Here is a 57,671-nt window from a genome sequence, read left to right on the forward strand (position 1 = left end):
TTTGCTATCTGGTTGCGTATGAATCTGAAAGAAAGCCCGGTATTTGAGAAGGTTAACGACAGCAACCAACCGACAGCAAAACCTGCACCTGCTGGTAGCATGTTCCAGAGCAAATCCTTCTGGCTGGCAACAGGGCTGCGTTTTGGTCAGGCTGGTAACTCAGGTTTAATTCAGACTTTCCTTACAGGTTATTTAGTGCAGACGTTATTGTTTAACAAAGCAATTCCAACAGATGCATTGATGATCAGTTCGATTCTCGGCTTTATGACCATTCCGTTCCTTGGTTGGTTATCCGATAAAATTGGTCGCCGGATCCCGTATATTATTATGAATACCTCTGCGATTGTGCTGGCGTGGCCAATGCTTTCTATCATCGTAGATAAAAGCTATGCCCCGAGCACCATTATGGTTGCACTGATTGTGATTCATAACTGTGCGGTGCTGGGATTATTTGCTCTGGAAAACATTACCATGGCAGAAATGTTCGGCTGTAAAAACCGCTTTACCCGGATGGCTATTTCTAAAGAAATTGGTGGTCTTATCGCTTCCGGTTTTGGTCCTATCCTGGCGGGTATTTTCTGCACCATGACGGAATCCTGGTATCCGATCGCCATTATGATCATGGCATATTCAGTGATTGGTTTAATCTCTGCGCTGAAAATGCCAGAAGTGAAAGACCGTGATTTAAGTGCACTGGAAGATGCCGCGGAAGATCAACCGCGTGTTGTAACAGCTGCGCAACCTTCAAGAAGTCTGTAAATCCTCCATCCCTTCTCTTACCGGAGAGGGGATTTTTTATTCATATAACAAAACATGCAGCTTGCCATATTTAAATTTAAGGAATTGTTATGGGAAATAATTTGTTATCAGCAAAAGCAACGCTCCCTGTTTATGATCGTAATAACCTGGCCCCAAGAATTGTTCATTTAGGCTTTGGCGCATTTCACCGTGCGCATCAGGGCGTGTATGCCGATATTCTTGCTACAAAACATTTCAGTGATTGGGGATATTATGAGGTCAATTTAATCGGCGGCGAACAGCAAATTGCCGATTTACAACAGCAAGATAATCTTTATACCGTTGCGGAAATGTCGGCCGATGCGTGGACGGCTCGCGTCGTTGGCGTCGTTAAAAAAGCCTTGCACATACAAATAGATGGCTTAGAAACCGTGCTGGCTGCGATGTGTGAACCGCAAATCGCGATTGTCTCTCTGACAATCACCGAAAAAGGGTATTTCCACTCTCCGGCGACCGGACAGTTAATGCTCGATCACCCGATGGTCGTTGCCGACGTACAAAATCCCCACCAGCCGAAAACTGCAACAGGGGTGATTGTCGAGGCGCTGGCTCGCCGTAAAGCGGCAGGTCTTCCCGCATTTACCGTCATGTCATGTGACAACATGCCAGAAAACGGTCATGTTATGCGTGACGTTGTCACTTCCTACGCGCAAGCTGTTGATGTAAAACTGGCACAATGGATCGAAGAAAACGTGACTTTCCCATCAACAATGGTGGACCGTATTGTGCCCGCAGTGACGCAGGATACGCTGGCGAAAATCGAACAACTTACCGGTGTGCGCGATCCTGCGGGCGTTGCCTGTGAACCTTTCCGCCAGTGGGTAATAGAAGATAACTTTGTTGCCGGACGTCCGGAATGGGAAAAAGCGGGAGCCGAACTGGTTAGTGATGTGCTGCCTTATGAAGAGATGAAGTTGCGCATGCTCAACGGCAGTCATTCATTCCTGGCGTATCTGGGGTATCTTGCCGGATATCAGCACATTAATGACTGCATGGAAGATGAACATTATCGTCATGCAGCGTATGCCTTGATGTTGCAGGAACAAGCGCCGACGTTGAAAGTGCAGGGCGTTGATTTGCAAGATTACGCTAACCGATTAATTGAACGCTATAGCAACCCGGCGCTACGTCATCGAACCTGGCAGATTGCGATGGATGGCAGCCAGAAATTGCCACAGCGGATGTTGGATTCTGTTCGCTGGCATCTGGCGCATGACAGCAAGTTCGATCTGCTGGCGCTGGGCGTCGCAGGTTGGATGCGTTATGTGGGTGGTGTTGATGAACAGGGAAATCCGATAGAAATCAGTGACCCACTGTTACCTGTTATTCAGAAGGCTGTACAAAGTAGTGCCGAAGGGAAAGCGCGCGTCCAGTCATTGCTGGCGATTAAGGCGATCTTTGGTGATGATTTGCCAGACAATAGCTTGTTTACTGCAAAAGTGACGGAAGCGTACTTGTCTTTATTAGCGCATGGTGCGAAAGCGACCGTGGCGAAATATTCCGTGAAGTAAAAAAAGCAATGCCGCCATCGGCGGCATTCACACGCTTAGTTCATGCCGAGACGAATCAGGTCCAGAGGTGCCAGTTTCTCTTCACAACCTTCAACAACTACGGTTTTTCCGCGGCGGATTTGCTCAGCGGTCAGACCTTCAGTATCAATCGACAGGATCTTGCCAGTGTGACCGGTGCCGCTAACCATAACACGGCTGCCAGTGGTGATTGCGTTACGGTTACGATCGTAGGTCGTCATAGGTGTTTTCTCCTTTCTGATTTACAGTCGAAGCCCACGTAACGGGCGCAATATAAATACTCCTGTCGAGTGAAATATTTTTTGTTTTTGATCAAGCTCACATCTTTTTTGATGCATGCATGAGCCATAAGGCGGGGCGAATAGACTCTCACCCCGGATGGGATGAGAGGAAATGAATTACTCTTCGCTAAACCAGTCGCTGTTTTCCTGGCGGATCTGGCGCACGGATTCGCTGATTTCCTGCAAATGTTGCGTCATTGCACGTTCTACCGCATCGCCATCACGTTTTTGCAGGGCAGAGAAAATATCAAGATGCTGGCGTAACAGCATTTCTGGTGGAGAAACGTGGTCGAAACTCATATAGCGCACGCGATCAACGGTCGCTTTCAGGTTCTCAATGGTATCCCACGCCAGTTGACAGTCGGCAATCTGCGTCAGGAGTTGATGGAAGTTGTCATCAAGTTCAAAAAAATCATCCAGTTGCTTGCGCTCTATGGCAATGCGTTGCTGGTGAAGATTTTGTTCCAGTTGGTAGCACTGGCTTTCGGTAATCATGCTCGCCGCCCGACGCGCCACCGCGCACTCAATGGCCTGACGGATAAAACTGCCGTTGCGCACCTGGGCCATGGAAATTTTGTTGACGTAGCTGCCACGCTGCGGACGAATTTGAATCAGGCCGTTTTCCGCCAGTTTAATAAAGGCTTCACGAACCGGCTGGCGTGACACATTGAAACGAACAGAAACTTCTTTTTCCGACAACGGTGTGCCTGGAGCAATCAGGCAATGGACAATGTCGCGACGAAGGATACGATAAATTTGCTGATTGACAGGCTGTGTGGGATTAAGTTGCGTTTCGACGGTCATTCGTTCTTGCTTGTGAGTGAGTTGACTGCATGAGTCTACCACTTTTTTGTGACAAGCAATAACCCGGCAGTTACGCCGGGTATAAAAATTACTGACGGTGGACATTCAGTCCGGCATAGCTTTGGGTAACCGGCATCATTTCCAGGGTATTGATATTGACGTGAGCAGGCAGCGTTGACACCCACCAGACGGCTTCGCTGACATCTTCTGGCGTCAATGCAACGGTATTTTGATAGGTTTTTTCCGCTTTACCGTCATCGCCTTTAAAGCGGACATTGGAAAACTCGGTGCCACCCACCAGACCCGGCTCGATGTCGGTGACGCGCACCGCCGTACCATGCAGGTCCGTACGCAGATTCAGGCTAAACTGACGAACAAACGCTTTCGTCGCACCGTAAACGTTACCACCGGCATACGGCCAGCTGCCTGCCGTTGAGCCAATGTTAATAATATGACCATGATTACGTTCAACCATACCCGGTAAGACGGCGCGCGTCATATATACCAGGCCTTTGTTGTTGGTATCAATCATCGTTTCCCAGTCTTCAACGCTGGCTTTATGCGCAGGCTCCATGCCCAACGCCAGACCGGCATTATTTACCAGGATATCAATATTGCACCACTCGGCAGGAAGCGATGCCAGCATCTCTTCAATAGCGGCGCGGTTGCGAACGTCCAGTTGGGCGATATAAAGATTATCTCCCAGTTCGTCTTTTAACTCCTGCAACCGCTCCTGGCGACGGCCAGTGGCGATAACTTTATGCCCTTGTTGAATAAAACGACGAGTAATGCATTCACCAAAACCTGCCGTTGCTCCAGTTACTAAAACGATCATCTCACTGTTCCTCAACGCTTTTGTGTGTCAATAACATAGCACGTGATGCTTAAGAGCGGGTAATACTGGTTTGCAAGATTGCACTCCGTTATCAGTAAGCCTACGCTATGGAACACCTCGCGTTCAGGAGAAGAAAATGACAACAATGAATCCTTTCCTTGTGCAAAGCACACTGCCGTATCTGGCTCCCCATTTTGATCAAATTGCCAATCATCACTATCGCCCGGCATTCGATGAGGGAATGCAGCAAAAGCGGGCAGAAATTGCTGCCATCGCGCTTAACCCGCAAGCGCCTGATTTCAACAATACTATTCTGGCACTGGAACAAAGCGGAGAATTACTTACCCGCGTTACCAGCGTCTTTTTTGCGATGACTGCGGCGCATACTAATGATGAATTACAGCGTCTTGATGAACAGTTTTCCGCTGAACTGGCGGAACTGGCTAATGATATCTATCTGAACGGTGAATTATTCGCGCGGGTAGATGCTGTCTGGCAACGCCGTGAATCCCTGGGACTTGATAGTGAATCCATCCGCCTGGTGGAGGTCATTCATCAACGTTTTGTCCTTGCCGGAGCCAAACTTGCACAAGCTGATAAAGCAAAATTAAAAGTACTGAATACAGAAGCTGCGACCCTGACCAGCCAGTTTAACCAGCGGTTACTGGCAGCAAATAAATCCGGCGGTCTGGTTGTGAACGATTTCGCGCAGCTGGCAGGAATGAGTGAGCAAGAGATTGCGCTGGCGGCAGAGGCGGCTCGCGAGAAAGGTCTGGATAACAAATGGCTGATTCCGTTGCTGAATACCACCCAGCAACCAGCGCTTGCTGAACTGCGCGATCGCGCGACGCGTGAAAAACTGTTCACTGCGGGCTGGACGCGAGCGGAAAAAAATGATGCCAATGATACCCGCGCTATCATTCAACGTCTGGTGGAGATCCGTGCACAACAGGCAACATTACTTGGTTTTCCTCATTATGCCGCATGGAAAATCGCCGATCAGATGGCAAAAACGCCAGAAGCAGCACTCAACTTTATGCGGGAAATTGTTCCAGCGGCGCGTCAACGTGCGAGCGATGAATTAGCCTCCATACAGGCGGTTATCGATAAGCAGCAAGGCGGGTTTAGCGCGCAGCCGTGGGACTGGGCATTTTATGCCGAGCAGGTAAGACGTGAGAAATTCGATCTCGATGAATCGCAGCTCAAGCCATATTTTGAATTAAACACGGTGTTGAATGAAGGTGTATTCTGGACCGCGAATCAGCTCTTCGGTATTAAGTTTGTCGAACGTTTTGATATTCCTGTCTACCATCCTGACGTTCGTGTGTGGGAAATTTTTGATCATAATGGCGTGGGGCTGGCGTTATTTTACGGTGATTTCTTCGCCCGTGATTCAAAAAGCGGCGGTGCATGGATGGGCAATTTTGTTGAGCAATCAACGCTTAATGAAACGCACCCGGTAATTTATAACGTCTGCAATTATCAGAAACCCGCCGCTGGGGAGCCTGCGTTGTTACTCTGGGATGATGTAATAACCTTATTCCATGAATTTGGTCATACGCTGCACGGCCTCTTTGCCCGCCAGCGTTATGCCACGCTTTCCGGCACCAACACGCCGCGTGATTTTGTCGAATTTCCGTCGCAAATCAACGAACACTGGGCAACGCATCCGCAGGTATTCGCTCGCTACGCCCGGCATTATCAGAGCGGGGCAGCAATGCCTGACGAACTGCAACAGAAAATGCGTAATGCCAGCCTGTTCAATAAAGGGTATGAGATGAGCGAACTGCTTAGCGCCGCACTTCTCGATATGCGCTGGCATTGCCTGGAAGAAAACGAAGCAATGCAGGATGTCGATGATTTCGAATTGCGGGCGCTGGTGGCGGAAAATATGGATCTTCCCGCTATACCGCCACGCTATCGCAGCAGTTATTTCGCCCATATTTTTGGTGGCGGATATGCCGCGGGTTATTACGCTTATCTGTGGACGCAAATGTTGGCCGATGATGGTTACCAGTGGTTTGTTGAGCAGGGCGGATTAACGCGTGAAAATGGGCGGCGTTTTCGCGAGGCGATTCTTTCCAGAGGTAACAGCGAAGATCTGGAACGCCTGTATCGACAATGGCGCGGTAAGGCACCTCAGATTATGCCGATGCTGCAACATCGTGGCTTGAACGTATAAACACCACCAATGGCTGGCCTGGATTTATCGCCAGACCAGCCTCGTTATAGCAGTAATTGCAGCGGCTGGGTGAGGGCAAACTTCACCGCTAATGCGAATGCCGTTTCGCAGTCGCCAGCAAAATTACTTTTTTTATATACCCTTCCGTTATAATAATTTTCAAATTTATAAATCTGATTGTTCTGAAATATGTTTAAGACTCTTTAATCTTCTTCTTACTTTAGTGAGTTAAATTCTCTTAATATTTGACAGCTAGTTGCCTGATTTTAAATGCCTTATAACAATTGGCAGTATTCTTATTTGGCAATTATAAAAATAGCAACCAGACTTAATAAGTCAAACCAAACGCAATTAAGGAGTTAGTATGAAATTTCAGGCCATTGTATTAGCAAGTTTTCTTGTCATGCCTTATGCGTTGGCAGATGACCAGGGCGGATTAAAACAGGATGCAGCGCCACCGCCGCCTCATGCAATAGAAGATGGCTATCGCGGAACCGATGATGCAAAAAAAATGACCGTTGATTTCGCAAAAACCATGCATGATGGCGCTTCGGTTTCACTACGCGGTAATTTGATTTCTCACAAAGGAGAGGACCGTTACGTTTTTCGCGATAAGAGCGGTGAAATTAATGTTGTTATTCCTGCGGCCGTCTTTGATGGACGAGAAGTTCAGCCGGACCAGATGATCAACATTAGCGGCAGTCTGGATAAGAAAAGCGCGCCGGCCGTCGTTCGGGTCACTCATTTGCAGAAATAAAAATAAATTAGCCTGATGGCCTGAACTACTGGGCCATTAGGTTATTGGGTTATGCTATTTGTCATCCTTTTAATTGCGATAATGCAGGCTTAATTTACAGAATTAAACACTTTTTTATCTGCTGATTTTGTTTCAAATCACAATGTTATCTCAGAGATGACTCATAACTTCGGATTTCTATGAAAATATTGACGTAATTTTGCTTTTCTCTCGTTAGAATAGCGCGCACAAGGAACTGTGAAAAAGGAGTGGCAATGATCAAGAAGACAACGGAAATTGATGCCATCTTGTTAAATCTCAATAAGGCTATCGATGCCCACTACCAGTGGCTGGTAAGTATGTTTCGCAGCGTAGTCGCGAGAGATGCCAGTAAGCCAGAAATAACGGATAACCATTCTTATGGACTGTGCCAGTTTGGTCGGTGGATTGATCATCTGGGACCACTCGATAACGATGAATTACCTTATGTTCGGCTAATGGATTCTGCCCATCAACATATGCATAACTGTGGTCGGGAATTAATGCTGGCTATTGTTGAAAATCACTGGCAGGACGCGCATTTCGACGCCTTTCAGGAAGGGTTGCTTTCTTTTACTGCGGCATTAACCGATTACAAAATTTATTTGCTGACGATCCGAAGCAATATGGATGTTTTGACGGGATTGCCGGGTCGTCGGGTTCTTGATGAATCCTTTGATCATCAGTTACGCAACGCTGAGCCTCTGAATCTTTATTTAATGTTGTTGGATATTGACCGATTTAAATTGGTTAATGATACCTACGGGCATTTAATCGGCGATGTAGTATTACGCACCCTGGCAACTTACTTAGCCAGTTGGACGCGCGATTACGAAACGGTTTATCGCTACGGGGGCGAAGAATTTATCATTATTGTCAAAGCGGCTAATGATGAAGAAGCATGTCGTGCAGGTGTCAGAATTTGCCAGTTAGTCGATAACCATGCCATCACACATTCTGAAGGGCATATCAACATTACCGTGACAGCAGGTGTCAGTCGCGCATTTGCTGAAGAGCCTCTGGATGTGGTCATTGGAAGAGCGGACCGGGCAATGTATGAGGGTAAGCAAACCGGAAGAAATCGCTGCATGTTTATTGACGAACAAAATGTGATTAACCGAGTTTAAGCTCCGTTTAACATTCATTGAGAAAACTGATGCTACTGTGTCAACGATCCGTTATCAGTGCAGGAAAATGCCTGTTAGCGTAAAAGCAAAACACAAATCTATCCATGCAAGCATTCACCGCCGGTTTACTGGCGGTTTTTTTTCGCCGTCATAAAAATCAGGCCCCTTGTACACAGTTGTAACAAGGGGCCGGTTAGGTGAGGGATTATCTCCGTTCATTAGTCATCCCATTTGTGGCTGAAATACGCGGCCAGAAAACCAGAAAATAAAATTATTCCCAGTACGGCCATAAAAACATTCATATTACCCAGCATTATTTGCCTCCGTTTATGGTGTGGTGTGTTTCCTCGCTTACCTTAATTTTCATCTCAATGAGAAAGATATTAGCAGAGATAACCTAAACGAAGGATGAATTAGGTGATTAATGTGAAGGAGGACGGCTGTTTTTTCTGTATTGCGAAGGAGATAATAAAAAACGCTGTAGAAAATGATGCCTTAGTAAGGCTGAATTGCCAAACCCCGTCAGCTCGGCAATTTTATCGATGCTGAAAGCCGAATTTTGCAGATAATCCTGCACGCGAATTAACCGCTCATTAAGCAGCCAGCGGGCAGGTGTCATACCCGTTAAGGCGGCAAAACGTCTTAAAAAAGTGCGTTGGCTCATGTTCACTCGCCCGGCAAGAGAGGCAACGGTATGCGTTTGCGCCAGATTTTGCTGTAAAAAGTCGAATAATGCGCCAAACGTCTGGCTTTCTCGCGACGAAGCCATCGGACGCGTCATGTTTTGTTGTTGTTCTCCGTGGCGATGCGGCTGGATGACTAGCCGTTGGGCGACATTGTTTGCAATTTCGTGACCATAATCTTTACGCACGATATGTAAGCACAGATCGATCCCTGCAGCACTCCCTGCGGAAGTCATGACTTGTCCTTCATCCTGATATAAAACATTGTCACATACATGAATAGAAGGGTAACGATGTTGGAGTTGTTCAGTGTAGCGCCAGTGGGTGGTCGCTTTACGCTGGTGAAGAAGGCCTGCGGCGGCAAGAACAAATACACCAGAACATATCGATACCAGACGAGTTCCTCGCTGGTGAGTTTCGCGTAACGCCTCACATAGCATCTCTGGCACCGGTTCATCTACTCCACGCCAACCGGGAATAATAATCATATCGGCGTCGGCAAGTAACTCCAGCCCTCCATCCGCAACCACCCGGATCCCACCAGTGGCTTGCAACGCACCGGCTTCTACCGCAGCGACAGCAAACCGATACCAGTTATCACCCATTTCCGGGCGTGGAAGGCCGAATATTTCAACTGCGACGCCAAATTCAAAAGTACATAGCCCATCATAGGCCAAGACAACGACCAGGGGGCGTTGTGAAATTGTCATCATTTTGCGCTTTTCTGGCATATCGAGAGGCGGTAAGTGCAAGGTTTGTCGGTTACATTATTGTTAACACAATAAACCAATAGGAAAAAGCACTATGCATTATGTCACTGAATTTACAGCCGCGACGCCGGACATTGCCGAAGCGCATTTTCTCATACGCCTGAGTCTTGAAACAGATTGTGCCGATGTTCATGACTCTCTGGCGTACGTTGGTGATGACTTCGTTTTATTGCATGTGGTTGGGTGTGAAGAAAACTTCGCCCGCAGGCATATTCCCGGCGCGATTCATTTGCCCCATAAGCAAATGACCTCAGAGAGAATGGCTCAATGGTCGAAAGATACTCTGTTTGTGGTGTATTGCGCGGGACCACATTGTAATGGAGCAGACCGGGCGGCACTCAAACTGGCCCAGCTAGGAAGGCCAGTTAAAATCATGCTCGGCGGGATCACCGGCTGGGAAGATGAAGGCTACGCCTTTGCAACAGGAAAATAATGAGTAAAGCCGTGGCAGTGAGGCACGCCCATCAACATGCCACAGGCGGCCCCCAGGATTTTGCACGAATGCCTTTCAGCATTAACACCCACGCAGCAATGATCACCAACGCTAAGATGATAAACAGCGAGGAAGGCGGCAGGTTGGTTAGCACTATGCCACTCACTAATGGGTTAATCGCCGCACCAAGCCAGCCTAAAGACTGAGCGGAAAAATAGCTGGCTTTCATTCCTGGCGGCGCAATATGGTCAATCAACATATACTCGCCCGGCGCATAAATGATTTCACCGACAGTAAATACCGCAGCTGACATACCCCACAATAGCAGGCTGTTGCCGGAAAAAATAAAACCGACCAGCCCAATGACGAAACAGAGGGTGCCTGCTGTCATCAGCGCGCGGATGTTAGCCGGGTTAAGTCGGCGGCCCACGGAATATTGCAACGTAACTACCATGGCAGCATTAACCGGAAGAACAACCGCAACCACCTTTTCGGCAAAATCACCATCAGCAATCACCATCACATATTGTGAAATGCACGAGGCAAATGCGCCGCTAACAAAGGAAGCCAGAAAACCAGAGCAGGTAAACCACAACAGTGCTTTATCTTGTAATAAAACTTTCGGCGACCAGGCACTGCCTGTTTCCGTGGCGATGATTTTCTCGCTGCGCTTTACCCAAATTTGAATGAAAAGCATGGGAAACGCGGAACAGATAGCTGCCAGCCAAAAGGGCAGATTGATGCTCTGCATCACCAACAGCGTGCCGAGCGGCGGACCGATGGTCCACCCAATGTTGAGCATGGTGTAGTTGATTGAGAAGATTTTCGTTTTGCTGGTGGAGGAAAGATTGTCGGCAAACCAGGCTTTCAACACGGTAGCAAAAACGGAATAGGCGCAGTTAATAAGGGCAAAAAAGAGCACCACCAGCGTCACGTTATTCACTAAAGGAATGGCAATAAAACCGCTGGCGAAGGCGGTAATTGCCAGTAACATATAGCGTTTCTTGTCGAACTTATCCGCCAGGATACCAAAACCGAGGCTAAAAACGACGCCAATAGTGAGCGCAATTGTCATCGCATAACCGATTAGATCGACACTCAGGCTGTACTGGCGACTCAAGTAAATGGTCATAAACGGCAGCGTAGCGCCGCGTCCGATGGTTAATAACAACGACGAGGCAAGAAGGGCGCTGGTAGAGCGTCGTAGGGATAAGTTCATTTGTCTGTCCGGCAGTGCGTTTCGTTATGTTTTGTTTTAGAGATGTAAAGAAATAGCATGGCAAAAATCCGAAGTATAGCGACTTATTTGCGCATTAATGCCGTCGTAATCGCCGACTAACGAATCAACTGTTAAAGAAAAGTAAATTCAGCTAAGTTGATTGCTTACAAAAGATGAAATTCAGAGGCGGTAGAATGTCGCGAAAAGATGGGGTGTTGGCGCTACTGGTAGTGGTCGTATGGGGGCTAAATTTTGTGGTCATCAAAGTGGGGCTTCATAACATGCCACCGCTGATGTTGGCCGGTTTGCGCTTTATGCTGGTTGCTTTTCCGGCTATCTTTTTTGTCGCACGACCGAAAGTACCACTGAATTTGCTGCTGGGGTATGGATTAACCATCAGTTTTGCGCAGTTTGCTTTTCTTTTTTGTGCCATTAACTTCGGTATGCCTGCTGGACTGGCTTCGCTGGTGTTACAGGCACAGGCGTTTTTTACTATCGTGCTTGGCGCGTTTACTTTCGGTGAGCGACTGCATGGCAAACAATTGGCGGGGATTGCCTTAGCGATTTTTGGCGTACTGGTGTTAATCGAAGATAGTCTGAACGGTCAGCATGTGGCGATGCTCGGCTTTATGTTGACCCTGGCGGCAGCATTTAGTTGGGCGTGTGGCAACATCTTCAATAAAAAGATCATGTCGCACTCAACGCGTCCGGCGGTGATGTCGCTGGTAATCTGGAGCGCATTAATCCCAATCATTCCCTTCTTTGTTGCCTCGCTGATTCTCGATGGTTCCGCAACCATGATTCACAGTCTGGTCACTATCGATATGACCACCATCTTGTCTCTGATGTATCTGGCGTTTGTGGCGACAATTGTTGGTTATGGGATCTGGGGGACGTTACTGGGACGCTATGAAACCTGGCGGGTTGCACCGTTATCGTTACTGGTGCCCGTAGTAGGACTGGCAAGTGCGGCACTATTGTTGGATGAACGCTTAACGGGTCTACAATTTTTCGGTGCGGTGCTCATTATGACCGGGCTGTATATCAATGTATTTGGCTTGCGGTGGCGTAAAGCGGTAAAGGTTAGAGGCTAAACCATACGCACAGAATGTGATGTCAGCGCTCTGTGCGTCTGCTTTTATCGCGGGAAAAAGTACTTTACCTGGAACTCGAAAATATTGCTGTAAAGTAACGAATAATCCAGCGGAATAGAGTTACTATCCACAGCCTGGGTCTGAATTTTAAGTATGGGATCCCGTGGGCTGATCCGTAAAACACTGGCGATTTCTGGGGTAGGAAAAGTAGGGGAGAAAGTTTCAAAGGTGCCAATGATTTTGATCCCGCATTCGTTCTCAATATACGAAAATTTGGATTTTTGCATATGTGCTACGGTTAAATCAGGAAAACGTGCCACTGACATCCACGTTTCTTCTAATTGTGCTGCATTATCCTCAATGAATCGCAGTCTCTTTATGTAATAAACCTGCTCACCAGTCACTAAATTCAGCTCAGTCGCAATAGGGGGAGAAGCATCCTGCACTTCAAATTTCATAATCTGACTTCCTGCCTCCTTGCCGCTTTTATGCGCAATTTCACTGAAGCTGTTCATGTGATCAATGTGTGCAACAAAATTCTTTTTTTGAATGTATGTTCCTGAACCATGCTTTCTATGAATAATTCCTTCGCCTTCCAGCAAGGATAATGCCTTACGCAGGGTATTACGCGAAACATTATAACGAACAGCGAGTTCAGCTTCTGACGGCAACAAATCACCAACATGCCATGAATAGCCATTGATCTCGGATTTAAGTAAGCGGGCAATCTTTTGAAAAATCACTTTTGCACCTTTTAAGAGCCATTGAAAACAAGGAGTTGAGTCCTGATTGGTTTATCGTATGGCCGAGTCGTTTAATTATCACCCTGATGTTGAACAACTTTAGTGCTGTATTACTGTGATCAATGTACCAGGACGTATAGCTACTGCGGGATATGATATTTACACAATGTAATCTGTTATATACCAGTAAGGGAAAATATGAAAAAGATATTGTTAGTTTGCGCTGCGGGCATGTCAACCAGTATGCTGGTTAAACGTATGATTGATCATGCTAACGCTATTTCACTTGAAGTTAATATTTCCGCATTGGCGATTGCAGAGGCTAAAGGGAAAATTAAAAATAACGAAGTTGACGTTGTTTTACTTGGCCCGCAAGTTCGCTTTCAGAAACCAGAGATTGAAGCTGTTGCACAGGGGAAAATGCCTGTAGCTGTTATCGAGATGAAAGACTATGGCACCATGAACGGACAGGCAGTTCTTGAATTTGCGATGAAAATACTGCAAGAGTAAGAATCTAATTTTATTAAACTATTACCTGAACTAACTTTTCACACATCATAAAATGGATATGGCATACATGCTTTATTGGGATGTATAAATATCCAGAACAACAGGTATAAAAATGGGATTAATGACCTCATTCGAACGTGGAATGGAACGTTTTCTTGTTCCAGTTGCTATCAAGTTAAACTCACAAAAACATGTTGCAGCGGTGAGAGATGGATTCGTTTTTACGTTTCCAATTATCATGGCAAGCTCATTAATTATATTAATTAACTTTGCCATATTATCGCCCGACGGCTTTATTGCCGGGCTGCTGCATCTGAACAGCGTTTTCCCCAACCTTGAAAAAGCACAAGCTATTTTTACTCCGGTAATGAATGGCTCTGTAAATATCATGTCAATTATGATTGCTTTCCTGGTCGCCAGAAATATGGCGATTAGCTATGAGCAAGATGATCTTTTATGCGGATTAACGGCAATAGGTGCATTTTTTATTGTTTATACGCCATATCAGATGATAGATGGGCAAGCATTCCTGACGACCAAATATCTCGGCGCACAGGGGTTGTTTGTTGCTGTTATCGTTGCATTAATCACCAGTGAAATATTTTGTCGCTTAGCTCGAAACCCAAAAATCACCATAACGATGCCGGCAGCTGTACCTCCTGCGGTAGCGCGTTCATTTAAAGTTTTATTGCCAATATTTTTTGTCATGGTGTTCTTTTCCGCACTTAATTATTGCCTGACACTGATATCCCCGGCAGGATTAAACGATCTCATTTACACATTAATCCAGACGCCGCTCAAACATATGGGAACGAATATCTTTGCGGTAATTATCCTGGGGGCTGTGGGTAATTTCCTGTGGGTGCTGGGGATCCACGGACCTAATACCACCTCGGCAATTCGAGAAACTGTTTTTTCTGAGGCTAATCTGGAGAATCTCTCCTGGGCCGCTCAACACGGCACTACCTGGGGCGCGCCATATCCGATTACCTGGACTTCTATTAATGATGCGTTCGCCAACTGCGGCGGTTCAGGTATGACGTTGGGGTTATTGTTGGCTATTTTTATCGCGTCTAAGCGTGCGGAATACCGTGATCTGGCAAAAATGTCGTTTATCCCCGGTATTTTCAATATCAATGAACCGATAATGTTCGGCCTTCCTATTGTACTTAACCCCATCATGATGGTGCCGTTTATTCTGGTTCCCATTGTTAATTGTGCCATTGGTTACTTCTTTGTTTCGATGGAAATTATTCCACCGGTTGCTTATGCCGTGCCCTGGACTACGCCCGGACCTTTAATTGCTTTCCTCGGAACCGGGGGAAACTGGCTGGCGTTACTGGTGGGTTTTTTATGTTTAGGTGTGGCGACAATGATCTATTTACCTTTTGTTATTGCCGCCAACAAGGTCAATAACATGACAACTAACGGATAATCCCATTTACACAGGAAGGAGATGTTGATGTTTGCAGATGAAGAACTTGTTATGGAGTTACTGATCAACGCGGGACAGGCACGTTCTGATGCGATGGAAGCCATACGTTGTGCCGGGCAAAAAGACTGGCAGGGCGCAACTCAGCTAATGGCCAGTTCGGAATTAGCCTGTCTTCAGGCACATAAGATTCAGACCGCGTTAATTAGTCAGGATGAAGGTTGTGGCAAAATAGAAGTTAATTTAATTCTGGTTCATGCACAGGATCATTTGATGAATGCAATATTATGCCAGGATTTAGCCAGGGAAATTATTTCATTAAGAAAAGAGCTCCATGCCTGATTTTTTCCTCCAGTGCGATAGCTGGAGGAAATTATTACACTCTTAAGGATAAGTCATGAATATAAAGACGATTAACGTCAGCCTTTTGTCTTTTTCTATTATTACAGCATTGTTTCCGTTGAACGCGTTGGCAACAAAATTAACCATTGAGCAGCGCCTTGAACTGCTTGAAAATGAATTGTCGCAAAATAAACAAGAGCTGAGAGCAACACAGAATGAACTGGGGGTATATAAATCCCGACTTTCGACCTTACAAAAAAGTATTACGGAAAATAAATACAAATCAGCCTCACTTGCTGAAATATCAGCGACATCTCCCGTCGCTGATAACATCAAAAATGAAAACGGTGAACAGAACTCGTCTGCCACAGCGCATACTATAAATGGATCGCAGCAAGTTGCCGTTATTGAAAGTAAAGGCGACAAAACCACTATCGAAAGCGTGACCCTGAAAGATATCAGTAAATATATAAAGGATGATATTGGGTTCAGCTATCAGGGGTACTTCCGCTCAGGCTGGGGTACCGGAAATCATGGCTCACCACAAACTTATGCAGCGGGTTCTCTGGGACGTTTTGGTAACGAGATGAGCGGTTGGTTTGACTTAACCTTAAATCAGCGTGTTTATAATCAGGACGGTAAAACGGCAAATGCGGTCGTTACCTATGATGGCAACGTAGGTGAGCAGTATAACGATGCCTGGTTTGGTGACAGTGCCAATGAAAATATCATGCAGTTCAGTGATATTTATCTGACAACGCGAGGTTTTTTACCCTTCGCGCCAGAGGCAGACTTCTGGGTAGGCAAACATAAACTCCCGCAATATGAGATCCAAATGCTGGACTGGAAAACCTTAACCACGGATGTCGCTGCGGGTGTGGGGATTGAAACTGGGCACTTGGTGTAGGGCTGTTTGATATGTCCTTAAGCCGTGATGATGTCGATGTTTACTCTCGTGATTTTACGCGTACCAGTCAGATGAATACCAATTCTGTGGATGTTCGTTATCGCAATATCCCGTTATGGGATGATGCAACATTATCATTAATGGCTAAATATTCCGCACCAAATAAAACGGATCAACAACAAGATAATGAAAATGACGACAGTTATTTTGAAATGAAAGATAGCTGGATGCTGACTTCTGTTTTACGGCAAAACCTGCAACGCGATACGTTTAATGAATTTACGTTACAGGTTGCCAATAATTCCTATGCCAGCAGTTTTGCCAGTTTCTCAGATGCCAGTAACACGATGGCGCACGGTCGCTATTACTATGGTGACCATACCAATGGGATCGCCTGGCGTTTAATCTCTCAGGGCGAGATGTATCTTACTGATAATATTATTATGGCTAACGCGCTTGTCTATTCTCATGGCGAAGATGTTTATAGTTATGAAAGTGGCGCTCATAGTGATTTTGACAGTATTCGCACCGTAGTAAGACCGGCCTGGATCTGGAATACATGGAATCAGACGGGGCTTGAATTAGGCTGGTTTAAGCAACAGAACAAAACACAGCAGGGTGTAACACTAAATGAATCGGCTTATAAAACGACACTCTGGCATGCATTGAAAGTGGGTGAAAGCATTTTAGGTTCACGACCAGAAATTCGCTTCTATGGCACGTATATCAATATTCTGGATAACGAATTATCTAATTTTAAGTTTAATGAGAACAGCAAAGACGAGTTTATGGCCGGCATCCAGGCGGAAGTCTGGTGGTAATCTATTTTAGTTAAGGAGTTGTGTATGTCAGGATTTAAAAAAGGTTTTTTATGGGGTGGCGCGGTAGCCGCGCATCAGTTGGAAGGTGGCTGGAATGAAGGAGGAAAAGGCATCAGTATCGCTGATGTGATGACTGCTGGCGCTCACGGTGTGCCGCGTGAAGTGACAGAAGGCGTTATCGACGGACTTAATTATCCCAATCATGAAGCAATTGATTTTTATCATCGCTATAAAACAGATATTCAGTTATTTGCCGAGATGGGATTCAAATGCTTTCGAACTTCCATTGCCTGGACACGAATCTTTCCGCAAGGTGACGAACAGGAGCCGAATGAAGAGGGTTTAAAATTTTATGATGATCTGTTCGATGAATGCCTGAAGCAGGGAATGGAACCTGTGGTGACGCTTTCGCATTTTGAGATGCCTTATCATCTGGTGACAAAATATGGTGGCTGGCGAAACCGTAAACTGATCGACTTTTTTATCCGCTTCGCATCAACGGTCTTCACGCGCTATAAAGAAAAAGTAAAGTACTGGATGACGTTTAACGAAATCAATAATCAGGTGAATTTCAGCGAAAGCCTGTGTCCATTTACTAATTCCGGTATCTTGTATTCGCCAGAGGAAGATATCAATGAGCGCGAACAAATAATGTACCAGGCGGTACATTACGAGTTAGTTGCCAGTGCCCTGGCAGTACAGACTGGTAAATCGATCAATCCTGAATTTAATATCGGCTGTATGATCGCCATGTGCCCCATCTATCCTCTGACGTGTGCACCCAACGATATGATGATGGCCACGAAAGCGATGCATCGTCGTTACTGGTTTACTGATGTTCATGCTCGTGGATATTATCCGCAACATATGCTGAATTACTTTGCCAGGAAAGGATTCAACCTCGATATCACACCAGAAGATAATGCGATGCTTGCCAGAGGTTGTGTCGACTTTATCGGCTTTAGCTACTACATGTCTTTTACGACACAATTTTCGCCAGATAACCCGCAACTGGATTATGTTGAGCCACGAGATTTGGTCAGCAACCCTTATATCGATACATCCGAATGGGGATGGCAAATTGATCCGGCAGGGCTACGTTATTCACTCAACTGGTTCTGGGATCATTTCCAGTTGCCGCTGTTTATTGTCGAAAATGGATTTGGTGCGGTTGACCAGAGACAAGCTGACGGCACGGTGAACGATCACTATCGCATTGATTACTTTGCTTCCCATATTCGGGAAATGAAAAAAGCCGTTGTTGAAGATGGTGTTGACTTAATTGGCTACACACCGTGGGGCTGCATTGACCTGGTTTCTGCCGGAACAGGGGAAATGAAAAAGCGCTACGGAATGATTTACGTCGATAAAGACAACGAAGGGAAGGGAACGCTGGAACGGATACGTAAAGCGTCGTTTTACTGGTATCGGGATCTCATCGCCAACAATGGCGAAAATATTTGAGACTTCAGGAAGATATTACGGAGATATCAGGCTCTGTGATCAGAGCCTGACAATAACTACATAGCGTGTTGATTATAATAGGGCACGCCGAGCGCATCCGACTTATCACTGCCAGTACCCATGTGATTTAAATCAAACGGTGGTTGTTCCTGCGATGGGGGAACAACAACGACATTGGCACAGGAAGTAACAACCGGCTGCGTGGTTTGTTCCGCAATGCCCTGCGTGGAAAAGAGAATAAACGCAGCTGCTATTGCGGATAAAAGTGGTTTCATGATTGCCTCAGTGACGTTGTCACGTTATCAACTAGCTGTTGTAATGATTTAATGGATGTAAAAAGCGCGATTCGCCCTGCATATTGGTCATCCGGTATTTATGCGGCGGAACATCAAAGTAATTTTTGAAGGTTCGGGTCAGAGTTTGTTGCGACTCGAAGCCATATCGTTCTGCCAGATAGAGTATCGGCTCGTTACTTTCCTTCAGCTTTTGCGCGATTTCCGTCATCTTACGGCTGCGGATGTATTGGCCTAATGAATGACCGGTTTCTTTTTTAAACATCCGTTGCAGGTGCCATTTGGAGTAACCCGAACGCTCTGACACTTTCTCCAGTGACAGTGGCGATTCCAGGTTGTCCTCGATCCAGTCCAAAATGCTATGAATGGTAATAGCGTCAGTATTGCGTCTGGACATCGTCATACCTCTTTTTTTGTTTACGGCAGGACTTTCTTAAGCAAATGCTCAAGTGTTGCCACTTCGTCCGCCGTCAGGTTTTTTGTTAATTCTTGGTGCAGGTCCTGGCCAACTAATTGATGGCATTGTTCACATATTGCCGCGCCGCTGGTGGTAAGTTTTACCAGTACGCCGCGCTTATCATTCGGGTTCGGCAACCTTTCCACCCAGCCTTTACAGACCAGGCGATCCAGCATACGGGTCAGCGCCCCCAGGTCGACCGACAACACTTTTTTCAGTTCAACCGGAGTAATACACGCCGCGCAGCGGATAGAGCAGAGCACCTTAAACTGTGCAGCGGTAATATCCAGCGGAGACAGATACTCGTTAAGCAGGCGATCTTTCTTCTGATTAACCATATGGATTAAGCGACCCAATGGAATAATTTCATTGAACAGATCGCTGGTACTTTTCACATTAGTTGCCCTGGCAAGTAATTAGTTGCAGGGGATAATATTGCCCAGGCAAGTATAAGTCAAATGAATGAATTGACCGATGCCACGTTTTGCTAAATCGGTTCAAGTTTTGGTCAGTGCGATGCAAGGTTAGCTAAAGAGTGACACTTTATCGTTGTTTACCCCTTATACTTTTCGCTGATAACCCAGATACACAGGATAACAACCACCAATGTTAGATTTATTTAAAGCAATTGGCCTGGGGCTGGTGGTGTTACTACCGTTAGCTAACCCATTAACAACTGTCGCGTTATTTCTTGGCCTGGCAGGCAACATGAACAGTGCCGAACGTAATCGTCAGTCGTTGATGGCCTCGGTGTACGTCTTTGCCATCATGATGGTGGCGTATTACGCCGGGCAACTGGTGATGGATACATTTGGCATTTCGATTCCCGGTCTGCGAATTGCAGGCGGCTTAATCGTCGCGTTTATCGGTTTTCGGATGCTCTTTCCGCAACAGAAAGCGATTGATTCACCGGAAGCGAAAAGCAAGTCGGAAGAGCTGGAAGATGAACCAAGCGCCAATATTGCTTTTGTACCACTGGCAATGCCAAGTACCGCCGGTCCGGGAACCATAGCGATGATTATTAGCTCGGCGTCCACAGTGCGTCAGAGTTCAACCTTTGCTGATTGGGTACTGATGGTTGCGCCGCCGCTGATCTTTTTCCTGGTGGCGGTTATTTTGTGGGGAAGTCTACGCAGCTCTGGCGCAATTATGCGGCTGGTGGGTAAGGGGGGCATTGAAGCGATCTCCCGTCTGATGGGATTCCTGCTGGTATGTATGGGGGTGCAGTTTATTATTAACGGCATCCTGGAAATCATTAAAACGTACCACTAAAAAAGGCCCAAATGGGCCTTTCAACTATTGCGTCTGTTCTTCGAGTGTCACTGGCCAGCGGCGGAAAATGATGATTGACCATATTAACGCGGCAAAGGCAGGCACCGCGCCCACATAACCAATCATCGACATTGACCAGTGCAGACTGACCTGATTACCTACCAACGCACCCGCGCCGATTCCAATATTAAATATCCCGGAGAATAGCGCCATCGCGACGTCGGTGGCATCTGGTGCCAGCGCCAGCACTTTAACCTGCATACCAAGCCCGATGATCATCATCGCTATCCCCCAGAAAATACTCAGCACCCCGAGGTGTATTTCACTGTTCGCCGCAGGTAGCAGCAGTGCCAGGCACACCAGCAACAGCGCAATCGCCGTACTTACCAACGCAGACGCATACTGATTACCCAGTTTACCGAAAATCACGCTGCCAATAATGCCCGCACCACCGAGTAATAATAGTAATGCCGTGGCAAAGTTGGCGCTGAATCCCGCAATGTTTTGCACAAAAGGCTCGATATAGCTGTATGCCGTGTAATGGGCGGTGACAACCACCACAGTTAACAAATAAATGCTCATCAATGCCGGGCGGCGGAATAATAGCGGGAGGCTTTTCAGCGAACCGGAATGCTCACTGGGCAGTAAGGGAAGTAACTTAATCAGGCACAAAAGGGTGATAAGCGCCCCGATACCAATCGCGAAGAAGGTCATTCGCCAGCCAAAATACTGCCCCACAATGCGCCCGAGAGGTAAACCTAATACCATTGCCAGTGCTGTACCGGTGGCAATTAAACTCAAAGCCTGCGCTCGCTTCCCGGCCGGAGCCATACGGATCGCCAGAGACGCCGTAATCGACCAGAAAATCGCATGTGCAAAAGCTACACCAATGCGACTGATCACCAGAACGGTAAAGCTCCACGACAAAAACGACAGTACGTGGCTGGCAATAAACACCACAAACAGGCAGATCAGTAATTTGCGCCGTTCAACCTGGCTGGTCATTAACATAAAAGGCAATGACATTAGCGCTACTACCCATGCGTAAATGGTCAACATAATGCCGACCTGAGCGGTTTGCATGTGAAAACTTTGCGCAATGTCAGAGAGCAGGCCAACTGGGACAAATTCGGTGGTGTTGAAGATGAAGGCGGCGACTGCCAGCGTAACGACCCGTAGCCACGCCACTTTGCGGGAAACAGTGTTTGTTGTCATAACAGATTATCGGGTGAGTTGCGAAAAAGTGATGAAATGATCTTAAAACGGTTAATGATGTGAATACAATGCATTTGTGATCTGGATCGCGTTTTCCGTTTCTCTGACGCTGATTCTTTCACGCGTCAGAGAGTCGGTCACATCACGGTTTAATGACGTTCAGGGAGGTCTGGCGTTTTGGAGGTTGTGGGTATAGGTGGTCTGACAGGGGAGCGAGGCCTGTTTTTCACCAGGTCTTCATGAGTAACTTTTGGCGGCGTTTCATTTTTTACAAAAAGTTTGAGGGTCTTGCGCGCCATATGTTTGATAATTTTATCATCACTTAATGATGCAGGCATCAACACGTCAATCAAATCACTTTCATTGGGATTCATAAATTGGTGATAGTGCAATAACATATTGGCGAAAAATAAAAACAAGTCCTGAAAATGTGGAAAATCTTGTTCTGCTAAAAGGGATAAAAAGCAGATGCAGACTTCGGGTAGTACATGTTTGTTAGAACCTAATGAATCCATCAGGCTTTGCAATAAATCCTCTTTTAATTCGCTGTCCGTTATGTCGAGAATGGCGGTGATCAAGTTAGGTTCTTTATTGACGAACCATCTGTGAACTTCAGAGTTATTCCATAATCGGGGGAGTATGACAAAATTACCGCGGGTGATAAAATTCAGGACAAGCAAATCAAACTGGCGTAAGTAATCTGCAGCGGCATGGTGATCTGGAGGCAGGGGTTCAATATGTGGTGTATGCGCTCTTTTGATGGGAACGCCAGGGTTGATCATTGGGAATTGTTCAATAAAGTCATTCAGAAACAGAAAGAGTACACGCTCGACGCCGGTCTGAAATACGCGCCCCATAGTGACAGGTTTTGGGTTAGGAGCGCAAAAAATATTAATTTCCCCATCATGGCGGAAATTATCTAAATAAATAGGGCTTAAATTTATCACCACCTGAAATTCAATATTTTCTTTGTGTCTTCCATTCCTTGCAGGATAAGTGAGTTTAAATTGAACCTTTTCATTGTATAGCGTGTCGTTACCCCGGAAAGAGGTTCTCTGAATATATGATAAGTTGTCAAGGTTATTAAATATCTTTTTTGTGGCTGAGCTGATGTTTAAAGACGTACGCCACTCTTCATCACATATTATGGTACTGAGTGCATCAATAAAATCCTTTAAAACTTCTTTTGCCTGAGGTGCAATATTACGTACGGGAAAATCTTCAGGAAGAGATATGTAGTTGCTGATGCTTACTGGCGTAACCATATTTGCCCCATATAGTCATAAGTCATCGGAACATCACTATATAGAGCATATTAGCCGCATGAACTATCAAAAATAGCTCATTGCTAACTCTGTTTTGCCGAGTCAGACACATCCAGTAGTTGAATAAATGCCTCAAGCGGACGCGTTTTCGCACCACGACGCCAGACCAGCCATGTTGTTAACCAACGCCATTGCTCAGCTAACGGCCACGCTTCAACCTGGTGATGCCCCGGCATACTTTCCAGCATAGAGCGTGGAATAAGCGCAATGCCTGCTCCTGCGACCACACAGGCCAACATCCCGTGATACGACTCCATCTCGTGAATAGTTCCCGGAGCGGCACCGTCAGCATGAAACCAGCTCTCGAAGTGGCGACGATACGAACAATTGGCGCGGAAGGCATAAATGTTACTGCCATTAACCTGACTGGCACGGGTTACTGGCGCATGTCCTTGTGGCGTGACAATCATCAGCTCCTCGCGGTATACCGGTATCCCGTCAATGGCAGTATGGTTAATGGGCCCATCAATAAACGCCGCATTCAGTTTTCCCTCCAGCACCCCTTCCAGCATAGTGCCGGAAGGGCCGGTGGAAAGTGAAAACTGAATTTTGGGATAACGACGGTTAAATTCCGCCAGCGTGGCCGGAATGCGCACTGCAGCGGTGCTTTCCAGCGAACCAAGAGAAAATAAACCTTGCGGCTCATCGCCAGCGACAACGCTCCGCGCTTCATCCACTAACGCGAGAATTTGTTGGCTATAGCGTAAAAAGTTATGCCCGGCAGGCGAGAGACGTAAACGCTGATTCTCGCGAATAAACAGATCAATCCCCAGTTCTGTTTCCAGCTGGCGTAGACGGGTAGTGAGATTAGACGGCACGCGATGCACTTTTGCTGCAGCCTGGGTAATGCTGCCAGCTTCGGCAACCGCGTTGAACATCTCCAGTTGGGTCAGATCCATAATATTCTCAATTCGTGAATAAGTGGCTTAATATTATTCATTTTCAAGCAAGAGTAAATCTGCGTATCTTTTTACCATAACCCATAAAGGAGATACCCCGATGACCATTACTCCGGCAACCCATGCAATTTCGATAAATCCTGCCACTGGTGAACAACTTTCTGTGCTGCCGTGGGCTGGCGCTGACGATATAGAAAACGCACTTCAGCTGGCGGCAGCTGGCTTTCGCGACTGGCGCGAGACAAATATAGATTATCGTGCTGAAAAACTGCGTGATATCGGTAAGGCTCTGCGCGCCCGTAGTGAAGAAATGGCGCAAATGATCACCCGTGAAATGGGCAAACCAATCAATCAGGCGCGCGCTGAAGTGGCGAAATCGGCGAATTTGTGTGACTGGTATGCAGAACATGGTCCGGCAATGCTGAAGGCGGAACCTACGCTGGTGGAAAATCAGCAGGCAGTTATTGAGTATCGACCGTTGGGGACAATTCTGGCGATTATGCCGTGGAATTTTCCGTTATGGCAGGTGATGCGTGGCGCGGTTCCCATCATTCTTGCAGGTAACGGCTACTTACTTAAACATGCGCCGAATGTGATGGGCTGTGCACAGCTCATTGCCCAGGTGTTTAAAGATGCGGGTATCCCACAAGGCGTATATGGCTGGCTGAATGCCGACAACGACGGCGTCAGTCAGATGATTAAAGACTCGCGCATTGCTGCTGTCACGGTGACCGGAAGTGTTCGTGCGGGAGCGGCTATTGGCGCACAGGCTGGAGCGGCACTGAAAAAATGCGTACTGGAACTGGGCGGTTCGGATCCATTTATTGTGCTTAACGATGCCGATCTGGAACTGGCGGTTAAAGCGGCGGTAGCCGGACGTTATCAGAATACCGGACAGGTTTGTGCAGCGGCAAAACGCTTTATCATCGAAGAGGGAATTGCTTCGCCATTTACCGAACGTTTTGTGGCAGCTGCGGCAGCCTTGAAAATGGGCGATCCCCGTGACGAAGAGAACACTCTCGGACCAATGGCTCGTTTTGATTTACGTGATGAGCTGCATCATCAGGTGGAGAAAACCCTGGCGCAGGGTGCGCGTTTGTTACTGGGCGGGGAAAAGATGGCTGGGGCAGGTAACTACTATCCGCCAACGGTTCTGGCGAATGTTACCCCAGAAATGACCGCGTTTCGGGAAGAAATGTTTGGCCCCGTTGCGGCAATCACGATTGCGAAAGATGCAGAACATGCACTGGAACTGGCTAATGATAGCGAGTTCGGCCTTTCAGCGACCATTTTTACCACTGACGAAACACAGGCCGGACAGATGGCGGCACGTCTGGAATGCGGTGGGGTGTTTATCAATGGTTATTGTGCCAGCGACGCGCGAGTGGCCTTTGGTGGCGTGAAAAAGAGTGGCTTTGGTCGTGAGCTTTCCCATTTCGGCTTACACGAATTCTGTAATATCCAGACGGTGTGGAAAGACCGGATCTGACGCTACATATTCAGCTCTGATATACTCGCAGGTCTTTTCAGACCTGCGGTCCAGGAGTAGAAAGTGGCAGTCGCCATGGATAATGCAATTTTAGAAAACATCTTGCGGCAAGTGCGGCCGCTCATTGGTCAGGGTAAAGTCGCGGATTATATTCCGGCGCTGGCTACGGTAGACGGTTCCCGATTGGGCATTGCTATCTGTACCGTTGACGGACAGCTTTTTCAGGCCGGAGACGCGCAAGAACGTTTTTCCATTCAGTCTATTTCCAAAGTGCTGAGTCTCGTTGTCGCCATGCGTCATTACTCCGAAGAGGAAATCTGGCAACGCGTCGGCAAAGATCCGTCTGGATCACCGTTCAATTCTTTAGTGCAACTGGAAATGGAGCAGGGTATTCCGCGTAATCCGTTTATTAATGCCGGTGCGCTGGTGGTCTGCGATATGTTGCAAGGGCGATTAAGCGCTCCTCGGCAACGTATGCTGGAAGTCGTGCGCGGCTTAAGCGGTGTGTCTGATATTTCCTACGATACGGTGGTAGCGCGTTCCGAATTTGAACACTCCGCGCGAAATGCGGCTATCGCCTGGCTGATGAAGTCGTTTGGCAATTTCCATCATGACGTGACAACCGTTCTGCAAAACTACTTTCATTACTGCGCTCTGAAAATGAGCTGTGTAGAGCTGGCCCGGACGTTTGTCTTTCTGGCTAATCAGGGGAAAGCTATTCATATTGATGAACCTGTGGTGACGCCAATGCAGGCGCGGCAAATTAACGCACTGATGGCGACCAGTGGTATGTACCAGAACGCGGGGGAGTTTGCCTGGCGGGTGGGACTACCGGCGAAATCTGGCGTTGGTGGCGGTATTGTGGCGATTGTTCCGCATGAAATGGCCATCGCAGTCTGGAGCCCGGAACTGGATGATGCCGGTAACTCGCTTGCGGGCATTGCTGTCCTTGAACAATTGACGAAACAACTAGGGCGTTCGGTTTATTAATGCAGTCTCTCGATCCACTCTTCGCGCGTTTATCCCGTTCAAAATTTCGCTCTCGGTTTCGTTTGGGCATGAAAGAGCGTCAGTATTGTCTGGAGAAAGGCGCGCCAGTCATCGAACAACATGCGGCGGATTTTGTCGCTAAACGTCTTGCTCCGGCATTACCGACTAATGACGGTAAGCAAACCCCCATGCGCGGGCATCCTGTGTTTATCGCTCAGCACGCCACTGCAACCTGTTGTCGCGGTTGTCTGGCTAAGTGGCATAACATTCCGCAGGGTGTTTCGTTAAGCGAGGAACAACAACGTTATATCGTGGCGGTAATCTATCACTGGTTGGTTATACAGATGAATCAGCCATGATAATTGCGGAAAACGATAAAATAGCATTCCCAGGATATCTTTATTTGCCGCCGCTGTCAGCGAACATGCTATCCTTTATAAGAATTTACTTATTACGTTGAGATAATTGCCACCCGCAATTGTATGGACAGATAATTAATGCATGTACAGCCCATTTCAACTTTCCGTTTGTTCCAGGAAGGTCATCTGCTACGTAATAGCATCGCTATTTTTGCGCTAACCACGCTGTTCTATTTTATTGGTGCAGAGTTACGGCTGGTTCACGAACTTTCTCTTTTCTGGCCGCTGAATGGCGTAATGGCGGGGGTGTTTGCCCGCTATGTCTGGCTTAATCGACTGCATTACTATGCGATCAGTTATGTGGCAATGCTGGTTTATGATGCCATAACCACCGAATGGGGGCTGGTTTCACTGGCTATCAATTTCTCCAATATGATGTTTATTGTTACCGTCGCCTTACTGGTCGCGCGGGATAAGCGTCTGGGGAAAAATAAGTACGAGCCAGTAAGTGCCTTACGGCTATTTAATTACTGTCTGATTGCCGCATTATTATGCGCTATTGTCGGGGCGATTGGTTCGGTCAGTATTGATAGTCTGGATTTCTGGCCTTTGCTTGCCGACTGGTTCAGTGAGCAATTCTCAACGGGCGTGTTGATCGTGCCTTGTATGCTGACGTTGGCAATTCCTGGAGTGCTGCCGCGCTTTAAAGCAGAACAGATGATGCCCGCCATCGCGCTTATTGTGTCGGTTATTGCCTCGGTAGTCATTGGCGGAGCGGGGAGTCTGGCGTTCCCGCTGCCTGCATTAATCTGGTGTGCAGTGCGCTATACGCCGCAGGTAACATGTCTGTTGACCTTTGTCACCGGTGCGGTGGAAATCGTACTGGTGGCAAATTCGGTGATTGATATCTCGGTCGGTTCGCCGTTCTCCATTCCGCAAATGTTCTCCGCACGTCTCGGTATTGCCACGATGGCGATATGCCCAATTATGGTTTCTTTTAGCGTGGCAGCGATCAATTCGCTAATGAAGCAAGTTGCGCTGCGAGCCGACTTTGATTTTCTGACTCAGGTTTACTCACGGTCCGGTCTTTATGAGGCGCTGAAAAGTCCATCGCTGAAACAGACACAACATCTGACTGTCATGCTGCTTGATATCGACTATTTCAAAAGTATTAACGATAACTATGGACATGAATGTGGCGATAAAGTGTTAAGCGTGTTTGCAAGGCATATTCAGAAGATTGTCGGTGATAAGGGGCTGGTGGCACGAATGGGCGGCGAAGAATTTGCTGTTGCAGTGCCGTCGGTGAATCCTGTCGATGGTCTGCTAATGGCGGAAAAAATCCGTAAAGGCGTTGAACTGCAACCATTCACCTGGCAACAAAAAACGCTTTATCTCACGGTAAGTATTGGCGTCGGTAGTGGTCGCGCATCGTACCGAACGCTGACCGATGACTTTAATAAATTGATGGTCGAAGCCGATACATGTCTGTATCGCTCGAAGAAAGATGGGCGCAACCGTACCAGCACTATGCGTTACGGTGAGGAAGTTGTCTGACATCTTTATTCATTCACAGCGATTTTAACGGAATGTGTTCTACCACTTTATTGAGCGAATAAAAGGCGTAGTTCCTCGATTAAACCATGATCCGCGCCACACTTTTCTCATAAAACTGCTCATTAATCATCAGGAGTTGATCAAAACAGGGGTTCGGCGTATTAAAGTTTGCTAACCTGTCGTACCAATTCAAACAGGTTGTATGACTAATCAGAAGGGAACCCATTGTGAAAACACTAAATCGTCGCGATTTTCCCGGTGCACAGTATCCAGAACGTATCATTCAGTTTGGTGAAGGTAACTTCCTGCGCGCCTTTGTTGACTGGCAAATCGATCTCCTGAATGAGCACACCGATCTGAATTCTGGCGTGGTCGTTGTTCGTCCGATTGAAACTTCATTCCCGCCGTCACTGAGCACGCAGGATGGTCTGTATACCACCGTTATCCGTGGTCTGAACGAGAAGGGGGAAGCGGTCAGCGACGCGCGTCTGATTCGCTCTGTTAATCGTGAAATCAGCGTCTACAGTGAATACGATGAATTCCTGAAACTGGCGCACAACCCGGAAATGCGCTTTGTTTTCTCTAACACCACCGAAGCGGGTATCAGCTACCATGCGGGCGATAAATTCGATGACGCGCCAGCGGTAAGTTATCCGGCAAAACTGACCCGTCTGCTGTTCGAACGTTTTAGCCATTTCAACGGTGCGCTGGATAAAGGTTGGATCATCATCCCGTGTGAGTTGATCGACTACAATGGCGACGCGTTGCGTGAACTGGTGCTGCGCTATGCGCAAGAGTGGGCACTGCCAGAAGCATTTATTCAATGGCTGGATCAGGCTAACAGCTTCTGTTCTACGCTGGTGGACCGTATCGTTACCGGTTATCCGCGTGATGAAGTGGCTAAACTGGAAGAAGAACTGGGTTATCACGATGGTTTCCTCGACACCGCTGAACACTTTTACCTGTTTGTGATTCAGGGTCCGAAATCCTTAGCGACCGAGCTGCGTCTGGACAAATATCCACTCAACGTGCTGATTGTTGACGATATTAAACCGTATAAAGAGCGCAAAGTGGCAATACTCAACGGTGCACACACCGCGTTGGTGCCGGTGGCGTTCCAGGCAGGGCTGGATACCGTAGGTGAAGCGATGAACGATGCTGAAATTTGCGCATTCGTTGAAAAAGCCATCTACGAAGAAATTATTCCGGTACTGGATTTGCCACGTGATGAACTGGAATCTTTCGCCAGTGCAGTCACCGGACGTTTCCGTAACCCGTACATCAAGCATCAGCTGCTGTCTATCGCGCTCAACGGTATGACCAAGTTCCGCACACGCATCCTGCCGCAGCTGCTGGCAGGGCAGAAGGCAAACGGCACACTTCCGGCGCGCCTTACTTTCGCATTAGCGGCATTGATTGCGTTTTATCGCGGTGAGCGTAACGGAGAAACATATCCGGTACAGGACGATGCACACTGGCTGGAACGTTATCAGCAACTCTGGAGCCAGCATCGTGACCGTGTTATCGGCACCCAGGAACTGGTAGCGATTGTTTTGGCAGAAAAAGACCACTGGGAGCAGGACCTGACGCAAGTGCCTGGACTGGTCGAGCAGGTTGCTAAGGACCTGGATGCGATTCTCGAAAAAGGAATGCGCGAAGCTGTACGTCCGTTGTGCTAATACTCTGAACCCGGTTTCGACCGGGTTTCTTATTTCACTATATTAGTTACAACATCCTATGTGCCTTTATCATTAACGGGTGCCATATGCCACACCTGTAAATGTTGTAAGCTTGTAGGTAATTTGTAAGTAGTGTCTTGAGAATGTGATCGTAATCACGTTTAATAGGACGACTTTTCCACGCCTGAAGATAACCATGATTGTTCGTCCACAACAACACTGGCTGCGCCGTATTTTTGTCTGGCATGGCTCAGTATTATCCAAGATATCCTCGCGCTTACTACTCAATTTTCTCTTTTCTATCGCTGTTATTTTCATGCTGCCCTGGTACACGCATCTGGGCATCAAATTCACCCTCGCACCGTTCAGCATTCTCGGTGTCGCCATCGCCATTTTTCTTGGTTTTCGCAATAATGCCGGTTACGCCCGTTACGTTGAAGCGCGAAAACTTTGGGGGCAGTTGATGATTGCCTCGCGGTCGTTACTGCGCGAGGTAAAAACGACATTGCCGGATTCGGCAAGTGTAAGGGAGTTTGCCCGGCTGCAAATCGCCTTCGCCCACTGTTTACGCATGACATTACGCAAACAACCACAGGCGGAAGTTCTGGCACATTATCTCAAGACTGAAGATCTTCAGCGAGTACTGGCTTCAAACACTCCAGCTAACCGTATCTTGTTAATAATGGGGGAGTGGTTGGCGGTTCAGCGCCGCAATGGGCAGCTTTCAGATATCCTGTTTATTAGCCTCAACGATCGGCTTAACGATATTTCAGCGGTTCTGGCAGGCTGCGAGCGCATTGCCTACACGCCAATTCCCTTTGCCTACACCCTGATTTTGCATCGTACCGTTTATCTGTTTTGTATCATGCTGCCGTTCGCGCTGGTCGTGGACCTGCATTACATGACGCCTTTTATCTCTGTGCTGATTTCCTACACTTTTATTTCGCTGGATTGTCTGGCGGAAGAACTGGAAGATCCCTTCGGTACTGAAAACAATGATTTACCGCTGGATGCCATCTGCAACGCTATTGAAATTGACCTGTTACAGATGAACGATGAAACAGAAATTCCAGCAAAAATTCTTCCCGATCGTCATTACCAGCTGACGTAATATTTACTCCGTACGCCGGGCAACAATAAACAGACGCGGAAATGCCAGCAGTATCTCTCCGTTCTCTTGCAGTGGATACTGCTCTTCCAGCATCTGATGGTAGCGCGTAAGAAAATGCTGCTGTTCGCTCTCGGTCAGATCCTGTAACCACGGACGTAATCCAGTGGCGGTCACCCAATCGATAATCGCCTGGTGCGACGGCATCTGGTGATAGTAGGTGGTTCGCCAGATATCGACCTCACATCCGGCTTCGCTCAAAATATCGTAGTAAGCATGAACGCCAGCCAGCGGCTCACGCCCGCGATCCGGATAATTTTGTTCCCAGGCGACTTCGCGCATGAGCACATGGGTTGGCTCTAGCCAGTTATCTGGCATCTGTACTGCCAACACACCATGCGAATTAAGTAAAGAAACCAGATGAGGGAACAATTCGTAGTGGTCGGGCAGCCATTGCAGTGAGGCATTAGCAAAAATCAGATCGAGTGCCTGTTCCGGTTGCCAGTTGCGGATGTCTGCTTCCACGAACTGGCAGTCTGGCAAAGCACTGCGCGCTTCAGCAATCATCGCCGGAGATGAGTCGATGCCCGTTATCCTGGCCGCAGGCCAACGTTGTTGTAGAAGGGCGGTGCTGTTACCTGGGCCACAGCCAAGATCGGCAACATATTCGACATTCTCCAGCGGCACTCTGGCAAGCAGCTCCACCGCCGGACGCGATCGTTCAGCGGCAAAGTGCAGATATAAAGAGGGGTTCCAGTCAGACATTTTTTTACTCCCGTCAGCGCGTTACCCCAATTGTAGATAAAATTGATAAATTCGCCTCACGGCATCAACCCATTGAACAGACGTTTTTTACGCGGCCCGGTCATTAAAGATTCCAGTTTCGCGACACAGGTTTTGTAGTGGGGCGTGGTTTTATGGAACGCCACTGCGTCTTCATCTTTATAGGCTTCGTAGATAAAAAAGCGCGAATTCACTTCCGGGTCCTGTAAGACATCGAAGCGCAAATTGCCTTCTTCCTGTACCGAGCCCAGGTGGTTCTGGCGAAAAACTTCGATAAACTCGTCAACCTTGTCTTCATGAACGTTAATTTCAACCAGTGTGACGTGCATAATTCTTCTCCTTAAATCCGCAGTTACTGTTTTTCACTCAGATAGAGTTCATATGCCCGATCAGCCGTTTCGTTATGGTGTACCACCGCCTGTACGGCTTTCATCATCGCCACCGGATGGTCAGACTGGAAAATATTACGCCCCATATCCACACCAGAAGCGCCCTGATCGATAGCCTGCCAGCACATTTCAAGCGCTTCGCGCTCCGGTAACTTTTTACCGCCAGCAATAACAATGGGTACCGGACATCCGGCAACAATCCGTTCAAAACCTTTATCGACATAATAAGTTTTGATAATCTGCGCCCCCATTTCAGCGGCGATTCGGGTAGCCAGCGAGAAATAACGCTGATCGCGCACCATATCTTTGCCCACGCCTGTCACGGCCATGGTGGGCATTCCCGCTTTCATTCCGGCATCGACTAGTTGAATAATATTTTTGATCGACTGGTGTTCATATTCGCTACCGATATAAACCTGCGCCGCCACCGCGCAACTGTTCAGGCGCACGGCGTCATCCATCGATAACGCCACGGCTTCATTACTTAATTCCGCCAGAATAGAGTTTGCACCTGACGCCCGCAGTACCACCGGCTTATTGGTCGCCGGGGGAACTACGCTGCGCAAAATGCCGCGCGTACACATTAATACATCGGCATGTTCAAACAGCGGGGCGATATTTATATCAATGCGTTCAAGTCCGGTAGTCGGCCCCTGAAAATAACCATGATCAAAGGCCAGCATCACGGTTTTACCTGTTTTCGGATTAAATATCCGCGATAAGCGTGACTGCATTCCCCAATCCAGTGCACCGCAACCTTTCAGGGTAAAAGGGATATTTTGTTGCGGTTGATCGGTACGAAAATCTTTACCATCTTTAATATCGTCTAAATCTGCCATAACGTACTCCGGTTAAGTAATGCACATCAGAAATCGTATTTGCCGATATTCTCTTTGTTGAATATCACGCGCTCCGGTAACAGTACGATGCCATTACCATCCGCTTCGTAGTCATAGCCCTGAACGCTGTTTGGCAAGACTTCCACCTGACCTACGCCCTGGATATCCAGCTTGTCGCCCGTTTTCATTGATCCTTTTTTCAATAATGCATCCGCGACATAAACTGAAATTTTGCCTTGCTGAACCACATCCCACAGGCCAAATCCTTTCACCGTGCCGCGTTCCACATACGGACGCATCACGTTTGGCGTACTGAATCCGACAATCGCAACTTTGTCATTTTTCAGGTTTTCTGCGGCTTGTGCGGCAGCGGGCAGGGCGTTGGCGTCGGGGGCGATAATGGCGTCGAGATCGCTATAGGCTTTTAATATTCCTTCTGCGGTTTGTAACGATTTAGTGGCATCGTTATAGCCAAACTGCGTAGTGACAATTTCCCAGCCTGGATGCTCTTTGGCGATTTTCGCTTTCGCTTCTTTCACCCACTGGTTTTGGTCCGTAACGGTGGGGCTTGAGTAGAAAAACGCGACTTTGGCTTTGTCTTTATTCACCTGACGCGCCGCCATATCCACCAACATACCTCCCAACTGGGCGGGCGTTCCCTGATTAATGTAGTAAGAGCGGCACTCCGGTTTAGTATCAGAGTCCCAGGTCAGCACTCTCACACCACGTTGCATGGCGCGTTTCAGTGCCGGACACAAGCCATCAGGCGAAACCGCAGAAACGATAATGGCGTTATAACCCTGATTGACGAAGTTATTAATCAACTGTACCTGACCAGAAACACTGGGTTCTGTCGGCCCGTCGTAGGTCACATCAACGCCCAGCTCTTTACCAGCTTGTTGTGCGCCGTTGCCACCGCTGGTAAAAAATCCCACGCCAACCAGTTTAGGAATAAATGCAATACGCTCTGCGGCCTGCACATTCATAGAGATTGCGGCAATGCCAAGCGCGCTAAGTAAGGCGATTTTCTTAAAGCGATGAAGTGTCATGAAGATATCCTTTATGGCAATGGGTTATTGGCCCGACGCGCCAGCCACTCTTTAATTTGCTGGCGATGCAGGCTAACGGAACGACCTACGACAACGACGATAAGTAGCGCACCGGAAAGGGCGCTGGACACCTGATTTGGCACTCCTGCCATTTGCAAACCTTGTTGCAAATATCCCACTAGTAAAACCGCAATGGCGGTGCCGATAATGGAACCGGAACCACCATAAATATTGGCACCGCCAAGCACCACGGCGGTGATGGCGGGCATCAGAAACGACGCACCGAGATCGGAACGTGCTGAACCAAAATACGATACCAGCAGCACAGCGGCGACCGCAGACGCCAGCCCCGTCATTGCATAGAGTGCACATAAGGTGCGGTTAACTGGAATCGCGCTATAAAGCGCCACGCGCGGGCTTTGCCCAATCAAAAACACGTTACGTCCGGCATGGGTTTTATGCAGCCAGAGCCAGAAAACGAGGAGACATATCAGAAAGATAATCAGCGGAACGGGGAGTCCCAGCACATCCAGGTTAGCGAAATCTGTAAACGCCATCGGGAATCCACCAATACCTTCGTACCCCGTCGCTCCGGCCATCCCGGAAAGCAGCAGGGCACTTCCGGCAAACAGATACAGCGTGCCAAGCGTAATCACCAGCGGGTTAACTTTGGTATAGATAATTAATCCGGCGTTGATCAGCCCGCACAATGCGCCGAGCAGTAAGGTCAGGAGAATCGCCAGTGGCATCGGCACACCACTTTGAAACAGTACGCCCAATGCAATGGCGCAGAGGCCGATGGTCGAACCAAACGAAATATCGATCCCGCCACTGACAATCACCATCGTCAGCGGTAGGGCGACAATGCCAATGCAGATAAAGTCACTGGTGCTGAACAGCAACATATTGAGATCTAACATCCGCGGGTTAATTGCACCAAATGCGACAATCTCAATAACGAGCAGTGCGGCAAGAGCCAGTTCCCAACCGTAGCGAATACGCATTATGCGGCCTCCCGTTTTTTACCTGACGAAGCGGGTTTAACGGATGGCGGTGGCGTCATAAAGCGGGCATATTTTTGCCGCCGTAGATTACGTTCCAGCGCACAACGCAGGCGTCCATCAAACACCAGCACCGCCAGCAGAACCAGGCCCGCGATAAAATCATTCCACCATGCCGGAATGCGCAACAGCACCAGTACACTATCGATCTGCGTCAGGAACCATGCGCCGAGTACCGCACCGATGATCGCACCGGAACCGCCGAGCAAACTAATACCACCCAGCACGCAGGCTGCAATCGCTTTCATCTCCAGCCCGGTACCGGTCTGGTTGGGGATAAAACCGATCTGCGAAGCAAACACAATCCCCGCCAGTGCCGCCATGCAGCCGTTCAACGAAAATGCCACAATCCTAATGGCTTCCGTACGAACGCCCAGTTGACGAGCGCCCTGCAAATTATCGCCCGTGGCATAAAAACTGCGTCCAAACGCTGTCTTCGCCAGCAGCCAGGCCATAAATGCCACCAGAATTATCGTCAACCAACCAATTGCTGAAACGCCAAGCAGCAGCGGGGCGGAGAGTTGTTTCAGTTCGGCGGGTAACCCTTCAATCCATTTACCACCAGTCCACAGCAACATGATGCCTCTGTACAACCCTAACGTGCCAAGGGTGGCAACAATGGCAGGGATCTTTAGCCACGCGACCAGGACACCGTTAAAAAATCCCGCGAGCAAACCAAGCAGTAAAGTCGCGACACAAGCAACAGGTAGTGAATACCCCGCGTTCAGTAACATCCCCAATAGCACCGCGCACATTCCGGTAATCGAACCTACCGAAACATCGATATTGCGCGTGAGCATCACCAGCGTCGCGCCCATTGCCAGCAGGATCAGGATTTGCGCGCTGCTATAAACCATGGTCAGCGTTTGCATACTTAAATACTGGCGGTCGAGAAAACCGGGTAATACAAACAGCAACACCACCGCCAGCAGTGCCGTGATTTCACGGTTGTTCTGGATAAACTTCAGCATGATGCCTCCTGACGCTGACTATCGCCGAAGGCAACGCGCATAATAGTCTCGACATTAATATCGCGCCCGGTCAGTGCAGAGTGGGCAATTTCGCCCTGATGCATCACATACACGCGATCTGCCATCAGTTCGATCTCTTCCAGATCAGAGGAGATAAGCAGCACTGCCACATTCTGTGCGGCGATGCTGCGCAACAGCTGGTAGATATCATTACGGGCCGAGACATCCACGCCGCGCGTCGGCTCATCGACAATCAATGCTTGCGGCGAAGCTTCCAGGCATTTGGCAATGAGGATTTTTTGCTGGTTGCCACCGGATAATGTCCGTGCAGCTTGTTCCGGTTGGTTAAATTTAATATTCAGCGCCCGACGATATCGTTCCAGGGTGGCATTATCTTTCGCGGTTTTCGCCCAGAATCCACGAAGGTTATGAGTAAGGGCGCAGACGTTCCACGCCAGTGAAGCATCGAGATTAAGTCCGGATGACTGGCGATCTTCCGGCAGATAAACCAGACCGCGCAGTAAACGTTCTCCGGTGGATAATCTATTGATCTCTTTACCATTCAGCATAATGCGTCCGCCACGCAAAGTACGCAGACCATAGAGCGTCTCGGCCAGTTCTGTGCGTCCGGCACCCACCAGCCCAGCCAGACCCAGAATTTCTCCGGCATTAAGCGTCAGGCTGACATTCCTGAAACCTTCGCCGGTCAGATTTTCCAGTGTCAGCACCGGCGTTCCCGCGGTATGTTGTGGGCGGTTGCCAGGTAATTCCAGCCATAATTTTTGGCTGGCAGAGAGCGATTTTTCCCGTAGCGCTGGCGTAATGGCCTGAATAATGTCGTCGGTAGACAGTTCGCTGGTTTTGCCGCTTAAGGCGATGGTTCCGTCGCGCATCACGCTAATCCGATCGGCAATCTGGCGAATTTCCGGCAGCTTATGCGAGATAAAAACAATACCCACGCCAGTAGCAAGCAGCTCTTGCAAGCGACTAAACAAGCGTTCGGTTTCCGCAGGGGTAAGCGAGGCGGTAGGTTCATCGAGGATCAGAATCTGCGAGTCGCGCATCAGCCCGCGGAGAATTTCCACCATTTGGCGATCGGCGACATCCAGTGAGCCTGCCAGACTATGCAGATCAAACTGGCAGCCCAGCGCCGCCAGCAAGTTCTTCATTTTCTGCATGGAGAGCTGTTTTTTTGCCAGCCCAAACAGAATGTTTTCTTTTATCGACAGGCTTGGGAAAAGCAGCGGTTCCTGGGGAACGAGATAAATACCCAACTGATGAGCATGAACTGGCGTTAATCTGGTGTAGTTGTTGCCCCCAATCTCAAGCGTACCGCTATCAGCAGGGGTAATACCGGCAATAATCTTCATTAACGTCGATTTACCGGCACCATTGCCGCCGAGCAGGGCGTGGACCTCCCCCTGGTGCAACGTAAAATCGATGCCTTTCAGGACATTAACCCCTGAATACTGTTTATAAACCGAGCGGGCGCAAAGTAGCGGTAACGCGCGGGTATCACTCGTTTGCATATTTCCCCCGTTCAGTTTTGCAGGTGAGTTTTGAACAAATGTATTTTTGCTTTTAATTTGTTCATAACCTTAGGCGGGCATTGCATATATTTCCGACGAATAGATCACAATTTATGCTATTTTGATTTTCACGGTTGCGTTTGTTCATGCTCGTAGAGTCAAACTGTGGTTGCTATCACAGATATAAATGCGCAAGAACTGAACAATTGCATTAAAGATTTAAATATGTTCAAAGTGAAGAATGAATTATGACAATCAACGATTCGGCAATTTCAGAACAGGGAATGTGTGAAGAAGAACAGGTCGCGCGGATCGCGTGGTTTTACTACCACGACGGGCTGACCCAGAGCGAGATCAGCGATCGTCTCGGGCTGACCCGTTTGAAAGTGTCGCGATTACTGGAGAAAGGGCATCAGTCCGGCATTATTCGCGTGCAGATTAATTCTCGCTTTGAAGGCTGTCTGGAATATGAAACACAATTACGTCGTCAGTTTTCGCTACAACATGTCCGGGTGATCCCTGGGCTTGCGGATGCTGATGTCGGCGGGCGACTGGGGATAGGCGCGGCGCATATGTTGATGAGTTTACTTCAACCACAACAGATGCTGGCGATTGGTTTTGGCGAGGCAACCATGAATACGCTGCAACGCTTAAGTGGTTTTATTTCGTCACAGCAAATTCGCCTGGTCACGCTCTCCGGTGGCGTCGGTTCTTATATGACGGGTATCGGGCAGCTTAACGCGGCGTGCAGTGTGAATATTATTCCGGCTCCGTTGCGGGCATCCTCCGCTGACATTGCCCGTACGCTAAAAAATGAAAATTGCGTCAAAGATGTTCTGCTAGCCGCGCAAGCAGCGGATGTGGCGATTGTCGGCATTGGGGCTGTGAGTCAACAAGACGACGCAACAATCATTCGCTCCGGCTATATCAGCCAGGGCGAACAGTTAATGATTGGTCGAAAAGGGGCTGTTGGCGACATTTTAGGCTACTTTTTTGATGCAAAAGGTGACGTTGTCACGGATATCAAAATACATAACGAACTGATTGGCTTACCTTTAAGCGCGCTGAAGACTATTCCCGTCCGGGTTGGCGTGGCAGGGGGAGAAAATAAAGCCGAAGCAATTGCCGCTGCAATGAAAGGCGGTTATATCAACGCACTGGTTACCGATCAGGATACTGCAGCGGCGATTTTACGTAGTTAAATTTGCATGACCTTATTACCGGGAATGATGGAGAACGTACAGAGGAACAGACAGAACGCATAAGCCGAGGATAATCTAATGGCTCGACTCTTTACCCCTTCAGAATCAAAGTACTACCTGATGGCGCTGGATGCAGGCACCGGAAGTATTCGGGCTGTGATATTCGACCTGGAAGGCAATCAAATAGCAGTGGGACAGGCGGAGTGGCGGCATCTGGCAGTACCGGACGTTCCTGGTTCTATGGAATTTGATCTCAACAAAAACTGGCAACTGGCGTGTGAGTGTATGCGCCAGGCGCTGCACAACGCCGGCATAGCCCCGGAGTATATCGCTGCCGTTTCGGCATGTTCGATGCGCGAAGGCATTGTTTTATATAACAATGAAGGAACACCGATCTGGGCCTGCGCCAATGTGGATGCCAGAGCGGCGCGCGAAGTTAGCGAACTTAAAGAACTGCACAACAATACCTTTGAAAACGAAGTTTATCGCGCCACCGGACAAACGCTGGCGTTAAGCGCTATTCCCAGATTACTTTGGCTGGCGCACCATCGTTCTGATATCTACCGACAGGCGTCGACCATCACCATGATCAGCGACTGGCTGGCCTATATGCTCAGCGGCGAACTGGCGGTGGATCCCTCTAACGCTGGCACCACGGGACTTCTTGATCTAACCACCCGTGACTGGAAACCTGCATTGCTGGATATGGCCGGACTGCGGGCCGATATTCTTTCTCCTGTCAAAGAAACCGGCACATTGCTGGGCGTGGTAAGTTCACAAGCGGCGGAACTCTGCGGTCTGAAGGCGGGCACTCCGGTGGTCGTTGGAGGAGGCGACGTGCAACTTGGTTGCCTGGGGTTAGGCGTTGTCCGTCCGGCACAAACCGCTGTTCTTGGCGGTACATTCTGGCAGCAAGTTGTAAACTTAGCCGCGCCGGTGACAGACCCAGAAATGAACGTGCGCGTTAATCCTCATGTTATTCCTGGCATGGTACAAGCTGAATCTATAAGCTTTTTTACCGGACTCACCATGCGCTGGTTCCGCGATGCTTTCTGTGCCGAAGAAAAACTGATTGCCGAACGTTTAGGCATCGACACCTATACGCTGCTGGAAGAGATGGCCAGTCGGGTGCCGCCTGGGTCGTGGGGCGTAATGCCGATATTCTCCGACAGAATGCGCTTTAAAACCTGGTATCACGCTGCGCCTTCCTTTATTAATTTGTCTATTGATCCGGATAAATGTAACAAAGCGACGTTGTTCCGTGCGCTGGAAGAAAATGCGGCGATTGTATCAGCGTGTAACTTGCAGCAAATCGCTGATTTCTCGAATATTCATCCTTCATCGTTAGTCTTTGCAGGCGGAGGTTCAAAAGGGAAATTATGGAGTCAAATTCTCGCTGATGTCTCGGGATTACCCGTCAATATTCCGGTGGTCAAAGAAGCCACCGCATTAGGATGTGCCATTGCAGCTGGCGTCGGTGCCGGAATTTTTTCATCAATGGCAGAAACCGGAGAACGCCTGGTTCGCTGGGAACGGACGCACACACCAGACCCGGAAAAGCATGAACTTTATCAGGATTCACGCGATAAGTGGCAGGCAGTTTATCAGGATCAGCTGGGGCTGGTTGATCACGGGCTGACGACGTCGTTATGGAAAGCGCCTGGGTTATAGTTTCATTGACAGCCACATCATGATGACCGTGGCTGTTAGTTTTTGAGTATAGTTATTCTTATTTCCCTTCTTTTAGAGCTGGCTTGTTAAATGCCAGCTTGCAGATTCATCGTTCCATCGCCAGTAATATATTCAAGGGGAAATTGCTATTTTTCTTAAAGCATTAAGCATAACCCTTATTTTATAGCGAATATTCCTAAAGGCATTAATGGATGAAAAAGGGGTTTAATAAACTTCTTTTTTAGCAATTAGTGCTATTCTTTGTTAAATATGATGATGGTAATTTTCTTATTCACAGAAACAGTTTTCTTATTAAGCAACAATAACTCATGGTTCATTTTTAAATTAAATAAGAACTATGCGATTTTTAATCTATCAATTCGAAAGTATTAGCAAATTAGCCAAATTGACACCTTCCCACCTCCAACCAACACTCAATACAGACCTCTGACAACTTAATAAGTTTCATTTTTAACGTCTGACGACTCATCTCTTTCGTGGCTGTATTATTTGTATATGGAGCGTTTATATGAATAGAATCTATCGCGTGATATGGAATTGCACCCTACAGGTATTTCAGGCCTGCTCGGAATTAACTCGCAGGGTAGGTAAAACATCGACGGTTAATTTGCGTAAATCCTCTGGATTGACAACGAAATTCAGTAGATTGACGCTGGGTGTTTTGCTGGCACTAAGCGGTTCAGCGTCTGGTGCGAGTCTGGAAGTTGATAATGATCAGATTACCAATATTGATACTGATGTTGCTTATGATGCCTACCTGGTTGGCTGGTATGGCACTGGAGTGCTTAATATTTTGGCTGGCGGTAATGCCTCCTTAACCACTATTACTACCAGCGTCATTGGTGGTAATGAGAACTCGAAGGGCACCGTTAATGTTTTGGGTGGCACCTGGCGATTGTATGATAGCGGAAATAATGCAAGGCCTTTAAATGTGGGCCAATCCGGAACGGGGATGCTGAATATTAAACAGAAGGGGCACGTTGACGGAGGCTATTTAAGATTAGGTACTCAAGCTGTAGGCGTCGGGATGGTTAATGTTGAGGGAGAGGACTCGGTTCTGACGACCGAATTATTCGAAATAGGGAGTTACGGTACAGGCTCATTAAATATTACGGATAAGGGTTACGTCACGAGTTCAATCGTCGCCATTGTAGGATATCAGGCGAACAGTAATGGTAAGGTTGTCGTTGAAAAGGGTGGCGAGTGGCTAATAAAAAATAATGATTCCTCAATTGAATTTCAAATTGGCAATCAAGGGACGGGGGAAGCGACTATTCGCGAGGAGGGACTGATTACGGCTGAAAATACGATTATCGGAGGCAATCCCACCGGTATCGGAACCCTGAATGTGCAGGATCAAGACTCTGTCATCACGGTACGCAGACTCTATAATGGATATTTTGGTAATGGCACAGTCAATATTTCCAATAATGGACTGATTAATAATAAAGAATATTCATTGGTGGGCGCTCAGGACGGTTCCCACGGTATCGTCAACGTGACTGATAAAGGGCATTGGAATTTCCTCGGAACGGGCGAAGCTTTCCGCTATATCTATATCGGTGATGCTGGCGACGGTGAACTTAATGTCTCGAGTGAAGGCAAAGTAGATTCGGGAATTATCACTGCGGGGATGAAAGAAACAGGCACAGGCAACATTACTGTTAAGGATAAGAACTCCGTTATCACTAATCTCGGAACTAATCTTGGTTATGACGGCCACGGCGAAATGAATATCAGTAATGAGGGGCTTGTTGTCAGCAACGGAGGAAGTTCACTCGGTTATGGAGAAACCGGCGTCGGGAAGGTTAGCATCACCACGGGGGGGATATGGGAGGTCAATAAGAATGTCTATACCACCATTGGTGTTGCGGGCGTCGGAAACCTCAATATCAGCGATGGCGGTAAATTCGTATCGCAAAATATTACTTTTTTGGGCGATAAAGCAAGCGGTATCGGCACACTGAACCTGATGGATGCGACATCATCGTTCGATACTGTAGGTATTAATGTCGGTAATTTTGGTAGCGGCATCGTAAATGTCAGTAATGGTGCCACCCTTAATTCAACGGGCTATGGATTTATCGGAGGAAATGCCTCCGGTAAGGGGATAGTTAATATTTCAACGGATAGTCTCTGGAATTTAAAAACGTCATCTACAAACGCCCAATTGCTACAGGTCGGTGTATTAGGCGCGGGTGAACTGAATATTACCACCGGAGGTATAGTTAAAGCGCGTGATACACAGATAGCTCTCAATGACAAAAGTAAGGGCGACGTGAGGGTGGATGGGCAGAACTCTCTTCTTGAAACATTCAATATGAACGTAGGGACGACTGGCACGGGTACGTTAACCCTGACGAATAGCGGCACGCTGAATGTCGAAGGTGGAGAAGTTTACTTAGGTGTTTTTGAACCTGCTGTAGGAACGCTAAACATTGGTGCAGCTCACGGTGAGGCGGCGGCAGATGCCGGATTTATCACCAACGCGACGAAAGTAGAGTTTGGCTCTGGCGAAGGTGTTTTTGTCTTTAATCATACTAATAACAGTGATGCCGGCTACCAGGTCGATATGCTGATTACAGGTGACGATAAAGACGGAAAAGTGATCCATGATGCAGGCCATACGGTGTTCAATGCAGGGAATACTTACAGCGGTAAAACGCTGGTCAATGACGGCCTCCTGACCATTGCGTCTCATACGGCAGATGGGGTAACGGGCATGGGTTCGAGTGAAGTAACCATTGCAAACCCCGGTACGCTCGACATTCTCGCATCAACGAACAGTGCAGGAGATTACACGCTGACCAATGCGCTCAAAGGCGATGGCTTGATGCGAGTGCAGCTGTCATCCTCCGACAAGATGTTTGGCTTTACCCATGCAACAGGGACTGAATTCGCCGGTGTTGCCCAACTGAAAGATAGTACCTTCACTCTGGAACGCGACAACACCGCTGCGCTTACTCACGCGATGTTGCAGTCTGACATTGAAAATACCACATCGGTAAACGTGGGAGAGCAATCCATTGGTGGACTGGCCATGAATGGCGGTACGCTCATTTTCGATACGGATATTCCTGCTGCGACGCTCGCGGAGGGATATATCAGCGTCGATACGCTGGTTGTCGGCGCGGGTGACTACACCTGGAAAGGCCGTAACTATCAGGTAAACGGGACGGGCGACGTGCTTATCGACGTGCCTAAACCGTGGAATGATCCCATGGCGAATAACCCTCTGACGACGCTCAATTTGCTGGAACACGATGATAGTCATGTCGGCGTTCAACTGGTGAAGGCGCAATCGGTTATTGGGTCGGGTGGCTCATTAACGTTACGTGATTTACAGGGCGACGAGGTGAAAGCGGACAAAACGTTACACATTGCGCAAAACGGAACAGTGGTCGCCGAGGGTGATTATGGATTCCGACTCACGACCGCACCAGGTGATGGTTTGTATGTTAACTATGGGCTGAAAGCGCTGAACATCCATGGTGGGCAAAAGCTGACGTTAGCCGAACATGGCGGAGCCTATGGCGCAACGGCCGATATGTCGGCAAAAATCGGTGGTGAAGGGGATCTGGCAATCAATACGGTGCGACAGGTTTCGCTTTCTAACGGTCAGAACGACTATCAGGGGGCAACCTACGTTCAGATGGGGACATTACGTACCGATGCGGATGGCGCGCTGGGCAATACTCGGGAACTGAACATCAGCAACGCGGCCATCGTCGATCTTAATGGATCGGCCCAGACGGTAGAGACATTCACCGGGCTGATGGGTTCGACTGTTTTGTTTAAAGAGGGGTCGCTGACGGTGAATAAAGGTGGGATCAGTCAGGGCGAACTGACAGGTGGCGGAAACCTGAATGTTACAGGGGGAACACTGGCTATCGAGGGGCTTAATGCACGCTACAATGCGTTAACCAGCATTAGCCCAAATGCGGAAGTCAGCCTCGATAATACGCAGGGGTTAGGCAGAGGAAATATTGCCAATGACGGTCTGTTAACGCTAAAAAATGTGACCGGCGAACTGCGTAATAGCATAAGCGGGAAGGGTATCGTGAGCGCAACCGCCAGGACAGACGTAGAGCTGGATGGCGATAATAGCCGCTTTGTGGGGCAATTCAACATTGATACAGGCAGCGCGCTCAGCGTCAACGAGCAGAAAAACCTGGGTGATGCTTCCGTTATCAATAATGGCCTGCTCACCATCTCCACTGAGCGTAGCTGGGCGATGACGCACAGTATCAGCGGTAGCGGTGATGTGACAAAACTGGGTACCGGGATCCTGACTCTTAACAACGATTCCGCGGCGTATCAGGGTACGACGGATATCGTGGGTGGTGAAATTGCTTTCGGTTCCGACTCTGCCATTAATATGGCAAGTCAGCACATTAATATCCATAACAGCGGTGTGATGTCGGGAAATGTCACCACTGCAGGTGATGTGAACGTTATGCCAGGGGGGACACTGCGTGTCGCTAAAACCACTGTCGGCGGTAACCTGGAGAATGGTGGCACGGTTCAAATGAACAGCGAAGGGGGGAAACCGGGGAATGTACTGACCGTTAACGGTAACTATACCGGAAACAATGGCCTGATGACGTTCAACGCGACGCTGGGCGGCGATAATTCGCCCACCGATAAGATGAACGTGAAAGGCGATACCCAAGGGAACACTCGCGTTCGGGTTGATAACATTGGCGGCGTCGGTGCACAAACGGTCAACGGTATTGAACTCATTGAGGTTGGCGGTAATTCTGCAGGTAACTTCGCGCTGACCACCGGAACTGTCGAAGCTGGGGCTTACGTCTACACGCTGGCTAAAGGGAAGGGGAATGACGAGAAAAACTGGTATCTGACCAGTAAATGGGAAGGCGTAACGCCACCGGATACACCCGATCCCATCAATAATCCTCCTGTTGTGGATCCGGAAGGCCCATCAGTTTATCGCCCGGAGGCCGGAAGCTATATCAGCAACATTGCCGCAGCCAACTCGCTGTTTAGCCATCGCTTACACGACCGTCTGGGTGAGCCGCAGTATACAGATTCACTGCATTCTCAGGGTTCGGCAAGCAGTATGTGGATGCGTCATGTCGGGGGGCACGAACGTTTCAGGACCGGTGACGGCCAGCTAAATACTCAGGCTAACCGCTATGTATTGCAGCTAGGAGGCGATTTGGCGCAGTGGAGTAGCAACGCGCAGGATCGCTGGCATCTCGGCGTCATGGCTGGCTATGCCAATCAGCACAGTAATACTCAGAGTAATCGTGTGGGTTATAAATCGGATGGGCGCATCAGCGGTTACAGCGCAGGACTGTACGCGACCTGGTATCAGAACGATGCGAATAAGACCGGCGCTTATGTTGACAGCTGGGCGCTGTATAACTGGTTTGATAACAGCGTCAGTTCCGATAACCGTTCTGCTGACGACTATGATTCTCGCGGTGTGACGGCCTCTGTTGAGGGTGGGTATACCTTTGAAGCGGGAACTTTTAGCGGCAGCGAAGGGACGCTGAATACCTGGTACGTCCAGCCACAGGTACAAATCACCTGGATGGGTGTGAAAGATTCTGACCATACCCGGAAAGACGGAACACGCATTGAAACGGAAGGCGACGGAAACGTGCAAACGCGACTTGGGGTGAAAACCTACCTGAACAGTCATCACCAGCGTGACAATGGTAAACAGCGTGAGTTCCAGCCTTACATTGAAGCGAACTGGATCAACAACAGCAAAGTCTACGCCGTGAAGATGAATGGTCAAACCGTAAGCCGTGATGGTGCGCGTAATCTCGGTGAAGTACGTACCGGGGTTGAGGCGAAAGTAAATAACAACCTTAGTCTGTGGGGGAATGTCGGTGTGCAACTAGGTGATAAAGGCTATAGTGATACTCAGGGCATGCTGGGTGTGAAATATAGCTGGTAAACCGTATAAGCCGCATGTCGAAGATGCATGCGGCTTAATATTGCCGACTTCAAACGACTTTTAAATCCTCCTTTTTATCCGCGATCGCGGATATCACAGTGTTTATCCCGTAGAGCGGATAAGATGTGTTTCCAGATTGACTTTATCCTCACTAAAGGATAAAACTGATAATATCCCCTTGAGCGGATAAATTTGCTGTGGACGTATGACATGATGAGCTTTCAGAAGATCTATAGCCCAACGCAATTAGCGAATGCAATGAAACTGGTTCGTCAGCAAAATGGCTGGACGCAGAGCGAGCTGGCGAAAAAAATTGGTATTAAGCAGGCGACGATTTCCAATTTCGAAAACAACCCTGACAATACCACGCTGACGACCTTTTTTAAGATTTTACAGTCGCTTGAACTCTCAATGACGCTATGCGACGCGAAAAATGCCTCGCCAGAATCAACAGAACAGCAAGATCTGGAGTGGTAATGCCTAAACTTGTCACTTGGATGAACAACCAGCGGGTAGGCGAGTTAACGAAGTTAGCCAACGGCGCGCACACCTTTAAGTATGCACCGGAGTGGTTAGCTAACCGTTATGCCAGACCGTTGTCACTTTCGCTGCCATTGCAGAGGGGGAATATCACCTCTGATGCCGTATTTAACTTCTTCGATAACCTGTTACCCGATAGCCCGATTGTACGTGACCGGATCGTTAAACGTTATCATGCCAAATCCAGACAACCGTTTGATTTATTGTCAGAAATAGGGCGAGATAGCGTTGGTGCCGTAACGTTATTACCCGAAAATGAAACCATAACGCGCCCGATAATGGCATGGGAACAGCTCACTGAAGCCAGGCTTGAAGAAGTATTAACGGCTTATAAAGCAGATATCCCTCTGGGCATGATTAGAGAAGAAAATGACTTTCGCATCTCGGTTGCTGGCGCGCAGGAGAAGACAGCGCTGCTCAGAATAGGCAATGACTGGTGTATTCCGAAAGGAATAACGCCGACGACGCACATCATTAAATTACCGATTGGCGAAATCAGGCAGCCCAATGCGACGCTCGATCTCAGCCAAAGCGTTGATAATGAGTATTACTGTCTGCTGCTGGCGAAAGAACTTGGGTTGAATGTGCCGGACGCAGAAATCATTAAAGCGGGAAGGGTGCGCGCGTTAGCGGTCGAACGTTTTGACAGGCGTTGGAATACTGAGCGAACGGTTTTACTTCGCTTGCCACAGGAGGATATGTGTCAGACATTCGGTTTACCTTCATCGGTGAAATATGAATCAGATGGAGGTCCAGGCATCGCGCGGATCATGGCTTTTTTGATGGGGTCCAGCGAGGCGCTTCGCGATCGTTATGATTTTATGAAATTCCAGGTCTTCCAGTGGTTGATTGGCGCAACGGATGGCCATGCAAAAAACTTCTCCGTATTTATTCAGGCTGGCGGCAGTTATCGACTCACGCCATTTTACGACATCATTTCAGCATTTCCGGTCCTTGGCGGTACGGGAATACACATCAGCGATCTCAAACTGGCAATGGGGCTTAACGCATCCAAAGGCAAAAAAACGGCAATCGATAAAATTTATCCGCGACATTTTCTGGCGACAGCAAAGGTGCTGAAATTTCCGGAAGTGCAGATGCATGAAATCCTGAGTGACTTTGCCAGAATGATTCCGGCAGCACTGGATCATGTGAAGACTTCATTACCGACAGATTTTCCGGAGAACGTGGTGACGGCAGTTGAAACCAATGTGTTGAGGTTGCATGGACGGTTAAGCCGAGAATACGGTAGTAAGTGAGATATGGGGTTTGGTCGTTGTTAATGAGCACGACAATCATGACCGCCAACGACTGGATTCTTCCTTGGTTTATGTTGGTGCGCATAATGTATATTATGTTAAATCATGTTGATTGTTAACTTACTTCATGAACTTAGATGGCTCGCATAAAATCATAGGGTTAAGCCCCCTCTTAATCTTTAGTTTGCTGGCATTATGTTTAAGAGCTATTTTCTTCATATCCACGAACCTCTCTGAGGATGTCCCAGATGTATGTACTTGACCAGTTGAGCGTTGCTCCTAACCGGCGACTTTGGACATTGGTTGACACCACTACTAACTTACCGCTTCTGTTTCCACTTCTCTTTCTCATTGATCGCTTAGCTTCACGTTCCGAATCCACGCAGTCATCTACGCTACAGGCTCTAAAGTTTTTTTATGAGTACTGGTATCAAAAACATGATGTCACTTTCTGTTTGAGCTTCCAATTGTCTGGATACAATCCTTCGATTGCGGTTAGTGAGCTTGAAGCATTTCTTCATTATCTTGAATCAGGAAAGCTTATGTTGCCTACACTCGGATATGCAGTAATTAGCAAGCACAATACGAATATAAATCATGTACATGCAGTCTGCCGTTTTATAAACTATCTGATCAATACTTACGTTTCTCCTCGTTATATGGATGGCACCCCAAAAGAGCTTTCTCGTTATGCTTTACAATTATCCAAGCGTTTGTCGACCTATCGTTCTGATTTTCGACCCAGCAAGCAAAAGCATTCACACAAACATTTTAATAGCCTTACAGCAGACATGGTCAGGAGATTTTATGAGATTATTAGACCAGAATCGTCTTTCAAGCCAAATCCTCTTAATCCCTTCCCTGCTGGAGAAGTTCAATTCAGAAATTATTTAATCTGTCGTCTTCTTTTGAATTATGGTTTGCGAGTAAGTGAATTGCTCCTGTTAGAAAAACACTCAATTAAACCTAACATCCAAGGCGGACAATTCAGTATCATAGTGACCTCTGTAGATGATGATGTCAGAGATCCAAGAAAACGATTGCCGTCATTAAAAAACTCATGGGCGCATCGAGTTTTAGCGTTAGACATAAATGATTACAACCACTTGAAAATATACATTGATAAAATAAGTAAAAATACCTCTCATAACTTCATATTCACATCAACAAAAAGTAACTTGCCTCCTCTATCATATCACTCTATATATGATATTTTCTCAAAAATTGATTGTGTATTTAAAAAAGAGTACCCGCAATTCAGTGATGAAAAAAGCATTGATTCTGTAGTTAGCATAACCCCAAAAGCCAATAAAAAAGCAGGCTTACCTAGCCGGTGATTTTCAGTCGGTGACCTACGAAGAAACCCGTGAAAGGCTTAAGGACGTACTTGAAAGACCCCTAGACAGAGAAACGGACAGTGCTTTTGATAAGGTCAGAAAGCACCGCAACCGCGTAGTTCATTTCTACCACCCCACTTTCACCGAGGCTGAACAACGTCAAATACTCAAAGAACAAGCTGACGCCTGGTTTGCCCTGAACCGGTTATTAAGGGATGAATGGAAAGTTATCTTCGGTGTCAAACATAATTGGAAGCTGGCTTTCGGTGAAACTCGTCTGATTAGGGGAAACAAATTTTATGCCGAGGTGCGGTTTAAACAGGTTAAGCCTGAACTCGAGCAGCTCTCTGAAAAGAATATTCAAATCGGTAACTGCAATGAGTGCCATCAGCATGCGACGGTAACAGGGACTGAAACGACCGGTAATGAAAACCGTAAGCTTGAAGTTACGCGGTGTAAGGTTTGCACCAGTGCTGTAAGGCAAATTACCCTAGTTTGTCCAGACTGCGAAATACCTCAATTGCTACCTGAGGGAGATAGTGATTTTGAATGCGAACACTGCGACTACACTTCGGATAGGTATAAACTGCTGGATGAGGAGTTGTTCCACAGTGTGGATGAACAGCTACTCTCCGTATTTCCTGCTGGATGTACCAATTGCATGACTCCTGAAAGCGTATGTAAATTTGGAGACGGCTATCTTTGCACTCAGTGTTTCATCTATTACACCGAGCTTCATGTATGTGGTTATTGCGGTCACCTGAGCGATAGCGTTCCTGAACTGAGCCATATCCGAGGATGTGAATTTTGTGATGGTGACCAACGTTATTTTGATGACTGAATTACCATACATAATCTAGGCTCTTCAGGGATGGGTTGGACAGTCCGCTCTTGGCACAGAGCGGACGATATCACTGAGCTGAAGGTCCGCTGAGAGCGAAAAGTGGACATTAGAGTTACAAAAGCAAGTTTAAATCATCCAAAATATTACAATGTCCTTATCTATCTGATATCGTTATAATAAAAAGCTCCTGAATATAATCGATAGTAGGTGGTTATTTCCATGAAATCAATTTTAGAGGTTTTTACTCAAGGAAATACTAAAGAAAAACTGGCTGTTATCGCCGATCTCACAACCATTGCGGGAATATCGATTGCAACTATTATTGCTGGTTTGTTAACCCTAGTTGCAAAAACAGATAAACTAGATGTTGGAAATCTGTTTGGAGTTGTCATAATATCTCTGCTCGGATTGGCTGGTGTTTGCTGTTTTGTGGCCTTATTTATTTGGGTTATAACCCAAATGTCTAAACCATGGGGAACACCTCGGGGGGTTCAGCCCTTAGTTAAGTGTGCTATTTCCCTTATCTTTATCTGTATGTTTTTGCTGGCTGTCTTTACATTTTATGAGTTTATTTCTTCGATGAGCATACGCTATTGAATATAAAATCAGCCCCCATAACTTAAAAGAGACCTTCTATAAGGTCTCTTTTAATTGAATTACTATCCTATTAATCCAGAGAATCTTTATCATCACAAAACAACAAACATTGGAGATAATTAATAAACCAATCATCCTCAAAATCATCTTTATCTTTTACAAAGCGAGTGTCAGCATTAATTCTAACATCAAGTCCAGGATGAAGCATTTTATGTATCTTCATGCAGCTTGCGCGCTTTATCTCTTTTTTTGTAGGTGGTGTACTATCTCTAAATGACTATTTATATGGTGTAAGACTACTGACTTTTGAGGGCTATGATCTACATAGTTCATCTAACCATTATTCTCCAAATAAACTTTACAACATCCGCTTCTGGCACAAAGCGGACGTGCTGTGTGTAAGCATCCGGTGATCGCGCAATGCGAGTTCACCGGATGCTTACGGTACTGGCGAAAACGGCGCGATACAGTCAATCTGGTACAAGTCAGGCTGTACAGCGAAATACGCTAGGCATGGAACCAGAGTCGGGGCTCTGCAGGCGCTCGCACTCTGGCTGAAATGCTGACCCAAGACGGCATCCGAATGAGCCTTTAGCCGTTGACCATAGATCGTGCTGTGCGCCAGTTTCGAATGGCAATCGCAGCCGTTTCACGTGTAATGGCGATATTTGCCTGCAGGGCATCTATATTCTGCTGCAAGGGAGCCCCAGAATCGCAGAGCATGTCCATTGCCGATGATATATTGCTAAAAGGAATCTCTGTGGCCGAATATAGGCTATGTTTACGGTGCCAGCCCTGTGCTTTGGCATTTAACCGGGCAAGAGAAGCATAGAAATATTTCGAGTAGCTTCGCTCAAATTGCATGTTCAGTTGTGCTTTAAAAATGGAGGGCTCTACTGGCTTTCCAAAATGCAGAAGCAATGCATGAAGGGCCGCGACATAGTCGTCGATGACGATATTTTTATAGGCGCAGGCAGGTGTGGTGTAGAGCATGTGGTCCACCTGAACAACACTTCCCCGCTCAATCAGGCCATCCAGATAAAACGACGCATGTGCTAGGCTTTTACTCTTCAGCAAATTGGCAATTTCAGGTTTCGTTAGCGGTTTATCACTGTTGTTCATCGCTTCGACGATGACGTCCTTTTGTGTGATGTTCTTAAAGCCTTTCTCCAGCCCGATCGAATCCGTCTGAGATTTTCCGTCGAAGTAAAAACCGTAATCCTCGCCGAAATGTTTCACAAAATGGCGAATAACATAGTAATCATGCTTTTTTAGATTGCGCGAGGCTTGGTAAAACTCATTCAGGTGGAACACCGGACGGGAATTTTTCTCGGCGTATTCCATCATTTCCAGAAAAATGTCGTCTATCAGCGCCGCATCGACATCGATAAAACAGGTGTGCTTGTAGGTACCCTTGCCGGACAGGTAGATATATTCAGGCTGGTTAAACGCTTCGTGATCCAGACGGTCCTCGTAAACAGGGCTGCGCGAATAATTATTTCCATTGATTAATTTTGCAATATCCAGCCAGGGCAGACCTTTTTCGTGTTTAATCAGCACGCAGGCGCTGGCTTCAGCTTTCTTCAGTTGCAGGGGGTAGACGTTCTCATCTTTAAGCTGGATGACGCCTTGTTGCGCAAGATGACGAATCGCATTGTCAACGTAGGGTATTTCGATGCTGCAGACGGAGGGAATAAACTCCCGGATGTCGTCAAGGTGGATTGGTGCGCCATTCTCGGCAAAGTAGGTATTCAGGATCGCTTTATCAATCTCGGGATAGACATGAGCGATAAGCTCTGTCTGCCCTGACACCATATCCAGAAATTCGAAGAAGTCACGTTCAGAGGAGAAACAGGAAAAAAGCGTCTGCATTTTCACACTAAGGTCCGGCGATATCTCAGGCTCCAGTGCCTCCCAAACCAATGGTTGACTGATCCGCATATGCCCTAGAAATTCCTGTCTTATATCGGCCTGAATCTGGCGAATGCGCTCTCTCGATACGACGTAATCGGCCCCGATCTCTTCGAGGGTCTTTTTTTCTTCGACAAACCCCCAGCGGCGTTGGGCAATGTCGACCTTCATTTCACTGCTTTTATCGAAGTAAGATTCGATATCTTCCAGTAAAACGGCTTCAAGTTTATTCAATGGGCAGTTTATAAGCCGTTTTGGAACGATCAAGACGGATTCAAGCGCTAGGTAGTCAATGTCACCATTCTGAATGGCGATGATCTCTTCTCGTAACCTGTCTCTGAATGCCAATAACTTTGTGATACTTCCTTTTCCCCAGGTCGGAATGGCTACTAATTGCTCATATTCGGCATGCAGAATAGCCTGCAACATCTCGCCCATATCTTCCGTTTTAAGATAGCGACCAAATTTTTCCAGCGCTTTCGTATGTTTGGTTTCCACGCCCGCAAGGCTCAACCGCATCTGGCTGATATCCACCTTCGCGAAATCAATGCCCATATTAGCTGTGTCTATAGCCTCAACGGCAGGTGCAGACTGAGCCAACTGTTGCAATTCTTTAAAAGTATCAATATACAGCACACCGACGCTAGGCTGTTCAGCCAGCTCGTTGACTGACAACGTGATGAGTTCTCCGAAGGTTTCACCAGGCACAAAATTTGGGTTTATCAGTTGAATGTTTTTCAATCGCTTGATTAATTTCATAAATCGTTCAGGCAATTGAATCGTCTCCAGCGAGGTGGATAAAGCGGGGATCCGCAGGCATTCCATCACTGGTTCATCACGCGCTACCTCGGGCTTTTCCTCAAACTCAGTTTCAACCTGCCTGATTTCCGCGCCATCTACGTGAAGCGTCTGCCTGAGGGGGAGCGAAATCTCTACTGCTCGCAGCAAATCCGCAAAATAGACATTTTTCTTCAATGCCATGAATTGCTGCATGCTGAGTTTTTCACAGAGCTCCCAGGCACTGAGCGTTTCTCCGAGCGTGAGCTGACTTTCTTCGACTAGGTTATGGATGAGTTTATTGAGAGCTCGGTCGAGCTGAAGTTGATCTGCAACGATGTCAATTTTTTCCATATTAAAGCGCGTCTTTTAGCTTTTTGAGAAACACGAATGCCGATTGATATTTGTTTTTAATCTGTTCCTGCACATCCGACGGTAATTGCTTAAATCTGACAAGGTTCAAAGGCTGTCCCCGGTACGTTTCGATCCACGGGCAAACTTCCACTTCCTTCACCGGCATATCACTCACGTCCTGCGGGGCTGTCACCTTAATTCTGGCACTGACAAGGTTGTCGTAATCTGGCAGAAGCTGTTGAATCTCTTTTTCGCTGAATTCGTACAACGGGTTCACGCCGAAATTCAGTGAAATCGTGTAAAAACTTGGTGCCATATTGTTCTTCCCGACAAAGGTATCGAGAAATTCAATCAGTCTCGTGCGCATGGAAGGAATATCTACGTCTTCATTGAATGCGGCTGTCAGGTAGCTCAAATAAGAGCCGAAATGGGTGGCAATTTGATCAAGGCTAACGTCATCTAACTCTTGTTCGAGTTCTGCAATGGAGGGCAACTCGTCATTTTTTTCGCGATATCGGCGCAACTTATCCAGCAGTACATCGCGGCTATTAAGCTGCATTTTCATCTCTTCCAGCAGAGCCAGTACTTTCGCCGCCTCTGCGCTGAATTGCACCTCCAGCGAAGTGTCATGATAAACCTCGGGCGCGTCCATCTCCTCCGGATCATCAATAGTGCTGTCGTGATACCTTGGCTGCTGTTCAATCTCTTTTGCTAGGCTCTTAATCTCATTCAACCGCTCAAGGGATCCAACAAAATCTAAGACATGAACAAACTCTTTATTTGGCGTTTTGCGCAACCCACGTCCTAACTGCTGTAACCAGATTGTACGTGACCCTGTATACCGCATAAAGATCAACAGGTTGGTTTCTGGAATATCAATACCTTCATTGAACAGGTCGCACACCAAAATGTATTTATAATCCCCTTCCCTGAACAATCGAATATTTTCTCGTCGTTCCTGATCATACATTTTTGAGTGCACAAGGGTAGCCGTGCCAGGCTCAAAGAACGCAATAAGATGATTCATATGCTGGATATTCCGGCAAAAGATGATCCCTTTTACGTCCTCTATCCCCTGCTCGGTCACTGTTTTGTTGATGAGCCGGACAATCTCATGATCTTTTTTATGCAAAAAAAGCAGTTTATCGATATCGGATAGAGAAAGGCCGCTCTCAAGCTGGTCGATCTTATCCTGATCCAGATCGTCAAGCAGGACAAGATATTTGGGGAATGCCAGTTTTTTATTTTTGAGTGCCCAAACCAGATCGAATTTACCGATATGCCCATCGGCGCCACCAAAGAAACTCACTACATCGCGATTATCCGTCCGGTACGGGGTCGCGGTTAGGCCAATCAGGAGTTGCGGCTGGAAAAGCGACACCACCGCAGAATAGGTTTTTGCCAGCGTATGATGGGCTTCATCGACAATGACGTAATCAAATGCTCCTGCAGATAGCTCATCGAGTTTGCTATAGAGCGTATCAAATGACGCAAAGACGAAATCAGTCTCTTCGGGATGTGTGCCGCCGAAACAGGCAGAAAAACTGTAGTTACCAATACCCAAAACGTTTTTAAATGCGGTAACAGATTGCAGTAAAATCTCGACCTGATGTGCCAGAAATAGCACTCTTGGCCTGCGGCTATTTTGTTGGATTAAGCGCTTAATTAAGTGGGCAACGGTATAGGTTTTGCCTAATCCCGTCGCCATTTCAATCAGAAGTTTTGACTTTCCTGCCGCATGAAGTGCAAGGGCTTCGTTAATCACGTCCTGCTGATAAGTTCGCGGCTTAATGTCACGGCCAATCTCGGAATGCTTAATGACCCACAGATTTTGCAACTCATCCCGGTCTATCAACTCAACGCCAAGTCGTAACGCCCGCGCCTTAACTTCAGAGGTAAACCAAGAGTTGGTAACTAAAATTTTATAGGTAACATTTGCCAGCGTGGCGCCGGTAACTAGTTGATTAAGAGCCTTCACATCTACTGTCGTACCCAGTTGGCGCTGTTTCACCTCAATAGCAAACTTTCGCCTCCCTTTCCAGGCGAAAATATCGACCCCACCATCACCGTGTTTGAATTCTTTGCCTGTTTGGGTAATTTCGGCATCGGTCCATCCCGATGCGACAAACAAATCGCGAACGAAAATTTCAAAGTCCGCAGAGGAAAGTTTATCGATGTCTTTAAATTCTGCGATTAAAGGTTTGTACTGCGGAATTACAGAAACCGTCATAACACCATTATCCTCCATAAAAAAACCTTATTAACTTCATAGCCACATGCACCCGCGAGATGTTGTGGCGACTTGCCGGAGTGATGCCAGGCTTCTGGCCCAAACAACGTTCAACAATGTAAACAGGAAATAGAGATTTCTCTCGAACTTGGTTAAGGGATACTGATAAAGCTGATGTGTGCAATCGAAACAAAGGGTAGCCTCCACTAGGAAGCCTTCGCGATCGCTGACAGTGGTACCGATGGTGGATGTGGGGAAAAATATCAATTACTAACATCACGGTGTACTAATCAATAGGCGGCAGGTCAAGTCTATGCTAGCTCAACCTACACTTTATTCAATAGATCAATCCGATAACCCTTCAATATCATGAGGTGTTCGTTTTGAAAATGTGATGTGGGATGGTTTAATGAACTGGAACTACCTGTCAGCTAAAGCTAGCTACATATCGTTGGTTCATGAAGTGAATTATTGGTGAGTAATAAAACATACTTAAAAAACAACACAATAAATACATTTTATTCATGAACCAAGTTTGCACTCAACATAAGTTAAATAGAATTTGAGTGATGCGAAGCGATTTTCCGGTCGTCGTTATTACTTCAGGGTTCCAGAACATAAAGCCTCTCCTCTTTCATAATTGGCCTGTGCATACCGGATATAGGCTGGCAGGTTTGCCGTTTGCCGCATCTTCCCTGCGTTGAAGAGTCAGGCTGGCAAACCACACACCCTCTTTCCATCAACACTTCAGACAGCTTGCGGGAATGAGTTCACTCCGGTATCAGAAATGGCTACGCCTCAATGAAGCCAGGCGACTGATGCTGAATGAACATTACGATGTCACCACTGCAGCCTATGCTGTCGGTTACGAAAGCTTATCCCATTTCAGTCGGGAATATTCGCGGATGTTTGGAGAGTCACCTAAGAGAGATATTACCAGGTTAAGAAAGTCTGTCGGTCAGCTTTAATAAACCCTGCACTTATCT

Annotated in this window: 49 protein-coding genes and 4 pseudogenes (1 of these 53 cut by a window edge); 29 read left to right on the forward strand and 24 right to left on the reverse strand. The window is 47.5% G+C overall.

What is annotated here, in order from left to right:
- Nucleotides 1–759: the 3' portion of an MHS family MFS transporter YdfJ gene (gene ydfJ, locus ACK8NJ_RS11390; RefSeq protein WP_411962472.1), read on the forward strand. It extends 609 nt beyond the left edge of the window; 759 of the gene's 1,368 nt are visible here — the last part of the coding sequence; its start codon lies off the left edge, out of view; its stop codon occupies nucleotides 757–759.
- An 89-nt stretch (nucleotides 760–848) separates the two neighbouring features.
- Nucleotides 849–2,309, forward strand: a complete 1,461-nt coding sequence (locus ACK8NJ_RS11395) for a mannitol dehydrogenase family protein (protein ID WP_411962474.1) — start codon at nucleotides 849–851, stop codon at nucleotides 2,307–2,309.
- A gap of 35 nt (nucleotides 2,310–2,344) precedes the next feature.
- On the opposite strand, the gene ydfZ is transcribed toward ACK8NJ_RS11395, so the two are convergent.
- The 3 genes from ydfZ to ydfG form a co-directional block, all read right to left on the reverse strand.
- A complete protein-coding gene (gene ydfZ, locus ACK8NJ_RS11400; protein ID WP_000214712.1) occupies nucleotides 2,345–2,548 on the reverse strand; it encodes a putative selenium delivery protein YdfZ in 204 nt (67 codons plus the stop codon).
- 177 nt (nucleotides 2,549–2,725) lie between these two features.
- Nucleotides 2,726–3,412: a DNA-binding transcriptional regulator rspR gene (gene rspR / locus ACK8NJ_RS11405; protein ID WP_000215549.1), complete on the reverse strand. Its 687-nt coding sequence runs from the start codon at nucleotides 3,410–3,412 to the stop codon at nucleotides 2,726–2,728.
- 88 nt (nucleotides 3,413–3,500) lie between these two features.
- The gene (gene ydfG, locus ACK8NJ_RS11410; protein ID WP_000636571.1) at nucleotides 3,501–4,247 is read right to left on the reverse strand and encodes a bifunctional NADP-dependent 3-hydroxy acid dehydrogenase/3-hydroxypropionate dehydrogenase YdfG; all 747 of its coding nucleotides are present in this window, start codon (nucleotides 4,245–4,247) and stop codon (nucleotides 3,501–3,503) included.
- Between the two features lie 136 nt (nucleotides 4,248–4,383).
- On the opposite strand from ydfG, the gene dcp reads away from it, so the two are divergent.
- Nucleotides 4,384–6,429, forward strand: a complete 2,046-nt coding sequence (gene dcp, locus ACK8NJ_RS11415) for a peptidyl-dipeptidase Dcp (protein WP_411962475.1) — start codon at nucleotides 4,384–4,386, stop codon at nucleotides 6,427–6,429.
- A 44-nt stretch (nucleotides 6,430–6,473) separates the two neighbouring features.
- Here the strand turns inward: dcp and ACK8NJ_RS11420 are convergent.
- Nucleotides 6,474–6,554: pseudogene (locus ACK8NJ_RS11420) on the reverse strand (2-oxo-tetronate isomerase); the annotation flags it as partial.
- Nucleotides 6,555–6,793: 239 nt separating this feature from the next.
- Between ACK8NJ_RS11420 and ydeI the strand changes: the two are divergent.
- Both ydeI and dgcZ read left to right on the forward strand, forming a co-directional pair.
- Entirely contained in the window at nucleotides 6,794–7,186 is a 393-nt protein-coding gene (ydeI, locus tag ACK8NJ_RS11425) for a YdeI family stress tolerance OB fold protein (RefSeq protein ID WP_000671737.1), read from the forward strand.
- 254 nt (nucleotides 7,187–7,440) lie between these two features.
- Complete coding sequence (dgcZ, locus tag ACK8NJ_RS11430; RefSeq protein ID WP_411962477.1) at nucleotides 7,441–8,331, forward strand: diguanylate cyclase DgcZ; 891 nt, start codon at nucleotides 7,441–7,443, stop codon at nucleotides 8,329–8,331.
- Between the two features lie 114 nt (nucleotides 8,332–8,445).
- Here dgcZ and mgtT read toward each other — a convergent pair whose 3' ends face one another.
- The 3 genes from mgtT to ftrA form a co-directional block, all read right to left on the reverse strand.
- Nucleotides 8,446–8,550, reverse strand: a complete 105-nt coding sequence (mgtT, locus tag ACK8NJ_RS11435) for a hypothetical protein (RefSeq protein ID WP_212734532.1) — start codon at nucleotides 8,548–8,550, stop codon at nucleotides 8,446–8,448.
- Nucleotides 8,550–8,645 (reverse strand): protein MgtS, encoded by a 96-nt coding sequence (gene mgtS, locus ACK8NJ_RS11440; protein ID WP_000901367.1) that lies wholly within the window; start codon nucleotides 8,643–8,645, stop codon nucleotides 8,550–8,552. Before mgtS ends, mgtT begins: the two co-directional genes overlap by 1 nt.
- Nucleotides 8,646–8,752: 107 nt before the next feature.
- Nucleotides 8,753–9,724 carry a transcriptional regulator FtrA gene (ftrA, locus tag ACK8NJ_RS11445; RefSeq protein ID WP_411962529.1) on the reverse strand — a complete coding sequence of 324 codons (972 nt, stop codon included), beginning with the start codon at nucleotides 9,722–9,724 and terminating at the stop codon, nucleotides 8,753–8,755.
- A gap of 94 nt (nucleotides 9,725–9,818) precedes the next feature.
- Between ftrA and ACK8NJ_RS11450 the strand changes: the two genes are divergently transcribed.
- Nucleotides 9,819–10,217, forward strand: coding sequence for a rhodanese-like domain-containing protein (locus ACK8NJ_RS11450; RefSeq protein WP_000559548.1), 399 nt, complete (start codon nucleotides 9,819–9,821; stop codon nucleotides 10,215–10,217).
- A 31-nt stretch (nucleotides 10,218–10,248) separates the two neighbouring features.
- Here the strand turns inward: ACK8NJ_RS11450 and ydeE are convergent, their stop codons facing one another.
- Nucleotides 10,249–11,436 (reverse strand): efflux MFS transporter YdeE, encoded by a 1,188-nt coding sequence (gene ydeE, locus ACK8NJ_RS11455; RefSeq protein ID WP_411962478.1) that lies wholly within the window; start codon nucleotides 11,434–11,436, stop codon nucleotides 10,249–10,251.
- A gap of 194 nt (nucleotides 11,437–11,630) precedes the next feature.
- Between ydeE and eamA the strand changes: the two genes are divergently transcribed.
- Nucleotides 11,631–12,530, forward strand: coding sequence for an O-acetylserine/cysteine exporter (gene eamA / locus ACK8NJ_RS11460; protein ID WP_000087220.1), 900 nt, complete (start codon nucleotides 11,631–11,633; stop codon nucleotides 12,528–12,530).
- A 44-nt stretch (nucleotides 12,531–12,574) separates the two neighbouring features.
- Here the strand turns inward: eamA and ACK8NJ_RS11465 are convergent, their stop codons facing one another.
- Entirely contained in the window at nucleotides 12,575–13,273 is a 699-nt protein-coding gene (locus tag ACK8NJ_RS11465) for a GntR family transcriptional regulator (RefSeq protein WP_411962479.1), read from the reverse strand.
- A 198-nt stretch (nucleotides 13,274–13,471) separates the two neighbouring features.
- Here ACK8NJ_RS11465 and ACK8NJ_RS11470 point away from each other — a divergent pair, with 198 nt between their 5' ends.
- The 5 genes and pseudogenes from ACK8NJ_RS11470 to ACK8NJ_RS11490 all read left to right on the forward strand — a co-directional run bounded on the left by ACK8NJ_RS11470 (nucleotide 13,472) and on the right by ACK8NJ_RS11490 (nucleotide 18,749).
- Entirely contained in the window at nucleotides 13,472–13,783 is a 312-nt protein-coding gene (locus ACK8NJ_RS11470) for a PTS sugar transporter subunit IIB (RefSeq protein ID WP_411962480.1), read from the forward strand.
- Between the two features lie 112 nt (nucleotides 13,784–13,895).
- Nucleotides 13,896–15,218 (forward strand): PTS sugar transporter subunit IIC, encoded by a 1,323-nt coding sequence (locus ACK8NJ_RS11475; protein WP_001314747.1) that lies wholly within the window; start codon nucleotides 13,896–13,898, stop codon nucleotides 15,216–15,218.
- Nucleotides 15,219–15,245: 27 nt separating this feature from the next.
- On the forward strand, nucleotides 15,246–15,557 hold the full coding sequence (locus ACK8NJ_RS11480) for a PTS lactose/cellobiose transporter subunit IIA (protein WP_001314746.1): 312 nt from the start codon (nucleotides 15,246–15,248) through the stop codon (nucleotides 15,555–15,557).
- Nucleotides 15,558–15,612: 55 nt separating this feature from the next.
- Nucleotides 15,613–17,285 (forward strand): annotated as a pseudogene (locus tag ACK8NJ_RS11485) (carbohydrate porin).
- Nucleotides 17,286–17,309: 24 nt separating this feature from the next.
- Nucleotides 17,310–18,749 carry a 6-phospho-beta-glucosidase gene (locus ACK8NJ_RS11490; RefSeq protein WP_001578366.1) on the forward strand — a complete coding sequence of 480 codons (1,440 nt, stop codon included), beginning with the start codon at nucleotides 17,310–17,312 and terminating at the stop codon, nucleotides 18,747–18,749.
- A gap of 56 nt (nucleotides 18,750–18,805) precedes the next feature.
- On the opposite strand, the gene marB is transcribed toward ACK8NJ_RS11490, so the two are convergent.
- The 3 genes from marB to marR are packed head-to-tail and all read right to left on the reverse strand — an operon-like array spanning nucleotide 18,806 to nucleotide 19,894.
- The gene (gene marB, locus ACK8NJ_RS11495; RefSeq protein WP_000803518.1) at nucleotides 18,806–19,024 is read right to left on the reverse strand and encodes a multiple antibiotic resistance protein MarB; all 219 of its coding nucleotides are present in this window, start codon (nucleotides 19,022–19,024) and stop codon (nucleotides 18,806–18,808) included.
- Nucleotides 19,025–19,055: 31 nt separating this feature from the next.
- Complete coding sequence (gene marA, locus ACK8NJ_RS11500) at nucleotides 19,056–19,439, reverse strand: MDR efflux pump AcrAB transcriptional activator MarA (protein WP_000091199.1); 384 nt, start codon at nucleotides 19,437–19,439, stop codon at nucleotides 19,056–19,058.
- Nucleotides 19,440–19,459: 20 nt separating this feature from the next.
- Nucleotides 19,460–19,894, reverse strand: a complete 435-nt coding sequence (gene marR, locus ACK8NJ_RS11505; RefSeq protein WP_000843419.1) for a multiple antibiotic resistance transcriptional regulator MarR — start codon at nucleotides 19,892–19,894, stop codon at nucleotides 19,460–19,462.
- Nucleotides 19,895–20,105: 211 nt separating this feature from the next.
- On the opposite strand from marR, the gene marC reads away from it, so the two are divergent.
- Complete coding sequence (marC, locus tag ACK8NJ_RS11510) at nucleotides 20,106–20,771, forward strand: NAAT family transporter MarC (protein WP_000885033.1); 666 nt, start codon at nucleotides 20,106–20,108, stop codon at nucleotides 20,769–20,771.
- Nucleotides 20,772–20,795: 24 nt separating this feature from the next.
- Here marC and ydeA read toward each other — a convergent pair whose 3' ends face one another.
- The 3 genes from ydeA to ptrR form a co-directional block, all read right to left on the reverse strand.
- On the reverse strand, nucleotides 20,796–21,986 hold the full coding sequence (gene ydeA, locus ACK8NJ_RS11515) for an L-arabinose MFS transporter (protein ID WP_000210799.1): 1,191 nt from the start codon (nucleotides 21,984–21,986) through the stop codon (nucleotides 20,796–20,798).
- A gap of 149 nt (nucleotides 21,987–22,135) precedes the next feature.
- Complete coding sequence (gene yneK, locus ACK8NJ_RS11520) at nucleotides 22,136–23,251, reverse strand: putative protein YneK (RefSeq protein ID WP_411962482.1); 1,116 nt, start codon at nucleotides 23,249–23,251, stop codon at nucleotides 22,136–22,138.
- An 83-nt stretch (nucleotides 23,252–23,334) separates the two neighbouring features.
- Nucleotides 23,335–24,210 carry a putrescine utilization regulator PtrR gene (gene ptrR, locus ACK8NJ_RS11525; RefSeq protein WP_061092696.1) on the reverse strand — a complete coding sequence of 292 codons (876 nt, stop codon included), beginning with the start codon at nucleotides 24,208–24,210 and terminating at the stop codon, nucleotides 23,335–23,337.
- A 100-nt stretch (nucleotides 24,211–24,310) separates the two neighbouring features.
- On the opposite strand from ptrR, the gene sad reads away from it, so the two are divergent.
- The 6 genes from sad to ACK8NJ_RS11555 all read left to right on the forward strand — a co-directional run bounded on the left by sad (nucleotide 24,311) and on the right by ACK8NJ_RS11555 (nucleotide 31,395).
- Nucleotides 24,311–25,699 carry a succinate-semialdehyde dehydrogenase gene (gene sad, locus ACK8NJ_RS11530; protein WP_411962483.1) on the forward strand — a complete coding sequence of 463 codons (1,389 nt, stop codon included), beginning with the start codon at nucleotides 24,311–24,313 and terminating at the stop codon, nucleotides 25,697–25,699.
- A 63-nt stretch (nucleotides 25,700–25,762) separates the two neighbouring features.
- Nucleotides 25,763–26,689 (forward strand): glutaminase B, encoded by a 927-nt coding sequence (gene glsB / locus ACK8NJ_RS11535; RefSeq protein WP_000257409.1) that lies wholly within the window; start codon nucleotides 25,763–25,765, stop codon nucleotides 26,687–26,689.
- Nucleotides 26,689–27,048 (forward strand): DUF4186 domain-containing protein, encoded by a 360-nt coding sequence (locus ACK8NJ_RS11540; protein ID WP_001559156.1) that lies wholly within the window; start codon nucleotides 26,689–26,691, stop codon nucleotides 27,046–27,048. The genes glsB and ACK8NJ_RS11540 overlap by 1 nt, the downstream gene beginning before the upstream one ends.
- A 138-nt stretch (nucleotides 27,049–27,186) precedes the next feature.
- The gene (locus tag ACK8NJ_RS11545) at nucleotides 27,187–28,605 is read left to right on the forward strand and encodes a sensor domain-containing diguanylate cyclase (protein ID WP_001578364.1); all 1,419 of its coding nucleotides are present in this window, start codon (nucleotides 27,187–27,189) and stop codon (nucleotides 28,603–28,605) included.
- 227 nt (nucleotides 28,606–28,832) lie between these two features.
- Nucleotides 28,833–30,284 (forward strand): tagaturonate reductase, encoded by a 1,452-nt coding sequence (gene uxaB / locus ACK8NJ_RS11550; RefSeq protein ID WP_000854654.1) that lies wholly within the window; start codon nucleotides 28,833–28,835, stop codon nucleotides 30,282–30,284.
- A gap of 196 nt (nucleotides 30,285–30,480) precedes the next feature.
- Nucleotides 30,481–31,395, forward strand: coding sequence for a bestrophin family protein (locus ACK8NJ_RS11555; protein WP_032184258.1), 915 nt, complete (start codon nucleotides 30,481–30,483; stop codon nucleotides 31,393–31,395).
- Nucleotides 31,396–31,398: 3 nt separating this feature from the next.
- Here ACK8NJ_RS11555 and tam read toward each other — a convergent pair whose 3' ends face one another.
- The 7 genes from tam to lsrA are packed head-to-tail and all read right to left on the reverse strand — an operon-like array spanning nucleotide 31,399 to nucleotide 38,013.
- Nucleotides 31,399–32,157, reverse strand: a complete 759-nt coding sequence (tam, locus tag ACK8NJ_RS11560; protein WP_128880563.1) for a trans-aconitate 2-methyltransferase — start codon at nucleotides 32,155–32,157, stop codon at nucleotides 31,399–31,401.
- Nucleotides 32,158–32,213: 56 nt separating this feature from the next.
- Complete coding sequence (gene lsrG / locus ACK8NJ_RS11565) at nucleotides 32,214–32,504, reverse strand: (4S)-4-hydroxy-5-phosphonooxypentane-2,3-dione isomerase (RefSeq protein WP_000558523.1); 291 nt, start codon at nucleotides 32,502–32,504, stop codon at nucleotides 32,214–32,216.
- A 23-nt stretch (nucleotides 32,505–32,527) separates the two neighbouring features.
- On the reverse strand, nucleotides 32,528–33,403 hold the full coding sequence (gene lsrF, locus ACK8NJ_RS11570; RefSeq protein WP_000774173.1) for a 3-hydroxy-5-phosphonooxypentane-2,4-dione thiolase: 876 nt from the start codon (nucleotides 33,401–33,403) through the stop codon (nucleotides 32,528–32,530).
- A 26-nt stretch (nucleotides 33,404–33,429) separates the two neighbouring features.
- On the reverse strand, nucleotides 33,430–34,452 hold the full coding sequence (gene lsrB, locus ACK8NJ_RS11575) for an autoinducer 2 ABC transporter substrate-binding protein LsrB (protein WP_411962484.1): 1,023 nt from the start codon (nucleotides 34,450–34,452) through the stop codon (nucleotides 33,430–33,432).
- A gap of 11 nt (nucleotides 34,453–34,463) precedes the next feature.
- Nucleotides 34,464–35,456, reverse strand: a complete 993-nt coding sequence (gene lsrD / locus ACK8NJ_RS11580; protein ID WP_001222721.1) for an autoinducer 2 ABC transporter permease LsrD — start codon at nucleotides 35,454–35,456, stop codon at nucleotides 34,464–34,466.
- The gene (lsrC, locus tag ACK8NJ_RS11585; RefSeq protein ID WP_097398268.1) at nucleotides 35,456–36,484 is read right to left on the reverse strand and encodes an autoinducer 2 ABC transporter permease LsrC; all 1,029 of its coding nucleotides are present in this window, start codon (nucleotides 36,482–36,484) and stop codon (nucleotides 35,456–35,458) included. Before lsrC ends, lsrD begins: the two co-directional genes overlap by 1 nt.
- The gene (gene lsrA / locus ACK8NJ_RS11590) at nucleotides 36,478–38,013 is read right to left on the reverse strand and encodes an autoinducer 2 ABC transporter ATP-binding protein LsrA (protein WP_097767646.1); all 1,536 of its coding nucleotides are present in this window, start codon (nucleotides 38,011–38,013) and stop codon (nucleotides 36,478–36,480) included. Before lsrA ends, lsrC begins: the two co-directional genes overlap by 7 nt.
- Before the next feature lie 248 nt (nucleotides 38,014–38,261).
- Here lsrA and lsrR point away from each other — a divergent pair, with 248 nt between their 5' ends.
- The 9 genes and pseudogenes from lsrR to ACK8NJ_RS11635 all read left to right on the forward strand — a co-directional run.
- Nucleotides 38,262–39,215: a transcriptional regulator LsrR gene (gene lsrR / locus ACK8NJ_RS11595; protein ID WP_000154339.1), complete on the forward strand. Its 954-nt coding sequence runs from the start codon at nucleotides 38,262–38,264 to the stop codon at nucleotides 39,213–39,215.
- A gap of 78 nt (nucleotides 39,216–39,293) precedes the next feature.
- Complete coding sequence (gene lsrK / locus ACK8NJ_RS11600) at nucleotides 39,294–40,886, forward strand: autoinducer-2 kinase (RefSeq protein ID WP_000113145.1); 1,593 nt, start codon at nucleotides 39,294–39,296, stop codon at nucleotides 40,884–40,886.
- Between the two features lie 529 nt (nucleotides 40,887–41,415).
- A complete protein-coding gene (locus ACK8NJ_RS11605) occupies nucleotides 41,416–46,836 on the forward strand; it encodes an ECSE_1600 family autotransporter (protein ID WP_411962485.1) in 5,421 nt (1,806 codons plus the stop codon).
- A gap of 210 nt (nucleotides 46,837–47,046) precedes the next feature.
- Complete coding sequence (gene hipB, locus ACK8NJ_RS11610) at nucleotides 47,047–47,313, forward strand: type II toxin-antitoxin system antitoxin HipB (protein WP_064226053.1); 267 nt, start codon at nucleotides 47,047–47,049, stop codon at nucleotides 47,311–47,313.
- Nucleotides 47,313–48,635, forward strand: a complete 1,323-nt coding sequence (gene hipA, locus ACK8NJ_RS11615) for a type II toxin-antitoxin system serine/threonine protein kinase toxin HipA (RefSeq protein WP_411962530.1) — start codon at nucleotides 47,313–47,315, stop codon at nucleotides 48,633–48,635. The genes hipB and hipA overlap by 1 nt, the downstream gene beginning before the upstream one ends.
- A gap of 248 nt (nucleotides 48,636–48,883) precedes the next feature.
- Nucleotides 48,884–49,972: a site-specific integrase gene (locus ACK8NJ_RS11620; protein ID WP_411962486.1), complete on the forward strand. Its 1,089-nt coding sequence runs from the start codon at nucleotides 48,884–48,886 to the stop codon at nucleotides 49,970–49,972.
- A 10-nt stretch (nucleotides 49,973–49,982) separates the two neighbouring features.
- Nucleotides 49,983–50,813, forward strand: coding sequence for a hsdR (locus ACK8NJ_RS11625; protein ID WP_411962488.1), 831 nt, complete (start codon nucleotides 49,983–49,985; stop codon nucleotides 50,811–50,813).
- 222 nt (nucleotides 50,814–51,035) lie between these two features.
- Complete coding sequence (locus tag ACK8NJ_RS11630) at nucleotides 51,036–51,413, forward strand: hypothetical protein (protein ID WP_000836023.1); 378 nt, start codon at nucleotides 51,036–51,038, stop codon at nucleotides 51,411–51,413.
- Between the two features lie 439 nt (nucleotides 51,414–51,852).
- Nucleotides 51,853–52,002, forward strand: a pseudogene (locus ACK8NJ_RS11635) (IS3 family transposase); the annotation flags it as partial.
- 2 nt (nucleotides 52,003–52,004) lie between these two features.
- On the opposite strand, the gene ACK8NJ_RS11640 reads toward ACK8NJ_RS11635, so the two are convergent.
- The gene (locus ACK8NJ_RS11640) at nucleotides 52,005–54,455 is read right to left on the reverse strand and encodes a sigma factor-like helix-turn-helix DNA-binding protein (RefSeq protein WP_411962489.1); all 2,451 of its coding nucleotides are present in this window, start codon (nucleotides 54,453–54,455) and stop codon (nucleotides 52,005–52,007) included.
- A 1-nt stretch (nucleotide 54,456) separates the two neighbouring features.
- On the reverse strand, nucleotides 54,457–56,685 hold the full coding sequence (locus tag ACK8NJ_RS11645; protein WP_001530084.1) for a DEAD/DEAH box helicase family protein: 2,229 nt from the start codon (nucleotides 56,683–56,685) through the stop codon (nucleotides 54,457–54,459).
- A 710-nt stretch (nucleotides 56,686–57,395) separates the two neighbouring features.
- On the opposite strand from ACK8NJ_RS11645, the pseudogene ACK8NJ_RS11650 reads away from it, so the two are divergent.
- Nucleotides 57,396–57,653, forward strand: a pseudogene (locus tag ACK8NJ_RS11650) (helix-turn-helix transcriptional regulator); the annotation flags it as partial.
- Nucleotides 57,654–57,671: the final 18 nt, after the last annotated feature.

The sequence above is a fragment of the Escherichia sp. F1 genome (genome assembly GCF_046764225.1).
GTDB lineage: Bacteria > Pseudomonadota > Gammaproteobacteria > Enterobacterales > Enterobacteriaceae > Escherichia > Escherichia coli.

What these genes read in the sequence shown, in the direction of transcription:
- lsrG (WP_000558523.1), bottom strand. Translation starts at nt 32,504, where the DNA reads ATGCACGTCACACTGGTTGAAATTAACGTTCATGAAGACAAGGTTGAC.
- ftrA (WP_411962529.1), bottom strand. Translation starts at nt 9,724, where the DNA reads ATGACAATTTCACAACGCCCCCTGGTCGTTGTCTTGGCCTATGATGGG.
- ACK8NJ_RS11470 (WP_411962480.1), top strand. Translation starts at nt 13,472, where the DNA reads ATGAAAAAGATATTGTTAGTTTGCGCTGCGGGCATGTCAACCAGTATG.
- dcp (WP_411962475.1), top strand. Translation starts at nt 4,384, where the DNA reads ATGACAACAATGAATCCTTTCCTTGTGCAAAGCACACTGCCGTATCTG.
- ydfZ (WP_000214712.1), bottom strand. Translation starts at nt 2,548, where the DNA reads ATGACGACCTACGATCGTAACCGTAACGCAATCACCACTGGCAGCCGT.
- dgcZ (WP_411962477.1), top strand. Translation starts at nt 7,441, where the DNA reads ATGATCAAGAAGACAACGGAAATTGATGCCATCTTGTTAAATCTCAAT.
- ydeI (WP_000671737.1), top strand. Translation starts at nt 6,794, where the DNA reads ATGAAATTTCAGGCCATTGTATTAGCAAGTTTTCTTGTCATGCCTTAT.
- hipB (WP_064226053.1), top strand. Translation starts at nt 47,047, where the DNA reads ATGATGAGCTTTCAGAAGATCTATAGCCCAACGCAATTAGCGAATGCA.
- lsrR (WP_000154339.1), top strand. Translation starts at nt 38,262, where the DNA reads ATGACAATCAACGATTCGGCAATTTCAGAACAGGGAATGTGTGAAGAA.
- ACK8NJ_RS11540 (WP_001559156.1), top strand. Translation starts at nt 26,689, where the DNA reads ATGCAGTCTCTCGATCCACTCTTCGCGCGTTTATCCCGTTCAAAATTT.
- eamA (WP_000087220.1), top strand. Translation starts at nt 11,631, where the DNA reads ATGTCGCGAAAAGATGGGGTGTTGGCGCTACTGGTAGTGGTCGTATGG.
- hipA (WP_411962530.1), top strand. Translation starts at nt 47,313, where the DNA reads ATGCCTAAACTTGTCACTTGGATGAACAACCAGCGGGTAGGCGAGTTA.
- lsrF (WP_000774173.1), bottom strand. Translation starts at nt 33,403, where the DNA reads ATGGCAGATTTAGACGATATTAAAGATGGTAAAGATTTTCGTACCGAT.
- marA (WP_000091199.1), bottom strand. Translation starts at nt 19,439, where the DNA reads ATGTCCAGACGCAATACTGACGCTATTACCATTCATAGCATTTTGGAC.
- yneK (WP_411962482.1), bottom strand. Translation starts at nt 23,251, where the DNA reads ATGGTTACGCCAGTAAGCATCAGCAACTACATATCTCTTCCTGAAGAT.
- lsrD (WP_001222721.1), bottom strand. Translation starts at nt 35,456, where the DNA reads ATGCGTATTCGCTACGGTTGGGAACTGGCTCTTGCCGCACTGCTCGTT.
- lsrB (WP_411962484.1), bottom strand. Translation starts at nt 34,452, where the DNA reads ATGACACTTCATCGCTTTAAGAAAATCGCCTTACTTAGCGCGCTTGGC.
- ACK8NJ_RS11545 (WP_001578364.1), top strand. Translation starts at nt 27,187, where the DNA reads ATGCATGTACAGCCCATTTCAACTTTCCGTTTGTTCCAGGAAGGTCAT.
- lsrC (WP_097398268.1), bottom strand. Translation starts at nt 36,484, where the DNA reads ATGCTGAAGTTTATCCAGAACAACCGTGAAATCACGGCACTGCTGGCG.
- ACK8NJ_RS11620 (WP_411962486.1), top strand. Translation starts at nt 48,884, where the DNA reads ATGTATGTACTTGACCAGTTGAGCGTTGCTCCTAACCGGCGACTTTGG.
- ACK8NJ_RS11450 (WP_000559548.1), top strand. Translation starts at nt 9,819, where the DNA reads ATGCATTATGTCACTGAATTTACAGCCGCGACGCCGGACATTGCCGAA.
- marB (WP_000803518.1), bottom strand. Translation starts at nt 19,024, where the DNA reads ATGAAACCACTTTTATCCGCAATAGCAGCTGCGTTTATTCTCTTTTCC.
- ACK8NJ_RS11555 (WP_032184258.1), top strand. Translation starts at nt 30,481, where the DNA reads ATGATTGTTCGTCCACAACAACACTGGCTGCGCCGTATTTTTGTCTGG.
- ptrR (WP_061092696.1), bottom strand. Translation starts at nt 24,210, where the DNA reads ATGGATCTGACCCAACTGGAGATGTTCAACGCGGTTGCCGAAGCTGGC.
- marC (WP_000885033.1), top strand. Translation starts at nt 20,106, where the DNA reads ATGTTAGATTTATTTAAAGCAATTGGCCTGGGGCTGGTGGTGTTACTA.
- ACK8NJ_RS11395 (WP_411962474.1), top strand. Translation starts at nt 849, where the DNA reads ATGGGAAATAATTTGTTATCAGCAAAAGCAACGCTCCCTGTTTATGAT.
- tam (WP_128880563.1), bottom strand. Translation starts at nt 32,157, where the DNA reads ATGTCTGACTGGAACCCCTCTTTATATCTGCACTTTGCCGCTGAACGA.
- ydfG (WP_000636571.1), bottom strand. Translation starts at nt 4,247, where the DNA reads ATGATCGTTTTAGTAACTGGAGCAACGGCAGGTTTTGGTGAATGCATT.
- ACK8NJ_RS11605 (WP_411962485.1), top strand. Translation starts at nt 41,416, where the DNA reads ATGAATAGAATCTATCGCGTGATATGGAATTGCACCCTACAGGTATTT.
- mgtT (WP_212734532.1), bottom strand. Translation starts at nt 8,550, where the DNA reads ATGAACGGAGATAATCCCTCACCTAACCGGCCCCTTGTTACAACTGTG.
- mgtS (WP_000901367.1), bottom strand. Translation starts at nt 8,645, where the DNA reads ATGCTGGGTAATATGAATGTTTTTATGGCCGTACTGGGAATAATTTTA.
- ACK8NJ_RS11640 (WP_411962489.1), bottom strand. Translation starts at nt 54,455, where the DNA reads ATGGAAAAAATTGACATCGTTGCAGATCAACTTCAGCTCGACCGAGCT.
- ACK8NJ_RS11645 (WP_001530084.1), bottom strand. Translation starts at nt 56,685, where the DNA reads ATGACGGTTTCTGTAATTCCGCAGTACAAACCTTTAATCGCAGAATTT.
- lsrA (WP_097767646.1), bottom strand. Translation starts at nt 38,013, where the DNA reads ATGCAAACGAGTGATACCCGCGCGTTACCGCTACTTTGCGCCCGCTCG.
- ACK8NJ_RS11490 (WP_001578366.1), top strand. Translation starts at nt 17,310, where the DNA reads ATGTCAGGATTTAAAAAAGGTTTTTTATGGGGTGGCGCGGTAGCCGCG.
- ACK8NJ_RS11480 (WP_001314746.1), top strand. Translation starts at nt 15,246, where the DNA reads ATGTTTGCAGATGAAGAACTTGTTATGGAGTTACTGATCAACGCGGGA.
- ACK8NJ_RS11630 (WP_000836023.1), top strand. Translation starts at nt 51,036, where the DNA reads ATGAAATCAATTTTAGAGGTTTTTACTCAAGGAAATACTAAAGAAAAA.
- ydeE (WP_411962478.1), bottom strand. Translation starts at nt 11,436, where the DNA reads ATGAACTTATCCCTACGACGCTCTACCAGCGCCCTTCTTGCCTCGTCG.
- lsrK (WP_000113145.1), top strand. Translation starts at nt 39,294, where the DNA reads ATGGCTCGACTCTTTACCCCTTCAGAATCAAAGTACTACCTGATGGCG.
- ACK8NJ_RS11475 (WP_001314747.1), top strand. Translation starts at nt 13,896, where the DNA reads ATGGGATTAATGACCTCATTCGAACGTGGAATGGAACGTTTTCTTGTT.
- rspR (WP_000215549.1), bottom strand. Translation starts at nt 3,412, where the DNA reads ATGACCGTCGAAACGCAACTTAATCCCACACAGCCTGTCAATCAGCAA.
- sad (WP_411962483.1), top strand. Translation starts at nt 24,311, where the DNA reads ATGACCATTACTCCGGCAACCCATGCAATTTCGATAAATCCTGCCACT.
- ydeA (WP_000210799.1), bottom strand. Translation starts at nt 21,986, where the DNA reads ATGACAACAAACACTGTTTCCCGCAAAGTGGCGTGGCTACGGGTCGTT.